55 protein-coding genes and 1 tRNA gene (1 of these 56 running past the window's edge) are annotated in these 56,432 nt (G+C 64.5%); 26 read left to right on the forward strand and 30 right to left on the reverse strand.

Annotated elements, in window-relative coordinates:
• Positions 1-333: 333 nt before the first annotated feature.
• Positions 334-987: a methylamine utilization protein gene (locus F2P46_RS28260; RefSeq protein ID WP_229509497.1), complete on the forward strand. Its 654-nt coding sequence runs from the start codon at positions 334-336 to the stop codon at positions 985-987.
• A 4-nt stretch (positions 988-991) separates the two neighbouring features.
• Positions 992-3,415, forward strand: coding sequence for an EAL domain-containing protein (locus tag F2P46_RS28265; protein WP_166896547.1), 2,424 nt, complete (start codon positions 992-994; stop codon positions 3,413-3,415).
• Here F2P46_RS28265 and F2P46_RS28270 read toward each other — a convergent pair.
• Positions 3,388-3,867: a hypothetical protein gene (locus tag F2P46_RS28270; RefSeq protein ID WP_166896549.1), complete on the reverse strand. Its 480-nt coding sequence runs from the start codon at positions 3,865-3,867 to the stop codon at positions 3,388-3,390. The genes F2P46_RS28265 and F2P46_RS28270 overlap by 28 nt on opposite strands.
• Positions 3,864-4,511, reverse strand: coding sequence for a DUF6882 domain-containing protein (locus F2P46_RS28275; protein ID WP_368737969.1), 648 nt, complete (start codon positions 4,509-4,511; stop codon positions 3,864-3,866). Before F2P46_RS28275 ends, F2P46_RS28270 begins: the two co-directional genes overlap by 4 nt.
• A 41-nt stretch (positions 4,512-4,552) precedes the next feature.
• On the opposite strand from F2P46_RS28275, the gene F2P46_RS28280 reads away from it, so the two are divergent.
• The gene (locus F2P46_RS28280) at positions 4,553-6,721 is read left to right on the forward strand and encodes a prolyl oligopeptidase family serine peptidase (RefSeq protein ID WP_208296810.1); all 2,169 of its coding nucleotides are present in this window, start codon (positions 4,553-4,555) and stop codon (positions 6,719-6,721) included.
• Positions 6,722-6,827: 106 nt separating this feature from the next.
• On the opposite strand, the gene F2P46_RS28285 is transcribed toward F2P46_RS28280, so the two are convergent.
• Positions 6,828-7,154, reverse strand: coding sequence for a hypothetical protein (locus tag F2P46_RS28285; RefSeq protein ID WP_166896551.1), 327 nt, complete (start codon positions 7,152-7,154; stop codon positions 6,828-6,830).
• A gap of 267 nt (positions 7,155-7,421) precedes the next feature.
• Between F2P46_RS28285 and F2P46_RS28290 the strand changes: the two genes are divergently transcribed.
• Positions 7,422-8,138 (forward strand): hypothetical protein, encoded by a 717-nt coding sequence (locus tag F2P46_RS28290; protein ID WP_166896553.1) that lies wholly within the window; start codon positions 7,422-7,424, stop codon positions 8,136-8,138.
• A gap of 35 nt (positions 8,139-8,173) precedes the next feature.
• The gene (locus tag F2P46_RS28295) at positions 8,174-9,361 is read left to right on the forward strand and encodes a DUF5694 domain-containing protein (protein ID WP_229509498.1); all 1,188 of its coding nucleotides are present in this window, start codon (positions 8,174-8,176) and stop codon (positions 9,359-9,361) included.
• A gap of 152 nt (positions 9,362-9,513) precedes the next feature.
• Here the strand turns inward: F2P46_RS28295 and F2P46_RS28300 are convergent, their stop codons facing one another.
• Positions 9,514-10,089 (reverse strand): XRE family transcriptional regulator, encoded by a 576-nt coding sequence (locus F2P46_RS28300; RefSeq protein ID WP_166896555.1) that lies wholly within the window; start codon positions 10,087-10,089, stop codon positions 9,514-9,516.
• Between the two features lie 213 nt (positions 10,090-10,302).
• On the opposite strand from F2P46_RS28300, the gene kbl reads away from it, so the two are divergent.
• Genes kbl through F2P46_RS28320 form a run of 4 tightly spaced genes read left to right on the forward strand, consistent with a single transcriptional unit; the run spans position 10,303 to position 14,601 of the window.
• Positions 10,303-11,523 (forward strand): glycine C-acetyltransferase, encoded by a 1,221-nt coding sequence (kbl, locus tag F2P46_RS28305; RefSeq protein WP_166896557.1) that lies wholly within the window; start codon positions 10,303-10,305, stop codon positions 11,521-11,523.
• A gap of 19 nt (positions 11,524-11,542) precedes the next feature.
• Positions 11,543-12,505, forward strand: a complete 963-nt coding sequence (locus F2P46_RS28310; RefSeq protein ID WP_208296811.1) for an NAD-dependent epimerase/dehydratase family protein — start codon at positions 11,543-11,545, stop codon at positions 12,503-12,505.
• Between the two features lie 40 nt (positions 12,506-12,545).
• Positions 12,546-13,943, forward strand: coding sequence for an L-serine ammonia-lyase (locus F2P46_RS28315; RefSeq protein WP_166896559.1), 1,398 nt, complete (start codon positions 12,546-12,548; stop codon positions 13,941-13,943).
• Between the two features lie 10 nt (positions 13,944-13,953).
• A complete protein-coding gene (locus F2P46_RS28320) occupies positions 13,954-14,601 on the forward strand; it encodes an SMI1/KNR4 family protein (protein ID WP_166896561.1) in 648 nt (215 codons plus the stop codon).
• Here the strand turns inward: F2P46_RS28320 and F2P46_RS28325 are convergent.
• Positions 14,538-16,541, reverse strand: a complete 2,004-nt coding sequence (locus F2P46_RS28325) for a PKD domain-containing protein (protein WP_166896563.1) — start codon at positions 16,539-16,541, stop codon at positions 14,538-14,540. The two genes, F2P46_RS28320 and F2P46_RS28325, sit on opposite strands and share 64 nt — an antisense overlap.
• Positions 16,542-17,126: 585 nt before the next feature.
• Between F2P46_RS28325 and F2P46_RS28330 the strand changes: the two genes are divergently transcribed.
• A complete protein-coding gene (locus F2P46_RS28330) occupies positions 17,127-17,846 on the forward strand; it encodes a LysM domain-containing protein (RefSeq protein ID WP_166896565.1) in 720 nt (239 codons plus the stop codon).
• A 44-nt stretch (positions 17,847-17,890) separates the two neighbouring features.
• On the forward strand, positions 17,891-18,268 hold the full coding sequence (locus F2P46_RS28335; RefSeq protein WP_166896567.1) for a lysozyme inhibitor LprI family protein: 378 nt from the start codon (positions 17,891-17,893) through the stop codon (positions 18,266-18,268).
• Between the two features lie 3 nt (positions 18,269-18,271).
• Here the strand turns inward: F2P46_RS28335 and F2P46_RS28340 are convergent, their stop codons facing one another.
• A complete protein-coding gene (locus F2P46_RS28340; protein WP_166896569.1) occupies positions 18,272-18,487 on the reverse strand; it encodes a hypothetical protein in 216 nt (71 codons plus the stop codon).
• Between the two features lie 77 nt (positions 18,488-18,564).
• Between F2P46_RS28340 and F2P46_RS28345 the strand changes: the two genes are divergently transcribed.
• The 3 genes from F2P46_RS28345 (at position 18,565) to F2P46_RS28355 (ending at position 21,105) form a co-directional block, all read left to right on the forward strand.
• The gene (locus tag F2P46_RS28345) at positions 18,565-18,759 is read left to right on the forward strand and encodes a hypothetical protein (RefSeq protein WP_166896571.1); all 195 of its coding nucleotides are present in this window, start codon (positions 18,565-18,567) and stop codon (positions 18,757-18,759) included.
• 41 nt (positions 18,760-18,800) lie between these two features.
• Complete coding sequence (locus tag F2P46_RS37975) at positions 18,801-18,959, forward strand: hypothetical protein (protein WP_229509500.1); 159 nt, start codon at positions 18,801-18,803, stop codon at positions 18,957-18,959.
• Positions 18,960-19,083: 124 nt separating this feature from the next.
• A complete protein-coding gene (locus F2P46_RS28355; protein ID WP_166896575.1) occupies positions 19,084-21,105 on the forward strand; it encodes a hypothetical protein in 2,022 nt (673 codons plus the stop codon).
• Between the two features lie 75 nt (positions 21,106-21,180).
• Here F2P46_RS28355 and F2P46_RS28360 read toward each other — a convergent pair whose 3' ends face one another.
• Together F2P46_RS28360 and F2P46_RS28365 are read right to left on the reverse strand one after the other, a co-directional pair.
• A complete protein-coding gene (locus F2P46_RS28360) occupies positions 21,181-22,377 on the reverse strand; it encodes an acetate/propionate family kinase (RefSeq protein WP_166896577.1) in 1,197 nt (398 codons plus the stop codon).
• Positions 22,377-23,327, reverse strand: a complete 951-nt coding sequence (locus tag F2P46_RS28365; RefSeq protein ID WP_166896579.1) for a phosphate acetyltransferase — start codon at positions 23,325-23,327, stop codon at positions 22,377-22,379. The genes F2P46_RS28360 and F2P46_RS28365 overlap by 1 nt, the downstream gene beginning before the upstream one ends.
• 85 nt (positions 23,328-23,412) lie before the next feature.
• On the opposite strand from F2P46_RS28365, the gene F2P46_RS28370 reads away from it, so the two are divergent.
• The 4 genes from F2P46_RS28370 to moaD all read left to right on the forward strand — a co-directional run bounded on the left by F2P46_RS28370 (position 23,413) and on the right by moaD (position 27,155).
• Entirely contained in the window at positions 23,413-24,018 is a 606-nt protein-coding gene (locus F2P46_RS28370) for a hypothetical protein (RefSeq protein ID WP_166896581.1), read from the forward strand.
• A 136-nt stretch (positions 24,019-24,154) separates the two neighbouring features.
• Positions 24,155-25,630 (forward strand): threonine synthase, encoded by a 1,476-nt coding sequence (thrC, locus tag F2P46_RS28375; RefSeq protein WP_166896583.1) that lies wholly within the window; start codon positions 24,155-24,157, stop codon positions 25,628-25,630.
• A gap of 4 nt (positions 25,631-25,634) precedes the next feature.
• Positions 25,635-26,891, forward strand: a complete 1,257-nt coding sequence (glp, locus tag F2P46_RS28380; RefSeq protein ID WP_166896585.1) for a gephyrin-like molybdotransferase Glp — start codon at positions 25,635-25,637, stop codon at positions 26,889-26,891.
• Between the two features lie 6 nt (positions 26,892-26,897).
• Positions 26,898-27,155: a molybdopterin converting factor subunit 1 gene (gene moaD, locus F2P46_RS28385; RefSeq protein ID WP_166896587.1), complete on the forward strand. Its 258-nt coding sequence runs from the start codon at positions 26,898-26,900 to the stop codon at positions 27,153-27,155.
• Positions 27,156-27,160: 5 nt separating this feature from the next.
• Here the strand turns inward: moaD and F2P46_RS28390 are convergent, their stop codons facing one another.
• The 10 genes from F2P46_RS28390 to dctP are packed head-to-tail and all read right to left on the reverse strand — an operon-like array spanning position 27,161 to position 36,104.
• A complete protein-coding gene (locus tag F2P46_RS28390; RefSeq protein ID WP_166896589.1) occupies positions 27,161-28,057 on the reverse strand; it encodes an acyltransferase domain-containing protein in 897 nt (298 codons plus the stop codon).
• Positions 28,054-28,917, reverse strand: a complete 864-nt coding sequence (gene mdcB / locus F2P46_RS28395; RefSeq protein WP_166896591.1) for a triphosphoribosyl-dephospho-CoA synthase MdcB — start codon at positions 28,915-28,917, stop codon at positions 28,054-28,056. The genes F2P46_RS28390 and mdcB overlap by 4 nt, the downstream gene beginning before the upstream one ends.
• A complete protein-coding gene (gene mdcG, locus F2P46_RS28400) occupies positions 28,914-29,564 on the reverse strand; it encodes a malonate decarboxylase holo-[acyl-carrier-protein] synthase (protein WP_166896593.1) in 651 nt (216 codons plus the stop codon). The genes mdcB and mdcG overlap by 4 nt, the downstream gene beginning before the upstream one ends.
• Entirely contained in the window at positions 29,548-30,264 is a 717-nt protein-coding gene (gene mdcE, locus F2P46_RS28405; RefSeq protein ID WP_166896595.1) for a biotin-independent malonate decarboxylase subunit gamma, read from the reverse strand. The genes mdcG and mdcE overlap by 17 nt, the downstream gene beginning before the upstream one ends.
• Positions 30,261-31,172 (reverse strand): biotin-independent malonate decarboxylase subunit beta, encoded by a 912-nt coding sequence (locus F2P46_RS28410; RefSeq protein ID WP_166896597.1) that lies wholly within the window; start codon positions 31,170-31,172, stop codon positions 30,261-30,263. The genes mdcE and F2P46_RS28410 overlap by 4 nt, the downstream gene beginning before the upstream one ends.
• Positions 31,169-31,483, reverse strand: a complete 315-nt coding sequence (gene mdcC, locus F2P46_RS28415; protein ID WP_166896599.1) for a malonate decarboxylase acyl carrier protein — start codon at positions 31,481-31,483, stop codon at positions 31,169-31,171. Before mdcC ends, F2P46_RS28410 begins: the two co-directional genes overlap by 4 nt.
• Before the next feature lie 15 nt (positions 31,484-31,498).
• Complete coding sequence (gene mdcA, locus F2P46_RS28420) at positions 31,499-33,166, reverse strand: malonate decarboxylase subunit alpha (protein WP_166896601.1); 1,668 nt, start codon at positions 33,164-33,166, stop codon at positions 31,499-31,501.
• The gene (locus F2P46_RS28425) at positions 33,167-34,516 is read right to left on the reverse strand and encodes a TRAP transporter large permease (protein WP_166896603.1); all 1,350 of its coding nucleotides are present in this window, start codon (positions 34,514-34,516) and stop codon (positions 33,167-33,169) included.
• A complete protein-coding gene (locus F2P46_RS28430; protein ID WP_368737967.1) occupies positions 34,513-35,091 on the reverse strand; it encodes a TRAP transporter small permease in 579 nt (192 codons plus the stop codon). The genes F2P46_RS28425 and F2P46_RS28430 overlap by 4 nt, the downstream gene beginning before the upstream one ends.
• Positions 35,088-36,104: a TRAP transporter substrate-binding protein DctP gene (gene dctP / locus F2P46_RS28435; protein WP_166896606.1), complete on the reverse strand. Its 1,017-nt coding sequence runs from the start codon at positions 36,102-36,104 to the stop codon at positions 35,088-35,090. The genes F2P46_RS28430 and dctP overlap by 4 nt, the downstream gene beginning before the upstream one ends.
• A gap of 185 nt (positions 36,105-36,289) precedes the next feature.
• Between dctP and F2P46_RS28440 the strand changes: the two genes are divergently transcribed.
• A complete protein-coding gene (locus F2P46_RS28440; protein ID WP_166896609.1) occupies positions 36,290-37,003 on the forward strand; it encodes a GntR family transcriptional regulator in 714 nt (237 codons plus the stop codon).
• 135 nt (positions 37,004-37,138) lie between these two features.
• Here the strand turns inward: F2P46_RS28440 and F2P46_RS28445 are convergent, their stop codons facing one another.
• The 5 genes from F2P46_RS28445 to F2P46_RS28465 form a co-directional block, all read right to left on the reverse strand.
• Positions 37,139-37,891 (reverse strand): tetratricopeptide repeat protein, encoded by a 753-nt coding sequence (locus tag F2P46_RS28445; protein WP_166896611.1) that lies wholly within the window; start codon positions 37,889-37,891, stop codon positions 37,139-37,141.
• A gap of 168 nt (positions 37,892-38,059) precedes the next feature.
• Entirely contained in the window at positions 38,060-38,986 is a 927-nt protein-coding gene (locus tag F2P46_RS28450; protein WP_166896613.1) for a hypothetical protein, read from the reverse strand.
• A gap of 116 nt (positions 38,987-39,102) precedes the next feature.
• Entirely contained in the window at positions 39,103-40,032 is a 930-nt protein-coding gene (locus tag F2P46_RS28455; RefSeq protein ID WP_166896615.1) for an alpha/beta fold hydrolase, read from the reverse strand.
• Positions 40,029-40,232, reverse strand: coding sequence for a helix-turn-helix transcriptional regulator (locus tag F2P46_RS28460; RefSeq protein ID WP_166896617.1), 204 nt, complete (start codon positions 40,230-40,232; stop codon positions 40,029-40,031). The genes F2P46_RS28455 and F2P46_RS28460 overlap by 4 nt, the downstream gene beginning before the upstream one ends.
• Positions 40,229-40,615: a hypothetical protein gene (locus F2P46_RS28465; RefSeq protein ID WP_166896619.1), complete on the reverse strand. Its 387-nt coding sequence runs from the start codon at positions 40,613-40,615 to the stop codon at positions 40,229-40,231. The genes F2P46_RS28460 and F2P46_RS28465 overlap by 4 nt, the downstream gene beginning before the upstream one ends.
• 137 nt (positions 40,616-40,752) lie before the next feature.
• Between F2P46_RS28465 and F2P46_RS28470 the strand changes: the two genes are divergently transcribed.
• Positions 40,753-41,991 (forward strand): TIGR03862 family flavoprotein, encoded by a 1,239-nt coding sequence (locus F2P46_RS28470; RefSeq protein ID WP_166896621.1) that lies wholly within the window; start codon positions 40,753-40,755, stop codon positions 41,989-41,991.
• Here F2P46_RS28470 and F2P46_RS28475 read toward each other — a convergent pair.
• The 6 genes from F2P46_RS28475 to hpnC form a co-directional block, all read right to left on the reverse strand.
• Positions 41,978-42,784 (reverse strand): head GIN domain-containing protein, encoded by an 807-nt coding sequence (locus F2P46_RS28475; protein WP_166896623.1) that lies wholly within the window; start codon positions 42,782-42,784, stop codon positions 41,978-41,980. The genes F2P46_RS28470 and F2P46_RS28475 overlap by 14 nt on opposite strands.
• A gap of 20 nt (positions 42,785-42,804) precedes the next feature.
• Positions 42,805-43,743: a DUF1700 domain-containing protein gene (locus tag F2P46_RS37980; protein ID WP_229509501.1), complete on the reverse strand. Its 939-nt coding sequence runs from the start codon at positions 43,741-43,743 to the stop codon at positions 42,805-42,807.
• 18 nt (positions 43,744-43,761) lie between these two features.
• The gene (locus F2P46_RS28485) at positions 43,762-43,899 is read right to left on the reverse strand and encodes a hypothetical protein (RefSeq protein WP_166896625.1); all 138 of its coding nucleotides are present in this window, start codon (positions 43,897-43,899) and stop codon (positions 43,762-43,764) included.
• Between the two features lie 124 nt (positions 43,900-44,023).
• Positions 44,024-45,352, reverse strand: coding sequence for a hydroxysqualene dehydroxylase HpnE (hpnE, locus tag F2P46_RS28490; protein WP_166896626.1), 1,329 nt, complete (start codon positions 45,350-45,352; stop codon positions 44,024-44,026).
• Positions 45,345-46,178 (reverse strand): presqualene diphosphate synthase HpnD, encoded by an 834-nt coding sequence (hpnD, locus tag F2P46_RS28495; RefSeq protein ID WP_166896628.1) that lies wholly within the window; start codon positions 46,176-46,178, stop codon positions 45,345-45,347. The genes hpnE and hpnD overlap by 8 nt, the downstream gene beginning before the upstream one ends.
• Positions 46,179-46,287: 109 nt before the next feature.
• Positions 46,288-47,097, reverse strand: coding sequence for a squalene synthase HpnC (hpnC, locus tag F2P46_RS28500; protein ID WP_166896630.1), 810 nt, complete (start codon positions 47,095-47,097; stop codon positions 46,288-46,290).
• Positions 47,098-47,249: 152 nt separating this feature from the next.
• On the opposite strand from hpnC, the gene F2P46_RS28505 reads away from it, so the two are divergent.
• Together F2P46_RS28505 and F2P46_RS28510 are read left to right on the forward strand one after the other, a co-directional pair.
• Complete coding sequence (locus tag F2P46_RS28505; protein ID WP_368737968.1) at positions 47,250-48,416, forward strand: efflux RND transporter periplasmic adaptor subunit; 1,167 nt, start codon at positions 47,250-47,252, stop codon at positions 48,414-48,416.
• Positions 48,413-51,514, forward strand: a complete 3,102-nt coding sequence (locus F2P46_RS28510; protein ID WP_166896632.1) for an efflux RND transporter permease subunit — start codon at positions 48,413-48,415, stop codon at positions 51,512-51,514. Before F2P46_RS28505 ends, F2P46_RS28510 begins: the two co-directional genes overlap by 4 nt.
• Before the next feature lie 180 nt (positions 51,515-51,694).
• Here the strand turns inward: F2P46_RS28510 and F2P46_RS28515 are convergent, their stop codons facing one another.
• The gene (locus tag F2P46_RS28515; protein WP_208296812.1) at positions 51,695-53,014 is read right to left on the reverse strand and encodes an MATE family efflux transporter; all 1,320 of its coding nucleotides are present in this window, start codon (positions 53,012-53,014) and stop codon (positions 51,695-51,697) included.
• Positions 53,015-53,288: 274 nt separating this feature from the next.
• On the opposite strand from F2P46_RS28515, the gene F2P46_RS28520 reads away from it, so the two are divergent.
• The 4 genes from F2P46_RS28520 to clpX all read left to right on the forward strand — a co-directional run.
• Positions 53,289-53,375, forward strand: a tRNA-Leu gene (locus F2P46_RS28520).
• Positions 53,376-53,408: 33 nt separating this feature from the next.
• Positions 53,409-54,749: a trigger factor gene (gene tig, locus F2P46_RS28525; protein WP_166896636.1), complete on the forward strand. Its 1,341-nt coding sequence runs from the start codon at positions 53,409-53,411 to the stop codon at positions 54,747-54,749.
• Between the two features lie 37 nt (positions 54,750-54,786).
• Entirely contained in the window at positions 54,787-55,404 is a 618-nt protein-coding gene (gene clpP / locus F2P46_RS28530) for an ATP-dependent Clp endopeptidase proteolytic subunit ClpP (protein ID WP_166879491.1), read from the forward strand.
• Between the two features lie 219 nt (positions 55,405-55,623).
• Positions 55,624-56,432, forward strand: partial view of an ATP-dependent Clp protease ATP-binding subunit ClpX gene (gene clpX, locus F2P46_RS28535; protein WP_166879493.1) — the 5' portion only. Its footprint extends 460 nt past the window's final position; 809 of the gene's 1,269 nt are visible here — the first part of the coding sequence; it begins with the start codon at positions 55,624-55,626; its stop codon lies off the right edge, out of view.

Raw genomic sequence — 56,432 nt, forward strand, 5'->3', positions numbered from 1 at the left:
GCTGCTCTGAGGTAGAATTCATGCCGGGCAAGGTGCGTTCGTGTTGAAATTGTGTTTTATGGATAACTCACATTTTATCAATCACTTACGGCATTCTTGCCCTTTTTTATGCAAAATTCAGGCTAGCGGGCTGCGGCGGCGCCCGGCGCGGCGCCGCGTTTGTTCATTTCATTGACGTCGCGCCGCTGCGCCGTATACATTTGTTCCCATGCGCACTAACTCGGTTGAAAGTTCTGTTCGGAACTTTCTTCAAGACGCTACAATAGGTCAGCCAACAGGCCGCACCTGCCTCGCCCACCGGGCGGGCTTATCGTCTACCCTGGAAACGCGCCCATGAACACCATATTCCGTTCGATCACCCTGGCCGCAGTGTCGCTGGCGGCGCTGCCCCTGGCCAGCGCCGCCGGCGCCGCCGCCATCGCGGTGCAGGTCCATGACAGCAGCGGCAAGCCGCTGGCCGACGTGGTCGTCACGGCCGCGCCGGACGGCAACGCGGGCTTGCCGCAGCCGGTCAAGCCGGCCGAGATCGAACAGCGCGGCCTCAAGTTCTTGCCGCTGGTGACCGTGATCCAGACCGGCAGCCAGGTGTCGTTCCCGAACTTCGACAAGGTCAAGCACCACATCTATTCCTTCTCGCCCGCCAAGAAATTCGACCAGAAACTGTATTCCGGCGTGGCCGCATCGCCACAAGTGTTCGACAAGGCCGGCATCGTCGTGCTCGGTTGCAATATCCATGACCGCATGCTGGCCTACATCAAGGTGGTCGATACGCCGTTCTTCGCCAAGACCGACGCCGCCGGCGTGGCCCGCATCGAGTTGCCCGCGGCCGGTAAATACACCCTCACGTCCTGGCATTTCAACATGCTCGGCGCCCCCGCCGAGCAGAGCGTGGCGGTCAAGGGCGAGGGCGCCACTGCGGCCAGCGTCAAGCTGGCCTTGAAGCCCATGGCGCCGGACGTCGCGGCGCCGGGCGCCGGCGCGCCTTAGTCGCATGCGCTTGCGTTTCAACAGTCTTGAAGGGCGCATCGTCGGCCTGTTTCTGGTGCTGATCGTGGCGGTGCAGGCGATCGGCCTGCTGGTGATCGAGCATGGCATTAACGTCAACGCGCGATCGAGCATCGCCACCGAACTGATCAACGGCGAAAAAGTCTTCCGCAAGCTGATGGAGCAGAACGCCCAGAAGCAGCGCTTTTCGGCCCAGGTGCTGGCGCGCGACACCGCCTTTGTGCAAGCGATCGGCAATGGCGACGAGGACGACCGCGCCACCATCGCCTCGGCGCTGGCCAACAGCGGGCGCCGCGCGCGCGCCGACATGACCATGCTGATCGACGGCGAACGCCGGGTCACGGTCGGAACCGGGATCGTCAAGAACGGCGCGCTGGAAAAGCTGGTGCTCGGCCTGCTCGACCGCGCCGAGCAGCACGATGGCGCCAGCGCGATGGTCATCGTCGACCAGCGTCCGGTGCAGGTGGTGGTCATGCCGGTCAAGGCGCCGATCACGATCGCCTGGGTGGTGATGGGCTTTGCGCTCGAGCGCCAGCTGGTGCTCGACATGCGCGAACTGTCGCAGCTCGACGTGGCGATCTTCACGCGCCAGCAGGACGGGCCGTTCACCCCGTTCGAGTCGACCCTGGCGCCGGCGGCCATGGCGGGCGTGGCGCGCGCGCTGCAGGCGCTGCCCGACAATCAGGCGCGCCCGTTCGACCTCGATGTCGGTGGCATCCGCTACAGCGCGCGCCTGCTGCCGCTCGGCCTCGAAGGCGGGCGCCACGCCGACGTGCTGCTGGCGCGCTCGATCGACGACGCCACCGCGGAATATACGCGCCTGCAGCGCACCCTGATGATCCTCACCATCGTCGCCACCCTGGTCGCATGCGGCGCGGCGGTGATCACCGCGATGCGCATCGCGCAGCCGCTGCGCCACCTGGCCGGCACCGCGCGCCGCATGGAGCGCGGCGATTACGACGGCCGCATCGACGTCGAACGCACGGATGAAATCGGGGCGCTGGCCAAGGCCTTTGCCGGCATGCGCGAGTCGATCGCCAAGCGCGAACAGGAAATCGGCCGCCTCGCGTACTGGGATGCGCTCACCGACCTGCCCAACCGCGCCCAGTTCGTGCGCCTGCTGGGCGAGGCCCTGGACCAGGCGCGCCAGCGCGAGCAGGTGGTATTCGTGCTGATGATGGACCTGGACCGCTTCAAGCATGTCAACGACGTCATGGGCCATGCGTTCGGCGACGCCCTGCTGCAAAAAGTGGCCGAGCGCCTGCGCGCGCTGCTGGCCGGCTCGCAACCGGCCGAGCACCCGCAGCCGCAGCTGGCGCGCCTGGGCGGCGACGAATTCGTGGTGCTGCTGCCGGCCTCCTCGATCGACCATGCGCACAAGGTGGCGGCGGGCATCCTGCGCGCGCTCGAAGCGCCGCTCTCGCTCGACGACCAGACCGTCGACATCGGCGCCGGCCTGGGTATGGCGGCCTTTCCGATCAATGGCGCCGATCCCGAGTCGCTGCTGTCGATGGCGGAAGTGGCGATGTACGCGGCCAAGCAGCGCAACGACGGCGCGGTGGCCTACGACGCGGCGATGGACAAGTCGAGCGCCAAGAGCCTGGGCCTGCTCACGGAACTGCGCAACGCCATCGAGCGCGACGAATTCCGCCTGCACGTGCAGCCCAAGATCCGGCTCGACACCGGCGAAGTGGTGGGCGTCGAGTCGCTGGTGCGCTGGGTCCATCCCGAGCGCGGCAACGTGTTCCCGGACGAATTCATCCCGTTCGCCGAGCAGACCGGCTTTATCCGCGTGCTCACGCGCTGGGTGCTGGACCAGTCGGCCGCGCTGTGCAGCGAGCTGCAACGGCAGGGGATTTACCTGAAAATCTCGGTCAACCTGTCCACCCGCGACTTGCTCGACCAGGACCTGCCGGCCAAGTTCAGGGAGATCCTCACGCGCCACCAGCTCTCGGCCGGCTCGTTCTGCCTCGAGATCACCGAAAGCGCGATCATGGACGACCCGGTGCGCGCCCAGCAGACGCTGGAACGCCTGCACACGATGGGCGTGGACTTGTCGATCGACGATTTCGGCACCGGCTACTCGTCGCTGGCCTACCTCAAGCGGCTGCCGGTCGATGAACTCAAGATCGACAAGTCGTTTGTGCTGAACATGGAAAACGATATCGGCGACACCAAGATCGTGCGTTCGACGATCGACCTCGGTCACAACATGGGCTTGCGCGTGGTGGCCGAGGGGATCGAGAGCGAAGCGGTGTGGCGCTTGCTGGCCGCGCTGGGGTGCGACCAGGGCCAGGGGTATTTCATGAGCCGGCCGATCGCCGCCGACAAGCTGGTCGGCTGGATCGCCGGCTGGACGCCCCCGGCCAGGGCGGCGCTGCCTTACACCGAGTCGGTCGGCTCGACCTGAGGTCCGCGCCGTTGCCATAGGCGCAGCGCGCCATGGAAGGGAAAATGAATGATGGCGATGAAAGCAAGCGCCACGTTCCACCACCAGATCCCGGTACCCGGATGGGCGTACTTGCCGTCGTCGAATAGTACAAGGGCGAGCAGCAGCAAGGCCGCCGTCAGGTAAATCAGGCGCGCCACACGGCTCCACCAGAACGCCGCCACGGCAAACAAGGGTACGAAGAAAAAGGCGTTGGCGCCCTTCGTCAACTGCTCTTCAAGGCTGCGCAGGGTGAGCCGCCACAAGGCGTCGTGGGGCACGCCGGTCCAGTGCGAGTCGACCGCGAGATACGTCACCGACCACCAGGTCAGCAGGCAGGCGCCGAAGGCGAGCGCGCAGTGCAGGGCGTAGTGAGCGGCGATGCGTGCCGGTACCGTGGGCCGGCGCGGGACTGGCGTCGCATGTCCTGTCAAGGCTTGGTCGCCTGCTGCATCTTGACCTCTCCGAAACTCATGAACACCATCGTGGTGCCGCTCGGTCCCCGATACACGCCGTTCGCATTGCCCAGGCGATTGGCCACCGCCGCGAAGTTCCACGCCTCGTCCTCGCTCACCTTGACCATGCGGCTCGTGTAATCGGGCAGATGGTTTTTCTTGCCCCATTGGCGCGCCAGTTCCGCGTGACGGCGCAGCGGTCCGGGAACCGAAGGATGGTCCCAGCCCCATAAAAACGTGCCATCGAGTTTGTTATAGGTGCCGATCACCTGAATCGGCGCGATGACCGTCTTGCCATCGTTGAAACTGAAGGTGATCGTTCCCGCCTCCAGATCCGCCTTCCAGCGTTCGGATGAACCCAGCCCCCACGTGGCCGCATGCGCCGCTGTCTGGTCTTCCAGGCCCGCTCTCGATTGCGCGACAAATTGCGCCGAAGTCTGGCTCATCGCGCTCGCGCAGAGCGCGAGCGAGACGGCTGCAAAGGTCATCTTGATCATGTGAAGTGGGTTTTGTAAGTGATGGTATGGAACATTATCCACCAAACCATGACCGGCAAGCGAATCGCCATCACGGCCGGTGGGACGACCATCGCCAAGGCCGGCATTTCGCGCTATGATCTTCACCGGCAAAGTTGCCCATATCACCAAGAGACAGAACCATGCAAATGAGACATGCAGTCCTCGTCACCAGCCTGCTCGCCGCATTCGGCGGACAAGCCCTGGCCCAGGTCCAGACCCAGACCTGCCTGCCCGGCGGAACGCCAACGACCTATCCGGTCACGAAAAAAGTCGAACAGCAGGATGTGTATCACGGCACCAGCATCGCCGACCCTTACCGCTGGCTCGAAGACGCCAACAGCGCCGAGACCAAGGAGTGGGTCGACGCCCAGAACAAGGTCACCCAGTCCTACCTGGGCCAGATCGGCGAGCGCAGCGCCATCAAGGAACGCCTGACCAAGCTCTGGAACTACGAGCGTTACAGCGTGCCGTACAAGGAAAGCGGGCGCTATTTCTACAGCCGCAACAACGGCTTGCAGAACCAGTCGGTGCTCTACACCATGAAGTCGCTGAGCGACGAGGCGCGCCTGCTGCTCGACCCGAACACCCTGGCCGCCGACGGCACCGTGGCGCTGGCCGGCACCGCCGTCAGCCCGGACGGCAAATACCTCGCCTACGGCACCGCCGCATCGGGCTCGGACTGGAACGAGTGGAAAGTGCGCGACATCGACACCGGCAAGGACCTGGACGACCATCTGAAATGGGTCAAGTTCTCGGGCGCGTCCTGGACCAAGGATGGCAAGGGCTTCTTCTACAGCCGCTACGACGCGCCCGAAGAAGCGGCCAAGCTGGCCGGCATCAACTACTTCCAGAAACTGTACTTCCACAAGGTCGGCACGCCGCAGAGCGAAGACACGCTGGTCTACGACCGTCCGGACGAGAAGGAATGGGGCTTCGGCGGTGAGGTCAGTAACGATGGTAAATACCTGATCATCACCGCCACCAAGGGCACCGCACCGAAGTACCGCATCTTCTACAAAGACCTGACCAAACAAGGTTCCAAAGTGGTGCCGCTGATCGACCAGTTCGAGGCCTCGTACAACTTCATCGACAACGACGGTCCGGTGTTCTACTTCAGCACCGACAAGAAGGCCACGCGTTCGCGCCTGGTTGCCATCGACACCCGCAAGCCCGCCGAGAAGAACTGGAAAGAAATCGTGCCCGAGACGGCGCAAACCCTGGTCGGCGCATCGATGGTCAACAAGCAGTTCATCGTCCAGTACCTGGCCGATGCGCGCAGCATGGTCAAGATCGTGGACCGCAAGGGCAAGCTGGTGCGCGAGATTGCGCTGCCGGGCATCGGCTCGGCGGCGGGCTTCAACGGCAAGCCGGGCGACAGCGAGACCTTCTACTCGTTCACGGGCTTTACCAACCCGACCACGGTATATCGACTGGACATGAAAACCGGCGCAAGCACGGTGTTCCGCAAGCCGACCGTCGATTTCGACCCGAACGCGTATGAAACGCGCCAGCAGTTCTACACCAGCCGCGATGGCACCAAGGTACCGATGTTCATCGTCTCGAAGAAGGGCCTCAAGCTCGACGGCAGCAATCCGACCTACCTGTACGGCTACGGTGGCTTTAACGTGTCGCTGACCCCGGGCTTTTCGCCGGCCAACCTGGCGTGGATGGAAATGGGCGGCGTGTACGTGGTGGCCAACCTGCGCGGCGGCGGCGAATACGGCGAAGCGTGGCACGAAGCGGGCACCAAGCTGCACAAGCAGAACGTGTTCGACGACTTTATCGGCGCGGCCGAGTGGCTGGTGGCGAACAAGGTGACCTCGCCGGCCAAACTGGCCATCGGCGGCGGCAGCAATGGCGGCCTGCTGGTCGGTGCGGCCATGACCCAGCGTCCGGAGTTGTTCGGCGCGGCCATTCCGCAGGTCGGCGTGCTCGATATGCTGCGCTTCCATAAATTCACCATCGGCTGGGCGTGGATTTCGGATTACGGCTCGTCCGAAAACGCCGACGAATTCAAGGCGCTGGTGAAGTACTCGCCGCTGCATAACCTGAAGGCGGGGGCGTGCTATCCGGCGACCATGATCACCACGGCCGACCACGACGACCGTGTGGTCCCGGCGCACAGCTTCAAGTTCGCGGCGGCGGCGCAGGCGGCGCAGGCCGGCAGCGCGCCGATCTTGATCCGCATCGACGTCAAGGCGGGTCATGGCGCCGGCAAACCGACCACCAAGCAGATCGAGGAAGTGGCCGATCGCTGGGGCTTCCTGAGCCGCGCCCTGCGCATGAACGAGCCGGCCAAGGTGGCGGCGCAGTAGTCGTGCTTTCCCCTTTTCCGTGCCGTAAAGGACGAGGGGATGCGCCGATCGCAACGCTGTGAAAGGCGCGTCTGTCGCCACCGTCGGCAGGCGCGCTTTTTCGCGTTCAGAAGTCGCGCTTGATCGTGTTGGTCCTGAACGAGCCGCTGAGCCCTTCCACGCTGACTAGGGCATACACCTCATCCTGCCCCCAGTCTTCGTTCAACTGGCCGGCCGACACGGTGTTCGACAGCGAAAAGCTGCCATCGACCCCCACGCGCTCGATGCCGGTGCCGCCGATACTCAAGAGCGTGTCATCGAACCACTCGTCGTCGCCGCGAATCCGCGCACCGACTTTCTTGTTGACCGAGTTATAAAATCCTTCCCCGTTGACGACCACCAGATAATTGCCTGGTTGGTTTTCTGCTGGGGTAATGAAAAGGCTGACTTCCATGATGGTTCTCCTGATGCCGGCCCCGGGTGGGCAGGCTTCCAGTATTCGCGATCGAAAAAGAGCGGCTTAAACGGAAGGCAAGCCTGCTGAGTACTGCCTTTACGCTGGATCAATGTCGGTGAACGGGCCAGCCGGGCAGGGCAGTTGGCGCAACAAAGTATCGACAGTCGCTACTCAACATCCCGTTTGGCGGTACTTTCGGTCAAATTTTTCGCCATTACCGCCGCGCACGTCAGAGTGAGATCCTTTCCACTATCAAGGACCGTCATGCAGCTCGCCGCCGCCCGCCCCAACATCGCCCTGTACCTCGCCGCCATCCTGACCGCCGCCATGCTGCTGGCCGGCCCCATCCTGCAAGCGGACGGCTACCACGCCTTTGCCGACGGCCGCGCGCTGTCCGGCCTGGCCAATGCGGCCGATGTGCTGTCGAACCTCGGCTTCCTGCTCATCGGCCTGCATGGCCTGCTGCACGTGCGGCCATCGCGCCCGGCCCACCTCATGTTTTTCGTCGCCATCCTGATGACCGCCTTCGGCTCGTCCTGGTATCACCTGGCGCCGGACGACACGCGCCTGGTCTGGGACCGGCTGCCGATCGCGCTGGCCTGCGTGTCGCTGCTGGCAACAAGCCTGCACGATGCCTTCCCCGCGCGCTTCGCGCCGCTGCCGACCCTGGCCGCGCTGTGCGCACTCGGCGTGGCCAGCGTCTTCTGGTGGTCCGCCACCGGCAACCTCGGCCCCTACCTGCTGCTGCAACTGGCGCCGCTGGTGCTGATCCCGGTGCTGCAATGGCAGACCGGCGCGCCGCTGGTGCAACGGCGCGCCTTCGGCATCGCGATCGGCCTGTACGTGCTGGCCAAGCTGTGCGAACTGGCCGACGGCGCCATTCTCGGCGCCATCCACGCCGTCAGCGGCCACACGCTCAAGCATGTGTTTGCCACTCTGGCCGCGCTGGTGCTGGCGCGGATGATCGCCAGGATGCGCTGAGCGCGGTCGCGGCCCATCCCGGCCACATGCATTTCATGCAAGCGATCCTGCGCTGTGTCGCAAGCCGGTTCCGCTGGCGCCGCTTCAGCAATACGCTGCCCGAACCTGACCCGGCCGGGCAGGGCGACCCTATCGCGTTGAGGAACTTTATGCACCGCCTGCTTGCCATCATGTCTGCTGTTGCCGTCGTCTGCCACGTGCCGGCATCCGCCGCCGAATCGCCGCCGTTCGCGCCGGGCGCGCACAAGCTGCAGCGCGGCCAGCCGAACGAGCTGATGGTGCTCGCCACACCGCACCTGCGCCAGTTGCCGGCATCGTTCGATCCGGCCACGCTGAGTCTGCTGACCGACCGTCTGGCGCAGTGGCAGCCGCAGGCGGTCGCCATCGAGGCGCTGTCCGGAGCGCAGTGCGCGTTCATGCGCAGCTATCCGCAGCGTTACGCCGATTCGATCAAGTCGTATTGTTGGGATCCGGCGGCGGCGAAGGCGGCCACGGGCCTGGATGTGCCGGAGGCGACTGCGCAGGCCGAGCGTCTGCTGGCTGCCTGGCCGGCCGCGCCAGGCCCGGCACAGCGCCGCAAGCTCGCATCGCTGTTCCTGGCTGGCGGCGAACCAGCGTCGGCATTGGTGCAATGGCTGCGTTTGCCCGGCGACGAGCGGCGTGCCGGCGACGGCCTGGACGAGAATCTGGTGACGATCCTGACTGGCCTGCTGCAACGGTCCGACGAGCATTACCGCATCGCGGCCGTGCTGGCGGCTCGCCTCGGGCACGAGCGGATGTATCCAATGGACGATCACACGGCCGACTCTCCCGACGCCGATCCGAAAGCCGCCGGCGCCGCCATTGCGAAGGCCTGGGACAACCGCCACACGGCGGCGCGCATCGAGCGGGCCAAGGCGCTCGAAAGCCGGCTCGATACGGCTGCCGGCGTGCTGTCCATGTATCGCGCGTACAACGCCCGCGGCACCGCCGAGGAGACCTTCCGCAGCGATTTCGGCGCGGCGCTCGAAGAACCCTCGCCGCAGCGCTTCGGGCGTGGCTATGTCGCCTATTGGGAGACACGCAATCTGCGGATGGCGTCCAACATCCGCGATGTGATGAGCGCGCGGCCCGGCATGCGCGTGCTGGTGGTCGTCGGCGCGGCGCACAAGGCCTATCTGGAGGCCTACCTCGACCAGATGCACGACGTGCGCATCGTCGCGACCGACCGGGTACTGCGCTAAGTAAGTGCGCATAAGTTCTTGTAATTTCTGCACACTTACTTAGTCGGCAGAATCGGCGCCCGGAGCCGCCTGATCAGGCACAATGCCGCACAGCGCCTTCAAGCCAATCCGCTGCGCGAAGGCGCCGAATCGCGCACAGCATCCGCAACAGGCTAGCGGTGCACCACCACCAGCAAGGCTTTCGCTTCGGTCTTGCCGACGTTGCGGATCACGTGGTTCTGGTCGGCCGGATAGCGCGCCGTGCCGCCCAGCTTGATTTTCTTCTTGTCGCTGCCTACTTCCAGCTCCATGGTGCCGTGCAGCACCGTCATGTGCTCGCTGGTGCCCGGGTCGTGCGCCTGCGAGGCCAGTTCGCCGCCCGGCGCCAGGGTCAGTTCGTACCACTCGTACTTGCCAGCCAGATCCATCGGCCCCAGGATGCGCAGCACATAGCCGGCGTGGGCGCCGGGCAGGGTCGGCGTTTCGTGGGCGTCCATCACGCGGATGGTCTCCACCGGCCGCGTATCGCTCGAGAGCAACTCGCCGATGGCCACGCCCAAGGCGTTGGCCAGGCGCCACGTGATCGCGATCGTGGGATTTGCCTTCTCCCTTTCGATTTGCGATAACATGGATTTCGACACGCCCGCGATCCGCGACAAGTCTTCCAGGGTCAGGCCGCGCGCCAGCCGCAAACGTTGCAAGGTCGCGCCTACTTCAGGTGGAGAATTGGTCGGTGCTGGTTGTTTCATCGGATTTTCGGCAAAGTGGTCAAGCAAAATATTTGCATAAATATAAGAAACCGAGGGTTGCCAAGTGCACTCGGCTTGGGTAGTATCCATTATATTGAATTTGTGTTCGACATAACGGAATTTCACGACGCGATTGAATTCGTTTGATCCGGAACACGGTACAGCATAGTCCAACAGTCGGTCAAGCCGGCAACCACATGACGAGGAATAATGATGAGCGAGCAAGCGAAAAGCGCCTTTTTCAGCGGCCTGCAACACAATCTGGACACGCTGCGCGAACAGGGCTTGTACAAGCCGGAGCGCGTGCTGGCCTCGCGCCAGGGCGCCGAAGTGGTGGCCGACGACGGCCGCACCTTGATTAATATGTGCGCCAACAATTACCTCGGCTTGTCGGGCGACCTGCAAACGCAGCGGGCGTCGATCGAGGCGACCGAAAAGTACGGCTACGGCCTGTCGTCGGTGCGCTTCATCTGCGGCACCCAGACCGTGCACAAGGAACTCGAAAAAGCGCTTTCCGCCTTCCTCGGCACGCAAGACACGATCCTGTACGCGGCCGCGTTCGACGCCAACGGCGGCGTGTTCGAGCCGCTGTTCGACGAAAACGACGCCATCATCTCGGACGCGCTCAATCACGCGTCGATCATCGACGGCATCCGCCTGTGCAAGGCCGGGCGCTATCGCTACCAGCACAACGACATGGCCGACCTCGAAGTGCAGCTGCAGGCGGCCATCGCCGCCGGCAAGCGCCACAAGGTCATCGTCACCGACGGCGTGTTTTCGATGGACGGCACCATCGCCCAGCTGGACAAGATCTGCGACCTGGCCGACCAATACGGCGCGCTGGTGATGATCGACGAATGCCACGCGTCGGGCTTCATGGGCAAGACCGGGCGCGGCACGCACGAACACCACAACGTCATGGGCCGCATCGACATCATCACCGGCACCCTCGGCAAGGCGCTGGGCGGCGCGATGGGCGGCTTTACCGCCGCGCGCAAGGAAGTGATCGACACCTTGCGCCAGAAATCGCGTCCTTACCTGTTCTCGAACACGCTGGCACCCTCGATTGCCGGCGCTTCGCTGTCGGTGCTCGAGCGCATTTCGAAGTCGACCGAATTGCGCGACCGCCTGCACGAAAACACGGCCTACTTCCGCAAGGAGATCGAACGCATCGGCTTTACCATCAAGCCGGGCACGCACCCGGTGGTGCCGGTGATGCTGTTCGAAGCGCCCATGGCGCAGCGTTTCGCGGCCCGCATGTACGAACTGGGCGTGCTCCTCTCCGGCTTCTTCTACCCGGTGGTGCCGATGGGGCAGGCGCGGGTGAGGGTGCAGCTGTCGGCCGCGCACACCCGCGAACAGCTCGATACGGTATTGAAGGCATTCGAACAGGCCGGGCGCGAGCTGGGCATTCTCAAGAATCAAGAACACTAATAAGACGGAAATACAGAACATGGAACGCATTCTCATTATCGGCGCGAACGGCCAGATTGGCAGTGAACTGGTCGGCGCGCTGGCGCAGCAACATGGCGCGGGCAACGTCATCGCCTCCGACATCGGCGCGACCAACGTCTACAAGGCCGCGCGCTACACCCAGCTCGACGTGCTCGATAAAGCCCGCCTCGCGGCCCTGGTGGCCGACGAAGGCATCACCCAGGTGTACCAGCTGGCGGCGCTGCTGTCGGCCACCGGCGAACAGGCCCCGCTCAAGGCCTGGACCCTGAACATGGATGGCCTGCTGAACATCCTCGAAGTGGCGCGTGAACGCGGCGAGGCGGGCACGCCGCTGCGCGTGTTCTGGCCGTCGTCGATCGCCGCCTTCGGCCCGAACACGCCGCCCCAGGACACGCCGCAGTACACGGTGATGGACCCAACCACCATCTACGGCATCAGCAAGCTGGCCGGCGAGCGCCTGTGCGAGTACTACTTCACCAAATACGGCGTGGACGTGCGCAGCATCCGCTATCCCGGCATCATCAGCTACAAGTCGCCTCCGGGCGGCGGCACCACCGACTACGCGATCGCGATCTTCCACGCGGCCCTGCGCGGCCAGCGTTACGAGTGCTTCCTCGGCCCCGAGACTACGCTGCCGATGATCTACATGCCCGACGCGATCCGCGCCACCATCGAATTGATGGACGCGCCGGCCGACAACATCGCCGTGCGTTCGGCCTATAATGTGGCCGGCCTGTCGTTCAATCCGGCCGAGCTGGCGACGGCGATCCGGCGCGCCTTGCCCGCCTTTGAAATCGGCTACAAACCGGACAGCCGCCAGGCGATTGCCGCCAGCTGGCCGCAAAGCCTGGACGACAGCACCGCCACGGCCGACTGGGGCTGGAAGGCGCAGATCGGGCTCGATCAACTGGTGGCCGACATGCTTGCCAATATCGACGTTAGCCTCACAAAGGCTGCCTGATTCGTTTTACCCACACCTATAAAACATATAAGAGACAAACATGGACATGAGCGTATTCGACCTATTCAAAATCGGCATCGGGCCGTCGAGTTCCCACACCGTGGGGCCGATGGTGGCGGCGCGCCGCTTCCTGGTCGAATGCGGTCCTTTGGCGCGCGCGGTGGGGATCGAGGCGGCGCTGTATGGCTCGCTGGCGCTGACCGGCGTGGGCCACGCCACCGACAAGGCGGTCATCCTCGGGCTGATGGGCGAAACGCCGCAGGGCGTCGATCCGGAGCGGGTCGACGACATGCTGGCCGAAGTCGAACTCGATGGCGTGATCAAGCTGCTCGGCACCCACGAAGTGCCGTTTTCGGCGCGCACCGGGCTCGTATGGCACAAGAGTTCATCGCTGCCCGAGCATCCGAACGGCATGCGCTTCACGCTCAAGCTCGATGACGGCAGCGTCATCGAACGCATCTTCTACTCGGTCGGCGGCGGCTTCATTCACGCCGCCGGCGAATCGCAGGCGCGCCAGAGCAATGGCGAGAGCACCGCGCCGATTCCCTACAACTTCGACACCATGGACCAGTTGCTCGCGCACGGCCGCGCCAGCGGCCTGTCGATCCCGCAGATGCTGCGCGCGAACGAATGCGCGCGCATGGATGGCGCCGTACTCGACGCCGGCATCGACAAGATCTGGCAGGTGATGCGCGACTGTATCGCGCATGGCCTGGTCACCGCCGGCCAGCTGCCCGGAGGCCTGAACGTCAAGCGCCGCGCGGCCAATCTGTGGAAGCAGTCGGAAGACGCCAAGAATGGCGACAACCGCGCCAACGACCTGCCGCACGACGCCGTGCACCAGGTGAGCCTGTACGCGATGGCGGTCAACGAAGAAAACGCCGCCGGCGGGCGCGTGGTGACGGCGCCGACCAACGGCGCGGCCGGCATCATCCCGGCGGTGCTGCGTTACTACGCCGAAGATTGCCGTCCGAGCGATCCGGTGCGCGGGGTGCGCGACTTCATGCTCACCTCGGCCGCGATCGGCATGCTGTGCAAGAAGAACGCCTCGATCTCGGGCGCCGAAATCGGCTGCCAGGGCGAAGTCGGCGTGGCCTGCGCGATGGCGGCGGCCGGGCTGGTGGCGGCGCTGGGCGGGACCAATGAACAGATCGAGAATGCGGCGGAAATCGGCATCGAGCATCACCTCGGCATGACGTGCGACCCGATCGGCGGCCTGGTGCAGATTCCGTGCATCGAGCGTAACGGCATGGGAGCGATCAAGGCGATCACCGCCGCATCGCTGGCCTTGAAGGGCGACGGCACCCATTTCGTGAGCCTGGACGACGTCATCGAAACCATGCGCCAGACCGGCGCCGACATGCAGGACAAGTACAAGGAAACCTCGCTCGGCGGGCTGGCGATCCATGTGGTGACGGTCAACCACGCGGCTTGCTAGAATCGACGACATGAGCGAATCGTTCGACGCCCTGTCTGTCGCCACCGGGCTTGCCTTGCCGGCGACCTTGCGCCATCTGATCGATAGCGGCGCAAACAGCTACGATGATCCTGGGCGGGCCGCGTTATCGGCGCTGAACGATGTCGAGTGGCTGTCGGCGCAGGAAGCGCAGGCCGTCGTCGCCGGCTGGCTCAATCCGGTCAAGCAGAACGGCAATGTGTTCCTGCCGTTCGCACGCTCGGGCGCGGGCGACGCGTATTGCCTGGTGCGCCTGCGCAGCGGGGACGAGGGCGTGTGCATGGTGTGGCACGACAGTGGCGCATCGCAGCTGCATTACGCCAGCTTCGATCACTTCGTCGTGGGCGAGTACCTGAACGTGTTTGCCGAACTCGATTTGCTCGACGACGATGGCGATCCGGTGGCGTATCTGCGGGCCGATGTCGCCAGGGTGACCGGTCTGCTCGATCCGGCGCTGCGAAGCATGCTGCTCGGCTGCCTGGACCAGTCGCCAGCCGAGCACCCGTACCGGCAGGGGCCGAAAGCGCGCGTCGAGATGGTGCGGGCGCTGATCGGCCAGGAGGAGTTCAATGCACTTTACTCCCAAGTGAGCATTCCCGATCCGGTTGCGTTCGATGTGGTGGCGCGCTGGGAAGAGTAGCGTAGTCCAACACCGTCTTGCCCATTCGGGCCGCCCTGGTTGTCGTAGTCGACAACTTCCCGGTTGGTCGCGGCGTCCAGATGCCAGATCCGCATGTGCAGGCGCTGTTTGCCATCTGCCGTGTCTGGAGCGGCCAGCGCCGTGAGCGTGAACTGGTAGCTCCCCGCGCCATTGACCGTGCCGCCGCCGCGATACGCGATCCTAGCCCCGCCCGCCGCCACCGAATCGAAGCGCTTGCTGTCGAACCGGAGATGGGCGATGCTAAAACGCAAGAATGCCTTCCCTTGCGCCCGGCGTCCGTCCGCTTGTTGCTCGGAGAGGAAGGCGAACGTCGCGGGTCCGGACTGGTTTCTGTTGGCCTTGACGGCGCCGGGGGGAGAAATGAACGCGCCTTCGCCGCTGACATAGGCGCCCGGCCCGTACACAGCCACGGTGCGATGCACGGTCGCGCTCTCTCCGCTGCTGTCGGTGACGGTGAGCGTGACCGTGTAGAGGCCCGCTGCCCGGTAGACGTGCTTGCCGCTGGCGGTGCCGGCGCCGTTCTTTTCGGAGACGACGCCTGCCTCGTCCTTGCTGCCATCGCCCCATGACCAGCTCGCCCTGTGGGTCTCGCCCGGGTCGGCATCGACGAAACCGGCGGATACCGACAAGGGCATATCGACCCGCGCGGCCCCGCTGCGCCTGATCGGGCCGAGCGTGGGGGCAACATGGGTGGCGGCTGTCGGAACAAGCAGGACCAGCCCGGCATTCGAATCGGCGACAATCGCGCCATTGTTGGAGATTCCCCGGGCGGCCGTGGCCACGAAGCCCGACGGTGCGCGCGGGATGCGGGTGTTCAGGTCGACCAGGCCCTCGGCGCCGGTCCACACGAACGCGCGGCTGGCGCCATCGCGCGCTTCGGCGCTGCCGACAACCTGTCCGGGCTGGTTGACGTCGTGGGCGTAGGCGCTGCGCCCGCCGAATGTGCCCAGGTCTTTCATGCCAGCCTGCCTGGTCCAGGCGAAGGCGCGGTAAGGACCGTCGACGATGCGGATGATGCCGACCACCGTGTCGCTGTCATTCATGCCAACCGTAAAAGAGTCGGCATCCGTGCGCCTTGGGCCCAGATCGGTCAAGCCTTGCTCCGGCGTCCACAGGAACGCATGGGTAAGGCCCGCCGCCGTCGCCGAGTGGCCGGCCACGTGGCCGATCGCGTTGATGGCGACCGAATCCGAATCCGCGCCCCCAAGCGTGCCCAGCCCGACCATGCCACCCGCCTCGGTCCAGCGGAATGCCAGGCCGCTGCCGGCGGCATTTCTGGTGTTTCCCGCGACTTGCCCCGCCTCATTGATCGCCATGGCCAGCGACGGTCCGTTGAGCGTGCCCAGGTCGAGCGGTACGTTTTCCGGGCTCCATCGGGTTGCATGCAGGGGCTCGAACACCGGTCCGAAGAAGGGGAGGTAGCCTGCAACCTGGCCACGGTTATTGATATCGAACGCGGCCGATGTCGCTAAATTGTAGGGGGGCGAGTGCAAGGTCACCATGCCCGTTTGCGCAGTCCAGCGGTAAACGTGCGTGTCGGTACTTTCCAGGCTGAAGTTCGAACCGCCGATAATCTGGCCGACATCATTGAGCGCGTTGACGAAGGAACCCGCACCGCCAAGCGTGCCGAGATTGCTGAAAGTCTTTCCGTCGTAGAACCTCGCCATGGTCCGGTCGTTCCCGACATCCTCGGTGAACGCGACCTGTCCCTTGCCGTTGATATCGAAAGGGCCGTTGGCGCTTGGGGAAAGATGAACGATGCGATAGATCGTCTTGGCGGGCGGCGCTTTCATCGCCGCCGTGCCTTGCTGCGCGGCCGCTTGTGGATTGGCGGCCCATGCTGCCAGCGCGACAAGCGGATACAGTAGCCAACATGTCCAGCCTACCCCACGTTGGTGTGTTGTCGTTCTCGTTTTCATGTCTGTCTCCCGCTAAGTGAGTGCCTCAAGTCAACCCGTCCTCTGGAGGAGGAAAGCGGGTGTCCTTGATTTCACATTAGGTAAAACGCCGCGCTCGTTACTGGCGCAGGTCAAGCTATACCTTGAGATCGCGGGTGGCCAGGCGTCGGGGTGACGCCGGGCACATCAGGAATGGCGGGGCCGTTGCTGCGCCGGCTTCCAGTCCACCCATATCAACAGATGGGTGTCCAGTAACGGTTTCATTTATCGCCCCGGAGTATCTCTTCGATGTCGTCTTGCGCCATTGTGTCGAAGTCATCTGGAACTGAAAAATTGCCGGTCACGGTGAGCGTGCCTGATCCGTTTGTCTTCGACGTTGTGGCGCGTCGGGAAGAGTAGCCCGGTCCGGCGCCCCACGGCCACATCGCCTTTCGCGGGCCGGCCGGCAAGCCGGAACTGCTGCGCGCCTACTTCGAGAAAGTACTCTGCGTGGCGACGGCGACAATGTAGACCTTACCGACGTATCATTAATGTTATGATTGTCATCCTGATCACTCTCCTTGGAGAGTGTGCCTCAACGCAAGAACGTGATGTCAAGGGGATTTTATGACGTATGAACAGTGGCAGCAGGGAGTTGTGAACGGAGCGGGCAAGCCGGAATGGAATATACACGACTGTGACATTCGGGTCGCCGTCAATGAGTATAACCGCCACCTGGCGGCAACACCCGGTTATTCAGCCTTGGACTGGTTGTATGTCAAGGGCATGCTATGGACTGAAACGGGCGCAGGATCTTCTGAATGGAAAATCAAGCCCTTGCAGATCGGCGTGCCTGGCGATAAGGGCATGATGGCGCTGTTGGGAAATCATGAAGGCGGCGATTTGATCATGCCCCCGGCTTATCGGTCGGGCACCAGCAGCGGTATGGTCCGCACTAATCCGACGCACAATATTCGGGCTGCCATTGGTTATTTGTTGATGCGCTTGGCGAAATATGCTTTTCAAAGTATCTGCGAGCCTGGATCGCGGGTCGAGGAAGTCAAAGTCGATAGCGGCGATACACTTGAGCGGATTGCCAGCAAAAACAAAAGCACGGTGGAGGTGTTGCGGGAGTTAAATCCGCGCGCGAACGTGCTGCATAAGGGTGACGTTATCAAATTTCAGAAAGCAAAGACGTCGAAGGTCATTACGGGCTGGCGCCCCATTAACCACAGCAATATCGCTCGCTGGTATAACGGTGGAGGTGATGAAATGTATGTAAGAAAACTCGATTTCGTGATGCCGTATGTGCGTAAAGCTGGGAGCGGAATATGCGAAGCAGAATAGCAGCAGTACTTGTTTGCTCGTCGGTCGTATATTCGGGCCATGCCGTGGCAGACAACCGTGCACAAGCTGTCGCTGCAATTGAGGAATGCAATCAGTTTTCGCAGTTCGACATTCGCGAGTGCCTGAAGAAACGTGCGACCGACAGCGCAGCGGCGCTGAAGCAGGCCGAAGCCAGGGCGGCGGCCGCGATTGCCAGTTGGGATGAAAGCGATACCTACATCAAGGATGCCGGCATCAAGCTGCGCGCCGCGAACGTGTCGTTCGTGCGCGACCGCCAGGTGCAGTGCGCCTTCGCTTCCTCGCTGATCGGCGGTGGCGCTGGCAATTCGCACGAGATCAAACGCTTGGCCTGTGTGGCCGACATGAATGCCCGGCGTACATTTCAACTCGACCGCGATACCGGCAAACTGGTGCCTAAATAGCACTCAAAAGCTGCCTTCGCAGCCCGGGCCGGTTGCGGCTGGCGCAGCTGGTAGCGGCTGGCTAAGTTCGACGAGGTCGCGTACGGCGCGCCGGTGGTCCGGCCCTTGCAAGGCCTCGCTCGCCTCGCGCACCAGATCGAACGATTCGCGTTCGATCAGCGTGATCGTCACCGCGTCCTTGGTCGGAAAATATTGATACAGCGAGCCGATCACGTCCATTCCAGCCACCGCCGACCGCGCGCTGTTGCTGCAAACCGTCGCCGCGGTGCCGATGGCCGGCCGCGCGTCCGCGCACCATGCAGGAGATTGCATCGACCATCGCGGCCAACGACGCCGTGTCGATGGCCCTGTTGTGCCAGGCCCTCGCGCAAGCGCGTCCCGGCGCCCGCTGGGATGACGAGGAAGGGAGTGCCCCCTTGCCCGACGGCGAATGGTGGGTATGCGACCCGGTCGAAGGCGCCATCCACCACATCCACGGTTTGCCACACTGATACGCGCCAGTGCGCTCGACTGGACCCTGGTGCGGCCTGCGATGCTGACCAATGGCAAGCTGCGCGGAGGCTACCGGGCCGCGACCACCCTGACGCCCGGATTGTTTGCAGGACTGTCGCGTGCGGATCTGGCTGCATTCATGCTGCATGAAGGAAGCGAGGACGCTTATCTGAGGCAGGCAGTTGCTGTATCGCAATAAGCGTAGTGGCGCCGGAGAGGGCGTATCAATGCCAATAAACTTTTCTCGTGAGCATCAACCGTTCTAATGATGTACAAATCATCACCTTACCTGCAAAAACCGCACTATGCTTCTCCCCAAAGCGTTGACCGCAAGATCCCTGGTCAGCCATGCCTTCGCGGCGCTGGTGCTTGGTGTGGCCGGCTCCAGCGCCGCCGCAGCCGACACCGCTCTCGTCCTGGACGCGGTGTGCCAGCGCCAGATGCCGCCGCTTCAACGGATCGCCGTCGCGCGCGCCTTTGAAGCCGCCGGCGGCACGGCGTTGGAAGTGTGCATCCAGGGCAGCATCCCCGACCCCGATCCTGCGCTTTGGGAAGCGATTGTCTCGATGCTGGGTAGCGAAGACCACCTTGCGAGGCGTAGTGCCCTGCGTTTGTTGCGCTGGAGTAGAGACGCGGACGTGGAAGCGCAGCACGCCATCGTCCTGCCCCTGCTGCACGCCATGCTGCGCGATCCGGGAGCGCGGCCCTACCGCCACCGCGTTCAGGAAGAGATGCTGCGTTATCGCAAGCGCGCGCTGTTCGCCCTGCCGGATTTCATGGACGCGGCGATGCGGGCCCAGGACGCGCAGTCCCAGGGAGCCGCCATGAGCGTGTTCCTCGAACTGGGCAGGGAGCACCCGGCGCAGATCGATCTGCTCGTGACGGTGCTCGATTCGCCAACCGTCTCCCCGTATGCGAAAGGGCTGGTGGCCAATTACATGAGCGCCACCACCATCGCCGGGTCAAACCGGGCCATACCAAGCCTGCAGCGCCTGATCGAACACACTACCCACTATGGCGCCGACCCGACGGGCGACCTGGTGGGCGCCTACATTCGCGCCGAAGAAGGCGGGCGCGCCGCTGCCTACCTGATGGCGCTGCGCAGCCGGAACGTCGTGCCGGGCCTGGACACCGCCATCGACTATGAAGGCGACATGCACGGCATGGACGATCACCTGATCGGTTTGCTCGACCACCCGGCGATGTCTGTCGCCGCCGCCGCCACGCTGCAAGGACGCTTCCGCATGGGCCGCCTGACGGCCGTGCTGGAGCGCCAGGCGGGGGACGAGCTGCGCTCGCAAATGGCGTCGCCCGCCACGCGCGCGATGGCCATGGCGTCGATCCGCGCGCTCCAACGTCCGCTCGACGGCGTCGCGCCCATGATCATGGCGTACTACCGCAGCCTGCCGCAAGCGCAAGCGGGCGAGCGGCGCAATGCGTTGAAAACGCTGTCTTTCAGCGGCGGTGCGGACCAGCAGCACCTGGCGTACCTGGTCACGGAACTGATGCGCGAGCTGCGCGCCGGCTACCCGGCCGGGGCCGGACAGGTGCCGCCCGCCGCCATCCTCGCCGTGCTGAAACCCGCAACGGCGATGCCGGCAAGCTCGGTGCCGGAACTGGTCGACGCGTTCAAGCTAGCCCATCGGCCTGGTAAACAATTCTGGTGGAACGACATGGTCCCGTTCACCAACGAGCAGGGCACCATCCTGGCGCTGCTGGGAAAAACCCGTTCAAGCGCCGGGGCGGCGGCGCTGGCGGCGCTACTTCCCCGCTTCGAGGAGGGCGACCGGGAACACAATCTCGCCACCTCGCTCGACTACATCGGCGCCGCGTTGATCGAGTCGGGTGACGCGGCATTGCCGGTGCTCGAATGGCAGCTGCGGAACCGCAGCGGTATCGCGCAAGCGTATGCCGAGGCCGTGCTGGCCCGCATCGATACGCCCGCCGCGAAGGATGCAACAAGCCGGCACGCCGCGCAGGTCGGTCCGGCGCTGGTCGCCGCGCTGGCGTCGGGCGGATCGGGCATGGTCGATGCGCCCTGGCGCTTGCCAAGCCAGTATCTGGACGCGCGTGGGTCCGCGTTCGGCCTGGCGATTGCGCGCGTCGGCAACCTGAAGCTGGGCACCACCGTGGCCACGCTCGACGCGCTCGCGCGGGCACTCGACGACGGCGAGTTCGACATCAAGGAGGCTGCGGCCACGGCGCTGGACATGGCGCCGGAGCGCGACATGGTGCGCGAAGCGGTGTTCCGCATCGCGGCCCTGGGCGCGCGGCCCAGGGCCAGCGAGATGGCGAAGAGATTGACGGTCATCCCGCCGTACGATCGCGGCCCGACCTGTCAGTAAGGCGGCGATCACCGGTGACGATGCGGAAAACGCGCCCGTGTCCCCATCCTCGAGCGCGCCGCTCGATAGCCTGTATCAGGCTGGCTGCAGCAGCGCCAGCGTATGGCGCGCGATCATCAGCTCCTCGTTGGCCGGCACCACCCACACGGCCACCTTGCTGCTTGGGGCGCTGATGCAGGCGACATCGCGCGGATTGGCGTCGTTGGCGGCCGCATCGAGCGCCACGCCGAGCCAGGCGGCGTCGCGGCACACCGCCGCACGCAAGGCCACGCTGTTTTCGCCGATCCCGCCGGAGAACACCAGCGCATCGAGTCCACCCAGCGACGCCGCCAGCGAACCGAGTTCGCGGCCGATGCGGTACACCAGCAGGTCGATCGCCAGGCGCGCCGCCGGCGCGTCGCTCTGTTCCAGCACGCGCATGTCGGACGAGATGCCCGATACGCCAAGCAGCCCCGATTGCTGGTACAGCAGCTTCTGCACGGCGGCCACGTCCCAGCCCAGTTCTTCGATCAGGTACAGCACCACGCCCGGGTCGAGCGTGCCGCAGCGGGTGCCCATCGGCAGCCCGTCGACGGCGGTAAAGCCCATGGTGCTGGCCATGCTGCGTCCGGCCGCCATGGCGCACATGCTGGCGCCATTGCCCAGGTGCGCAGCGACCACCTTGGCGCCGGCCAGGCGCGCATCGGCCTGGGGCAGGCGGCTGGCGATGTATTCGTACGACAGGCCATGAAAGCCATAGCGCCGGATGCCCAGGTCGGTAATGGCGGCCGGCAGCGCGAACGCTTGCGCCAGCGCCGGCTGGGCGGTGTGAAAAGCGGTGTCGAAGCAGCCGGTTTGCGGCACGCCCGGCCCCATCGCGCGCATGGCGCGCACGGCCGCCAGGTTGTGCGGCAGGTGCAGCGGCGCGAGCGGCACCAGTTTGTCGAGCGCGGCGAGCACCTTGTCGTCGAGCGCTTGCGGACCGCTGTAGTGCATGCCGCCGTGGACGATGCGATGGCCAACGGCGGCAATCCGGTGGCCTTGCAGGCGCTGTTCCACGAAATCGATCAAATGGCGCATGCCGGCCGCATGGTCCAGTGGCGCATCGCTCCATGCCTGTTCGCCGAGCGTGGCGCCCTTGGCGTCCTTCGCGATGAAACGGGTAGGCCCGCTGTACAGATTGTCGATGCTGCCCTTGAGCAGCAAGTCGAGCGTGGGACCGGTAAACAGCGTGAACTTGATGCTCGACGAGCCGGCGTTGATGACGACGATGCAGTCGTTCGGCGCCGCCATCACAGGCCCAGGGTCTTCACGCCGGTCAGGCGGCTTTGGGCGACGAGCACCGCCACCGCGCACGAGGCCAGGCGCGCGGCCAGTGAATCGGCGCGGCTGGTCAGCACCAGCGGCACGCGCGCCCCGAGCACGATGCCGGCCGCCGCCGCATTGGCCATGAAACTGAGGCTCTTGGCCAGCATGTTGCCGGCTTCAAGGTCGGGGGCGACCAAAATATTGGCCCGTCCGGCTACCGGCGAGACCAGGTCCTTGATCGCCGCCGCTTCCGGGTCGATGGCGTTATCCATGGCCAGCGGGCCGTCGACCAGGGCGCCGGTGATCTGGCCACGATCGGCCATCTTGCACAGGGCCGCGGCGTCGATCGTGGACGGCATCTTGGCGTTCACGGTTTCCACCGCCGCCAGGATCGCCACCCGCACTTCCGGAAACCGCAGGATGTGTGCCAGGTCGATCGCGTTTTGCACGATGTCGACCTTGTCGGACAAGGTGGGAATGATGTTGACGGCGGCGTCGGTGATGATCAGCGGCTCGTCGCGGCCCGGCACGTCCAGCACGAAGCAGTGGCTCAGGCGCCGCGCGGTGCGCAGGCCGGTATCGGCGGCCACCACGGCGCCCATCAGTTCGTCGGTATGCAGGCTGCCCTTCATCAGGATGGCGGCGCTGCCGTCGCGTACCAGTTCGACGGCGCGCCTGGCCGATGCATGGCTGTGCTCGGTGTCGTGGAGCGGCAGTGCCGAGATGTCCAGGTCGGCTTCGGCGGCGGCGCGTTCGATGCGCGCGCGCGGACCGACCAGGATCGGGCTGATCAGGCCGAGGCGGGCCGCGTGCAGCGCCGCTTCGAGGGCGTGGCGGTCGCACGGGTGCGCCAGCGCCACGGTCACCGGGCCGGCCGCGCGCGCCAGGTCGATCAAACGGTCAAAGTACGGATGTGGCACGGATGAGACGGTCATGGTTTCTCCCAGATTGAGCGCGCGATCATAGCAGTAAAACAATGACAGCCTTTTCCGCTTGCATGCGGCCGTGTAAAATCGGCGCATGACGACACTTTGCGGATCTATCGACACCGGTTCAGCGCCTGATGATCCGGATCAGACGCTTTGCTGGCAAGCGCTGGGCATCGCACCGACCACCGATTTTGCCGCGATCGAGCGTGCCTACGCCGCGCAGGCGGACCTGCCCACGTATTGGCGCGACCTGGTCGGCGCCATCAGGCTGCGACGCCTTTACCAGGACGCGCTGGCTGCGGCTGATCGGGCTCGCCCGGGCGGCGAGACGTTCAAGTCCGCCGATCTGTCCAGGCGCATTCTCTCGACCTGGAATCAGGGTGGCGACCAGGCGCTGCTGGCCGCCTGGCCGGCCATTCTTGACACGCTCGACAAGCTGCACAGGGACGACTGGATGTACGCGTCGAAGGCGCTGGCCCACGTCGTTCTGGGGAACCGGGCCTTGCCGCTTCGTTTCGTAGACGCGCTGCGGCGGCATTTTGTCTGGGCCGGCATCCAAGGACGCTGGCTCTGCCTGTCAATCGAAGATACCGAGGAATTGCGGCAGCGCATGATCCAGGTCATACGCGAGGTCAGTGCGCTCGACGCCATGACCGGCCTGGCCATGCGCGATCAGTCGGCAGCCGCCCGGCTCTGAGGCGAAGCCGGCGTGTTTGCCGTCAAAAGACGGAAATGTGCGCCGATTTCGCATGCGATGGCGCAGCGCACTATAATAAACGTCCGATCGCATTGTTCTGCTCCCCGCTGTCAGCCAAAACGGACCTACCCACTCTATGCACTACGTGTCTACCCGCGCCGCCAAGGCCACCGCTTCGCAAGCTCCCCAACAATTCTCCGACATCCTGCTGGGCGGCCTCGCGCCCGACGGCGGCCTGTACCTGCCGGCCGAGTATCCCCAGGTGACCGGTGCCGAACTCGATGCCTGGCGCAAGCTGTCGTACGCCGACCTGGCCTTCGAGATCCTGAAAAAGTTCGCGACCGATATTCCCGAAGCGGACCTCAAAAAGCTCACCAAGAAGACCTACACGGCCGAGGTGTACCGCAACGTGCGCAAGGGCGAAAAGAGCGCCGACATCACGCCGCTGCGCATCCTCGAACAACACGGCGATAAAACGCTGATCCTGCAGGCGCTGTCGAACGGCCCGACCCTGGCCTTCAAGGACATGGCGATGCAGTTGCTGGGCAACCTGTTCGAATACACGCTGGCCAAGGACGGCGCGGAGCTCAACATCTTCGGCGCGACCTCGGGCGACACCGGCAGCGCGGCCGAATACGCCATGCGCGGCAAGAAGGGCATCCGCGTGTTCATGCTCTCGCCGCACAAGAAAATGAGCGCCTTCCAGAGCGCGCAAATGTTCAGCCTGCAGGATCCGAACATCTTCAACATCGCCGTCGAAGGCGTGTTCGACGACTGCCAGGACCTGGTCAAGGCGGTCTCCAACGACCTGCCGTTCAAGGCCAAGCAAAAAATCGGCACCGTCAACTCGATCAACTGGGCGCGCGTGGTGGCCCAGGTGGTGTACTACTTCCGCGGCTACCTCGCGGCCACCACCGAGAATACGCAAAAAGTCTCGTTCACGGTCCCGTCGGGGAACTTCGGCAATATCTGCGCCGGCCACATCGCCCGCATGATGGGCCTGCCGATCGACCGCCTGGTGGCCGCCACCAATGAAAACGACGTGCTCGACGAATTCTTCCGCACCGGCGTGTACCGCGTGCGCAAGTCGGCCGAAACGTACCACACCAGCAGCCCGTCGATGGACATCTCCAAGGCGTCCAACTTCGAGCGCTTCATCTACGACCTGGTAGGGCGCGACGCCGAGCGCGTGCGCGCGCTGTTCCACAAGGTCGAAACCCAGGGCGGTTTTGATTTGTCGGGCAAACCGGGCAGCGACGGCGACGAATTCAAGCTGGTGTCGAACTACGGTTTCTCGTCGGGTAAATCGACCCACAAGGATCGCCTCGACACCATCCGCGACGTGGCCGACGATTTCGACATCACCATCGACACCCACACCGCCGACGGCATCAAGGTGGCGCGCCAGTACATGGCGCCGGGCGTGCCGATGATCGTGCTCGAAACCGCGCTGGCGGCCAAATTCAACGAAACCATCCTCGACGCGCTGGGCGTGGACGCCGAACGTCCGCCAGGGTTCGAAGATATCGAATCGCTGCCGCAGAAGTTCGTCGTCTTGCCGGCGGACGTGGTGCAGATGCAGGCTTACATCGCCGCCAACACGGGTCTGTAACAGCATGGCAAACGAATCACCCAAGAGCCGCGCGCCGATGCTGTCGGTGCGCGAGGCGCTCGACTTCCTTCAGGGCGCGGCGCGCCCCGTGCATGAAACGCAAGTCGTGCAGACCCTGGGCGCCAACGGCCGCGTGCTGGCCGCCTCCCAGGTCTCGACCATCGACGTACCGTCCGCCGACAACACGCAAATGGACGGTTACGCCGTGCGCGCGGCCGATTGCGCCGGCGGCGCGGCCACCTTGACGGTCACCCAGCGCATCCCGGCCGGCACGGTCGGCAAACCGTTGGAAGCCGGCGGCGCGGCGCGTATCTTCACCGGCGCCATGATCCCGCAAGGGGCGGACGCGGTCGTGATGCAGGAACAGTGCGAAGTTGGTCCTGGCGATACGGTGACCATCATGCACGCGCCGCAGGCGGGCGAATGGATCCGCCGCGCCGGCGAGGACATTCAAGCCGGCGGCGTTATCCTGGCCGCCGGAACGCGCTTGCGCAGCCAGGAACTGGGCCTGGCCGCCTCGGTCGGCCTGGCCAACCTGCCGGTGTACCGCCGCTTGCGGGTGGCGGTGTTTTTCACCGGCGACGAGCTGACCATGCCGGGCGAAGCGCCGGGCGGGCAACTGGCGCCGGGCGCCATCTACAATTCGAACCGCTTCACCCTGCGCGCACTGCTGGAGAACCTGGGCTGCGCGATTTCCGACTTCGGCATCGTGCCCGATACCCTGGAAGCGACCCGCGAGACCTTGCGCAATGCCGCGCGCCAGAACGACTTGATCATCACGTCGGGCGGCGTGTCGGTCGGCGAGGAAGACCATATCAAGCCGGCGGTGGAAGCCGAAGGGCGCCTGAACATGTGGCAGATCGCCGTCAAGCCGGGCAAACCGCTGGCCTTCGGCGAAGTCGATCGCGATGGCGGATCGGCGTTCTTCCTCGGCTTGCCCGGCAATCCGGTGTCGAGTTTCGTCACGTTTTTGCTGTTCGTGCGTCCGTTCATCCTGCGCTTGCAGGGCGTCGCCGGCAGCGCCGAGCCGCGTGCGTACGCCATGCGCGCCGATTTCGACTGGCCGAAGGCCGACCGCCGCAATGAGTTCCTGCGCGTGCGCATCAACGACGCCGGCGGGCTCGATCTGTTTCCCAACCAGAGTTCGGGCGTGCTCACGTCCACCGTTTGGGGCGACGGCCTGCTCGACAATCCCGCCGGCCAGGCCATCAAGGGGGGCGACATCGTGCGCTTCATCCCATTTAGCGAATTACTGCATTAGGCATCGATGAACATTACACTGCGTTTTTTCGCCAGCGTGCGCGAAGCACTTGGCTCGTCACAGGAAACCGTTACTCTTCCAGCAGGCATCGACACGGTCGGCCAGGTGCGCCGCCACCTGATGGAGCGCGGCGAGAAGTGGGAGCAGGCCCTGTCGGAGCAGCGCGCCCTGCGCATGGCCTGCAACCAGGTCATGTGTGGCCCGGACCAGGTGGTGGAAGAGGGCGCCGAAGTGGCGTTCTTCCCGCCCGTGACGGGCGGCTGAAGCGACTATTCCTGACGCCCGACCCAGGCGGCCACGCCGTCGATGCTGCGAAAATCCGCCACCGAGCGGCAGGCAATGCGCCGATGGCGCGCCTGCATCATGCGCGCCAGGGCCGACCCCGGCCCCAGTTCCAGCGCCACCGTGACGCCGGCTTCCGCCGCCGCGTCCATGCAGTCGCTCCAGCGGATCGTTTGCACCAGCTGGCGCGATAATTCATCGACGGCCTGCATTTTTGTGTGCAGCGCCAGCGCGCTCACGCCGCCGAGCACCGGACACGCCGTCGTGGCGAAGCGCAGCGATTGCAGGGCCGCGTCGAAAACCGCGCGGGCCGGCGCCATCAGCGACGTATGCGACGCTACCGCGACCGGCAGGCGCTGGAGTTTTGCGCCTTCGGCGGCCGCCGCATCGCCCAGCGCCGCAAGATCGCTCGCCAGCCCGCCGGCGATGCAGGCATCGTAGCCGTTGACGATCGCGATTTCATAACCGTAGTCCGCAAGCAGTGCGGCGGCTTTCTCGATCGCCACCCCGCTGATGGCGACCAGCGCCTGCCCTGGCCCGGCACGGGCCGCATCATCCATCGCCGTCGCCCGTACCCGGCTTAGTGCAATGGCGTCGAGTGGCGCCAGCGCGCCCGCCACCGACCATGCGGCGACTTCACCGATGCTGTAACCGGCGGCCAGCATTGGCGTGGGCAGGTGCGCGCGCAGCGCTTCCCACACCGCCAGCGCGGCAGCGACGATCGATGGCTGGGCCACCGCGTTATCGAACAGCGTGGCGCTATCCATGCGAAGGCCGGCCTGGTCGAGCAGGGCGGCGGCGGCCGGGTCGGTGCGGGCCAGGTCGAACATGCCCGCGTGCTGGCCGCCCTGGCCCGAACACATGATGAACAGACCTTGCGTCATCGTTCGTACTCCACGGTCAGCGCATGCACGAAGCAGCTTGCCGCCAGCAGGTCGGCCGCGCCGCCCGGCGACAGATTGCGCTCGACGAAAGCGTGGTGGATCGCCAGCGCGTGTGCCTGCCATCCGCTTGACGCGGTGCCGCCGGCATGGCGGAAGGCGCTGGCCTGGATGCGCACAAAGGCCGCGCCCTGCGGCCCGCCCCGATGAACCACATTCGTGTCGCTGACGTGCGTCATCAGCGCGAACAGCGCGTCGATGCGGGCATGCTCCAGATTGCGCCCCTCCCGCAGCGTACGCCGCAAGGCCCCCAGTCCCGTGCCAAAGACCGACGGCAAGCCGCTGGCCGCTTCGTGGCGCGCGCCTTTGGCGCCGTGCTTTGCGGCGGCCGCCAGTCCGTTCGTCAGCTGGTGGATCGTTGTCGTATGGCCGCCCAACTCCTTGCCCCATCCGGCCAGCAGGTGCGCTTGCAGCGCGGCCGCCGTCAGGTCGGCGCCGTGGGCGTACGCCCGTCCGGCGGCGGCGCACAGCAGGCCGAGGCTGAAAATGGCGCCGCGATGGGTGTTGACGCCGCCGGTAGCGCGCAGCATGCGCTGCTCGGCGTCGATGCCGAGCCGCTTGAGCATGGCAAACGGCGCGCCCTGGCTGCCGGCGCGGCAAATATGGCGGAAGTAATGACGCAGCGAGAACAGGCTGCGCATGAAGGTGGCGGCGTTCATGTCGGTGTGGCTGCCGTTATCGATCATCGACACCAGCCCCGGTTTGGGGTACAGCGCCAGTTCGGCGTACAGGCTGGCGATGGCCAGCCGTGCCACATGCCGGGTGAGCCGGCGCGTATCGACAAGAATCGATGTGTCCATCATGCGAGCAGTTCCCGCAGCGACGCCCTCGTCGCTAAACGCACGCTGCCGGCATCCTTGACCAGTACACGGGCACCCGCGCCCGCAGCCGCGGCATCGCGCCATTCCGTCCACGCGACGGCGGCGCCGCCGGGAAAGACGATTTCGCCGTCGAGCGGAAGGCGATGCGCGTGCGCTTGCAGCAGCTCCATGCCGGCGTCGAGTTCGTGCAGGCTGGCGGGTGTGAACAAGAGGTCGAGGTCGGACGATTCGGTCAGGTAAGTCAGGCTTGTTACGGCTTGCAGGGCCAGCGAGCCGTAGGCGCGCAGCGTGATGCTGCCGGCATCGGCCAGCAGCGTCGCCAGTGGGGCGGCCCAGCGCGCCGGCGCCGCTCCCGCTGCGGCGCGCAGCGTCAGCGCATTTTCAACACGGGCGAGGGACTGCTCATCGACCTGTAAAGCGATGCGCAGCTTGCGGCCCGCCTCCGGCGGCGGCGCCAGGCCAAGGCACACCGCGCCGGGTGCGGCGTCGGGCGTGCGGCGCGTGACGATCAGTGGCCAGTCATGCCGGCGCCATTGTTCCAGCGCCGGCGTATGTGCCGGCGGCGCACCATCGAGCACGGCGGCCCAGCCGGCGCCGCTCAACCACGCCTGGTCATGGCGCGAGTACATTCGACCCTGCGACGATGGCGGCGATGACCGGTTGTGCCAACTTGCGCCCGCCGCGTTCCAGTCCGCGCGCGCTGCGCACATCGGTGGGGCCGGCGTCGCGCAATGCCTTGGCCAGGCTCGCGGCCAGGTCGCCGTCCCAGATCGCCTCGATGCCGCCCATGCGGGCGTAGTTTTCCGGCCCCGGCGCAAACACCGGATTCGACGCCGCCAGTTCGGTGAGCCGTTCTTCCGGCACCTTGGTGATGCGCGCCATCGCGGGCAAGCCCATGACGCGAATGGTGGCGTCGGGCAGGGCGTAGCAGGCGTCGGCCATCATGCCGCTGGTGATAAACCCGCCCGACAGCGCCTGGTCGTACACCAGGCCGACGATCTTGTGGCCGGAGCGGCGCGCCAGGTCCACGCATTTGCCCAGGTGCGCCATGTAGCTGTTGATGCCCAACATTTCGTCGCGGTGGCGCAGGCGCTGGCCCTGCGTGTCGACCATGATCAGGATTGGCCGGCCCGGATGCTCGCGCACCGTCTCCAGCACGAAGCGCGCCTGCGCCAGCGCGATTTCGACGCCGATCGGGGCGTGCCCGGTGGTGCCGACCACCGCAATGTCGGCGCCGGCGACGCGCGCGCCGCCACTCAGGAAGTTGTCGCTCTCCGTGATCGCATGCCCTTCGGGGAACAGTTGTGCGGCCAGTTCATTCCAGTTCATCGTGCACCTCCCGGTGTGTAGCTTGCCGCGAGGGCGGAAAAGGCGTCGGCCTCCATCATCGGCACGGCGGCCGGGTCAGGAATGCCCAGTTCGCGCCAGGCGTCGAGCGGGTCGGCGCAGCCGCCGAAGCGCGCGATGCGCTCGCCGAGCAGTGCCTGTTCGGCTTCGAGCGCGGCCAGGCTCAGTTCCACGCCGGCGGCCGTACTTTGCGCGATGGCGGCGATGGCGGCGTCGCGGAAGGCCTGCACCGTGTCGGGCACGATGGCCTGGCAGTCGCCCATCAGGTAGCGGTGCTTGCCGCCGGTGGTGCGCCAGACCAGTGCGCGGTCGCGCGAATCGAATTCTTCGACGCCGGAGGCGGTTTCGATCACTTCGGGGCCGGACATGGCCAGCCGGCCTTCTTCCGACATCACCACCGCGTTGGCGCAGCGCGCCACGATGCCCATGCCGCCGAAGCAGCCGTTCGAGCCGCCCACCAGGGCCACCACCGGAATGCCGGCGGCGCGCGCGTCGAGCAGGGCGCGCATGACTTCGGAGACGGCAATCAGGCCGGCGTTGGCCTCGTGCAGGCGCACGCCGCCGCTCTCCAACAGCAGCACCACGGCGGCGGCTTTCTCGAGCACCGCGCGGCGCAACAGGCCGGTGAGCTTGGCGCCGTGGACTTCGCCGACGGCGCCGCCCATGAAGCCACCTTCCTGCGCGGCGCAAAACACCGGCTGGCCTTTCAACTGCGCGCGCCCCACGGCCACGCCGTCGTCAAACGCAACCGGCGCGTCGAGCTGCCCCAGGTGCGGGCTGACCACGCGTGCCGACGGCGGCAAAAATTCTTCGAAACTGCCTTGGTCGAACAGGCGCGCCAGGCGTTCGCGCGCGGTCAGTTCAATGTAACTGGTGACTGCGCTGCTCATGCTTGCTCTCCCAGCATCGTTTGCACCGCCTGGTCCAGCCGCAGGCTCACCACGGCGGGCGTGGCGCCCATGTCGTTGATGTCGATGCGCGCGTCCATCAGTTGCCAGCGCTCGTGAAAGTCGCGCATCACCGCTTCCCAGGTGGCGCCAAAACCCACGGCGGCGGTCTTGATGGCGATGGTGCAGGCGCCGCCAAGGGGCGCCGATTCGATCAGCACTTCCAGGTTGCCCGAGCCGACCACGCCAACCACCTGCGCTTGCGCCGGCAGCACGCGGCTGCCATGTTCGAAGCGATATTCGAGCGTTTCCATTAGATTCTCCAGTATTTACCAGTTGCGGAAGCGCTTCGGCGGGTTGTACAAACCGCCCGAGGCGCGCACCAGGTCTTTCATGTTCCTGGCGGCGAGCAGGTCGCGCGTGGCGAGCCGCTTGTCGACGCCGATATCTTCCGCGCGGGCGATAATGCCTCGGTCGCGCAGGTTTTCCACCATGCGCCGGTCGCGCCCCATGCCCACCGGCGTGTAACCGGCCACGCCGCGAATGGCTTGCTCGCGTTCCTCGTCGCTGCGGCACAGCAGCAGGTTGGCGATGCCTTCCTCGGTCAGGATGTGGGTCACGTCGTCGCCGTAGATCATCACTGGCGGGATCGCCATGCCGGCCTGCTCGGCCAGTTCCCACGCATCGAGCTTGTCGACGAACGCCGGCTGCATATGCTCGCGGAAGGTCTCGACGATCTGCACCACCAGCTTCTGGCCGCGCGGGATGGTATTGCGGCCCTCGCGCGCCTGCTGGCCGGCTTTCAGCCACGCCGGGCTGGCATGGCGCCGTCCGCGCGCGTCGGCGCCCATGTTCGGCGCGCCGCCGAAGCCGGCGATGCGCCCTTGCGTCGCGGTCGAGGAGTTGCCCTGCAAGTCGATCTGCAGGGTCGATCCGATGAACATGTCGCAGGCATAGTGGCCGGCGGCCTGGCACAGGGCGCGGTTGCTGCGCATGCTGCCGTCCGGCCCCGTGAAGAACACGTCGGGCCGCGCGCGGATGTAGTCTTCCATGCCCAGTTCGGAGCCGAACGAATACACCGATTCGACAAAGCCCGATTCGATCGCGGGAATCAAGGCCGGATGGGGATTGAGCGCCCACTGGCGCGCAATTTTTCCTTTGAGGCCCAATGACTCGCCGTAGGTCGGCAGCAGCAGTTCGATGGCGGCCGTATCGAAGCCGATGCCGTGGTTCAGGCGCTCGACCTGGTACGGCGCGTAGATGCCCTTGATGGCCATCATCGCCATCAGCACCTGGATCTCGGAGATCTGGGCCGGGTCGCGCGTAAACAGCGGTTCTATATAGTAGGGCCGTGGCGACTGCACCACGAAGTCGACCCAGTCGCCAGGTATGTCCACGCGCGGCAGGGTGTCCATGATGCGGTTCACCTGCACGATCACGATGCCGTTCTTGAAGGCCGTCGCTTCGGCAATCGGCGGCGTGTCTTCGGTATTCGGGCCGGTGTACAGGTTGCCGTGGCGGTCGGCCGCTTCGGCCGCGATCAGGCACACGCGCGGCGTGAGGTCGATGAAGTAGCGGCTGAACAGCTCAAGGTAGGTATGGATCGCGCCGATCTTGAGTTTGCCGGCGGCCAGCAGCTTGGCCACGCGCGCCGCCTGCGGGCCTGAAAACGAAAAATCGAGGCGGTCGGCGACGCCGCGCTCGAATACGTCGAGGTGCTGCGGCAGCGCCAGCACCGATTGCAGCATATGCAGGCCGTTCACGCGCGCCGGGTCGAGCTGGGCCAGCGCCTGGCCCAAAAAGTCGGCCTGCTTCTGGTTGTTCCCCTCCAGGCAGACGCGGTCGCCCCGTTCGATCACGGCATACAGCAGTTCCGGCAGCAGCGCCGCCGGCAAGGCTTTGCCGTCGAGGGCACCGCCAAGCGAAGCGCCGGCGCGTGCCAGGCGTTCGGCGCGGTTGGTTTGCAGCGTGTTCCACTTCGCTGGCGATGCACTCATCTATTTCACTCCCATCATCATGTCAGGCAGGCCGGTCGCGATCGAAGGGAAAAAGCACAGCAGCACCACCGCAACGAACATCAAACCGAGGAAGGGCATGACGCCCCAGATCACATCCTTGAGCGGAATATCGGGCGCGATGTTCTTGATCACGAAGATATTCAAGCCCACCGGCGGGTGAATCAGTCCCATTTCCATCACCACGGTCATCACGATACCAAACCAGATCAGGTCGAAGCCGGCTTCTTTCAGCGGCGGCAGGATGATTGGCGCGGTCATCAGGATGATCGATACCGGCGGCAGGAAGAAGCCGAACACCACCACCATCAGCAAAATCACCGACAGCAGCACCCAGCGCGACAGGTGCATGTCCACCACCCACTGCGCGGCCGACTGGCTGATATGCAGGTAGCTCATGACGTACGAATACAGCAGCGACATCCCGATGATCAACAACAGCATGGTCGACTCCTTGATGGTCGACGACAGGATCGGCATGAGCTGCTTCGGGCGCCACACATTGTAGACCACCGCGATCAGCACCAGCGCCAGCAGGGCGCCGAGACCGGCCGTTTCGGACGGGGTGGCGTAGCCGCCGTAGAGTGCCACCATCACGCCGATCAGCAGGACGATAAAGGGTAGCACGCGCGGCAGCATTTCGACCTTTTCGCGCAGGGTGAAGTGCTCGGTGTCGAGGTAAGGCGACTTGTCGCCGCCAGCTTCATAGATCGCCTTGGCGATGGCGTACTCCTTGCGCGCGCGGAAAACCGCATAGCCGGAGAACAGGGCGACGAGCAGGACGCCGGGGCCGATTCCGGCCAGGAACAGGCGGCCGAGCGACTGTTCCGCCGCCACCGCGTACAGGATCATGGTGATCGACGGCGGCAGCAAAATGCCGAGCGTGCCGCCGGCGGCGATGATGCCGGCCGCGAAACCCGGCGAGTAGCCGCGCTTGCGCATTTCGGGAATGCCGGCCGAGCCGATGGCCGAGCAGGTCGCCGGCGACGAACCGGCCATTGCCGCGAACAGCGCGCAGGCAAACACGTTGGCGATACCGAGGCCGCCGGGGATCTTGTGCAGCCAGGTGTGAATGGCCGAATACAGGTCCTTGCCGGCCGGTGACTTGCCGATCGCCGCGCCCTTGAGGATGAACAGCGGGATCGACAGCAGGGTGATGGAGGCCATTTCTTCATACACGTTCTGGGTCACCGTGTCGAGCGACGACGACGGCATGAAAAAGAACATGAAGGAAATTGCCACCACCCCGAGGGCGAAGGCGATCGGCATGCCGGAGCACATGACGATCAGGGTGACGACGCCGTACAGGGCGCCGAGGGTCAGGTCGGTCATGGAGCGCTCCGCTGGTCGGCCGGGTTGTTGGCGGGTTTATTGGTGATATGGGCCAGGACCTGGACCAGGATTTGCAGCGTCAGGAGCGAAATCCCGAGCGCCATCATGCCGTACGGGATCCACAGCGGCGGCGCGAACGTCGACGAGGTGGTCTGGCCGTCGACCCAGGCTTCGTGAAACAGGGTCCACGACTTCCACGAAAAGAAGGCGCAGAACAGGCATGACATCACGTCCACCAGGAACAGGCGCACCGCGTTGACCTTCGGCGGCAGCAAGCTTGCCAGCGCCTCGATGCCGATATGGCCGCGCAGCGACTGCACGTAAGCGGTGCAGAAGAAGGTCACGCCAACGAGCATGAACACCGCCGCTTCATCCTGCCAGTCGGTGGGCAGCTTGAAGAAGTAGCGCGACACCACCGAATACGTCAGCACCAGCGCGGTGATGACGAGGGCCGCCATCGACAGCATGAGCAGCATGGCGTTGATCCGGTCGAGCGCGCGCGAGATGGCCGCCAGGACCGGGTGGTCCGGCACCGCCGGCCCTTTGGCCGGCGCCAGTTCGAAGCCGTGGCTCACAAGGTCTTCTCGGCCAGTGCCAGCAGCTTGGCGCAGTTGGCGTTCTTCTCGCGATAGTCGGTCCACGCGGTGGTGCGCGCAATGGCCTGCCATTTCTTGACGATGGTCGCGTTCAGGTCGACCACCTTGGCGCCGGCTTTCTGGTACACGGCGGCGACGGCCGCATCGTCGGCCTGGGCCGAGGTGCGCGCGAAGGTTTCCAGTTCGCCGCCGACCGCCATCATGAGCGCCTGCTGTTCCTTGCTCAAGCGATCGAAGATTGCCTTGGACATCATCAGCGGCTCGAACATGAACCAGTACGCGCCGCCGCGACCGGTGGTCAGCGCTTTCGATACTTCCTCCAGGCGGAACGAAATCAGCGAGGTGGACGAGGTCAGCGCCGCATCCATCGCGCCGGTCTGCATGGCGGCGTAGATTTCATTCGACGGCAAGGTAACGACGGCGGCGCCGGCGGCCTTGAGGATCAGGTCCATCTCGCGCGAGCCGCCGCGCACCTTCATGCCGCGCACGTCTTCCGGCTCGATGATTGGCTTGCTGCGCGACGCCACGCCGCCGGCCTGCCAGATCCAGCTCAGGACCACGATGCCTTTTTCGGCCAGGATGCGCGCCAGTTCCTTGCCCACTTCGGCTTTCTTCCAGCTGTAACCCTGCTCGTAGGTGGTGACCAGGCCGGGCATGAGGCCGATGTTGACTTCCGGGACTTCGCCGCCGGCGTACGACAGCGGCACCAGCGACAGGTCGAGCGCACCCTTGCGCATGGCCGAGAACTGCGAATTGGTCTTCATCAGGGAGGAACCCGGATAGATCGAGAACTTGAGCGCGCCCTTGCTGCGTTTTTCCACTTCGGCCGCGAACATCCGGCACAGGCGATCGCGGAAGTCGCCTTCGCTGATCGTGCCACCGGGGAACTGGTGCGAAATTTTCAGGCTGGTCGTCTGGGCCCAGGCATTGTGCATCCAGAGTGGGCTCGAGGCGAGCGCGGCAAGCACGGTTCTGCGGGTCATTACGGTCATACATCCTCCAAGATGATGGAAACTGCGCGGGTGGCACTACATCGAACGACGACGCGGCACACGCAGTATTTAGCGCATGCAAACGTCGTTTCTTGGTATACAGTAATATTTCTAAAAATAGCTTGTCAAGTTCTATCGTGCTTTTATAATGAAATCTTGTATACAACCGGTGACAGTAAATACACATGAGTAGCCGCTCCGTAATACTTCGCGAGAAGATCGAAGAGCTGATTGCGGTCGGCGCACTGGCGCCCGGCCAGCATCTGGACGAGACCGAACTGGCCGCGCGCTTCGGCGTGTCGCGCACGCCGATCCGCGAAACGCTGATCCAGTTGTCGTCGATGGGATTGGTGGTGATCCGCCCGCGGCGCGGCGCGGTGGTGGCCGAACTGGGGCCGCACCAGCTGGTGGAGATGTTCGAAGTGATGTCGGAGCTGGAGGCGACCTGCAGCCGGCTGGCGGCGCGCCGCATGACGGCGGCCGACCATGTCAGGCTGCTGGCGGCGCACCTGGCCTGCCGCGAGGCGCGCGACGCCAGCGATCCGGACGCGTACTACTACAAGAACGAAGCCTTCCACGAAGCCATCTACGCGGGCAGCCATAACCAGTTCCTGCTGGAGCAGACGCGCAACCTGTACCGCCGCCTGCGCCCCTACCGGCGCTTGCAACTGCGCGTGCGCGACCGGGTCGCGGCCTCGTATGAGGAACACGATGGCCTGGTGCAGGCGATCCTGGCCGGCGATGGCGACAAGGCCGAAAAGCTCACCCGCAGCCACGTGATGATCCAGGGCCAGCGCTTCGCCGACCTGATGGCGTCCCTGCCGCAACTGGCGGCGGGCGAGCTGCTGGAGCCGGGCGCGGCGGACGGCACGCAGCGCGGCGCTGCCCCCATCCCTTAGAAACATGCCGGGCTGACCCGACGGCAATGTTGATGCGCCAAGGCTCTGTGCCGGCGCGATGCCGCCTCGATCGCAGACGGGAGGAGCCGTGCTGGACGGTTACTCCCTTGCGCGCTTTTCGTGCGTGTGCCGGGCTTACTGCCGATGCGTTTTGAGTGCCGCGTCCAGCTTTTTAAACACATCGGCGTGAAGTGAGCGGGTGTGTTTGTTCATATGCTTGCGCAGGTGGTCCAGTTCGCGATACTGTTCGTCGGCCAGCAATGGTTCCTTGTGTTCCAGTGCCCAGACGGCATACTCAACCCTTGCCTCCACGCCGGGGAAACGCTCGACGAGATGCGCAAATTCCTCCGCCGCTTCCTTGTTCAGGCCCGCCCTGGAATATGCCTGCGCCAATAGCAAACTCAGTTTGTCCTGGCGGAAAGCGGGATGGCTGGCGCGCAGCGTCGTCAGCATACGCACCGACTCGGCAGCCTGGGAGTTGGCCAGCAATGCCTGCGCCGCGCCGAAGCGAATGTCGGGGTCGCCTGCGAACGGGCCTTGCAGGCACGCTTCATATTGCTGCGCCGCCTCGGCGGCCATGCCCGCCTCCAGCATGGCACCAGCCAGCCGCGTCTGATTATGGGCGGTTGGCGTGAGCTCGAACGCATCCCGGGCATCGCGTACGGCGCGTCCAGGGTCTAAAGTGCTGAGCACGCTGCGACCGGCGCGGGTCAGGGCCTGGTCGAGCCGCGACTGCGGCAGGTAGATGGCGAAGAAATACACCACGCTACCAAGCAAAGGGAACGAGAACAGGATGAGCAGCCAGTACAGCTCGCGGCGGGAACGAACGACATGGACCGCGAAGTACAGCGCAACCAGGATATGCAAACCGACACCAAGAATGGGCACAATCGCTCCACTTATCGTTATTGTAAAAGTTTCATTTTATCAATTAATTAATCTGTACGCAATCAGAAGGATTTCCAGTGTCCTAGCCAGTTGATCGTGACTGCCGCTGAAAGTTCCTGTCGCTTGCGCCTGGCGACGCAGGGCGTGGCCAGGCGGCGTCACGGTGCGCTACGCCGGCAGCTTGTGCCAGGTGCCGACGATATCGGCCACCAGCTTTTTTACGTGCAGGCTGTGGGGATGGGCGTCGGCGTAGCCGCTGGCGCGCCGCACCGCGCCGGCGAACGGGGCGCGCCGGCCGACCCGGGCCATCAGCTCCTTGCCTTCGGGCGTGCCGAGGTAGGCGATCAGTTTGCGCGGGTCGAGCTCCGGGTCGTCGAGGTGCGCCATGACCGTCACTTCATATGGCTGGCGGCTGATCCATTGCTCGGTCAGGGCGCTGGCGTGCAGCCAGCCGGCGTAGCGGATCGCGTCCACGTAGCCAAAACTGCCGGCCGCGCGCGGGAAGTCGACCCGGGTGCGCCGCAGCAGTTCGCCGACGGCCTGGCGTGTTTCGGGCAGCATCGGGTCGAGCAGCTCGCTGCCGAAGCCCATGATCATCACGTCCACGCCGTAGCGCGATTGTTCGGCGGCGATCAGCTGTACGTAGCGCAACTGCTGTTCGCGCGGCGCGAAGCGCAGGGCGCGCGCCAGTTCGCCGGCGATTTCTTCGCTTTCCATCAGGCCGGCGCGCTTGGCGCGCAGCAGGATCTCGATGGTTTCGTCGGCGCCGACGGCCTGCGCCAGCGGATAGATGGCGCTGCGCGCGATGCGCCGGCTGGGCGAGGCGGCCAGCGTGCGCAGCTCCCCCACGATGGTGTCGTTCATGCCGGAGGCATTGCTGCGCGAGTACAGGCTGCCGAGCAGGCGGATCTGGTCGATCTTGTGCTCTTCCGAACGGGCCGCGCGCAGTGCGGCGCGCACGCGCTTGACGTTGGCCGCGGTGGGGTCCAGGCGCACGGTGGCGCCGGCACGGACGGTGGCCGATGGTGCGGCGGCGGGTGCCGCCAGCGCGGTGAAGGATGCGCAAATCGCCAGAATGGCCAGTGCACGTTTCATGTGGTCTCCAGGGTTGATACAGCGGGAACCAGCAGTGTGCAATGCCATTCTTGATAACTGTCAAAGCTGCATCGCGTAGCAAAAAACGCCACCGCGCGTAGCAGCCGGACGCACGATCAGAGGTTTTTCAGGAAGCGGGCGATGGCCTCGTTCACCTGTTCCGGCTGGTCGATCATGGCGAAGTGCCGGGCCGGCGCCACCGTGACCACCTGCGCCGTCGGCGCCGCCTCGATCAGCGAGGCGTAGTAGGCCTTCTTGGTCTCTTCGGTCAGCTCGTGGGCGCTGGCGTCGGCATCGAAGTACGGCGCGATCAGGAGCACCGGCGCGCTGATTTTCGACAGCGCCGGGCGCAGGTCCATGGCGAACGTTTCGGCCATATACTGCAGCACCGCGCCCGGATCGCTGCGCGCACTCAGCTTGGCCAGTTCGTCGGCGCGCGCCATGTCCATCACGCCGATGCCGCGCATATAGTCCTGCTGTTGCGCGGCGAACGCGCGCTGGTCGCCCGGCACCATGCGGCGCGCCAGTTGCTGCGCCATCTGCTCGCGCTGGCGCGGCGTCAGGTCTTCGGCGCCGGGGAAGACCGGCAAGCCGTCGATGCTGATCACGCCGCCGATATCTTGCGGGCGCTGCGCCGCCAGCGAGAAGGCCAGCACGCCGCCCAGGCTGTGCCCGACCAGCACCGGCTTGACCAGTTTGCGCGTGTCGATCAGTTGCGCCAGCGCGCGCTGGGCCGCTTCCATTTGCTTGCCCGGCGCCGGCGCGCGGCCGTCGAAGCCGGGCAGGGTGACGATGTACACGCTGTACTCGCCCATGAAGCGGCGCGCCGTGCCTTGCCAGGCCCAGGACCCGCTGGCCAGCCCCGGAATGAGGATCAGGGCGCGCTTGCCCTTGCCGTGCCGTTCGACCTGCATGGCGCCGATGTCGAAGCGTTCGGCCGGAACGAGGGTGGCGGCGAAGCGGTTGCTTGTTGTCGGTGGCGCATCGGCGGCGAAGGCGGGCGCGCTGGCCGCGAACATCAGTGCGATGACAAAACGAACAATCATGGTGTCTCCTGGTCGGGATGGAAAATGGATTCGAGCGGTTGCGCGAACAGCCGGGCGATGGCAAAGGCCAGCGGCAGGCTCGGGTCGTAGCGCCCGGTTTCGATGGCGTTGACGGTCTGGCGCGATACCTTCAGCAGGTCGGCCAGGTGCGCCTGGCTCCAGCCATGCCGCGCGCGCAAGGCGCGGATGGTGTTGTTCATTGGTTTGTGATCTTGCGCACCAAAACGATCAGGAGCCAGCTGACGGCCATGAGCGGCCACACCACGAACATCGACACGCGCGGAAAGCCCGCCAGCTCCAGGAAGCCGTAGCTGAAGGTCAGGCTGGCCGTGATGGCGGCGGCCATCGCGATGTTTTGCAGCGTCACCATGCGTACGAATTCGTCCACGCGGCGCATCTGGCGCACGATCGCCCACACGGCCAGCGCCACGCCGATCACGGGAATGGCCAGGATCAGCGTGCGCGCCGGCCCGTTGGGCAGGTTTTTGCCGAACACGATCGACAAGGTCAGCAGCAGCCAATAGACGCCAATGGCGCCGAACAGCTCGCGCAGGTAGCGCTGGCCGATGATCTTTTCGTGCATGTCCGTCTCCGTGATTGTCAAGTCTGCTTTACATGGTAGGCAGCAAAGCATGCGATGTCAAGCATGCTTTACATCTGTTTTTCGCCTGTCGAAGTCGACTACAATGCGGGTCGTCCAACCGCCGCACCGAGAATGCCATGCCCGAAACTCTTACCCAAGCCCGCGTCGCCGTCATCGGCGGCGGTCCGGCCGGCCTGATGGCCGCCGAAGTGTTGAGCCAGGGCGGAGTGGCGGTCGAGCTGTACGACGCCATGCCGTCGGTCGGGCGCAAATTCCTTTTGGCGGGCAAGGGCGGCATGAATATCACGCACGCGGAGCCGGCCCTTGCATTCGGCCAGCGCTATGGCGCGCGCGCCGGCCAGGTGGCGCCGTGGCTGGCGCTGTTCGATGCGCAGGCCGTGCGCGACTGGATTGCCGGCCTTGGCGTGGACACGTTCGTGGGCACCTCCGGGCGCGTGTTCCCGACCGATATGAAGGCCGCGCCCCTGCTGCGCGCCTGGCTGCACCGCCTGCGCGAGGGCGGGGTGCAATTTCACATGCGCCATCGCTGGCTGGGCTGGAACGGCGCCGCGCTGCGCTTCGCCACCCCGGACGGCGAGCGTGAGGCGACCTTCGACGCGGTCATCCTGGCGCTGGGCGGCGCGAGCTGGGCGCGCCTGGGGTCGGACGGCGCCTGGGTGCCGCTCTTGCAAGAGCGCGCGGTGCCGGTGGCGCCGCTGGCGCCGTCGAACTGTGGTTTCGACACCGACTGGAGCGCGCATTTCAGCAGCCGCCATGCGGGCGCGCCGCTAACTACCGTGGCGGTCACCGCGCTCGGCGCCGACGGCGCCCCGCACAAGCGCCAGGGCCAGTTCGTCATCACCGCCGGCGGGGTCGAAGGCAGTTTGATTTACGCCTTGTCGGCCGGCCTGCGCGAGCAGATCGCCGCCAACGGCAGCGCCACCATCTGGCTCGATCTGGCGCCCGATTTCAGCGCTGACAAGGTGTTCGATGAAGTGACGCACCCGCGCGGGTCGCGCTCGATGTCGAGCCATCTGCAAAGCCGGCTGGGGATCAAGGGCGTCAAGTCGGGATTGCTGCGCGAATGCCTGTCGGCGGCCGAATTCGGCGACCCGGCGCGCCTGGCGCAGGCGCTGAAAATGCTGCCCGTGGTGTTACAACGCGCGCGCCCGATCGACGAGGCGATCAGCAGCGCCGGCGGGGTGCGCTTCGACGCGCTCGACGCCAACGCCATGCTGCGCGCCGTGCCGGGCGTGTTTGCCGCTGGCGAAATGATCGACTGGGAGGCGCCCACCGGCGGCTACCTGCTCACCGCCTGCTTTGCCAGCGGGCGCGCCGCCGGCCTCGGCGCCTTGAAGTGGCTCACTCGAAACTGACGTCGCCCGAGCCCTTGCTGGTGATGTTGCGCTCGCCCGGATTGCCATGCACGCTGATGTCGCCGCTGCCGCGCAGGTTGACCGAGGCGCTTTTGCGGGCCTGCACGATGGCGCTGCCGGAACCCATCAGGTCGATGGTGACCGCATCCGCGCTCAGGTGCTCGGCGTCCAGGTCGCCCGAACCCATCTGCGACACCTTGAACGCTTTCGCCGCGCCCACCACCGTCATGCTGCCCGAACCGACCACGCTGACCTCGACCTTGTCGCTGCTGCCGCCGTTCAGTTCAATGTCGCCGCTGCCTTGCAGTTCGGCTTCCACTTCACGGTAGCGGCCGTTGAACTTGACGTTGCCGGAGCCGTGCAATTGCAGTTCCAGCTTGTCGCCGTTAAAGCCGTTGACGGTGCTGTCGCCGCTGCCCCGGATCTGCAGGCTATCGAGCGCGGGCAGCACCAGCACCACTTGCAGCGGCTGTTTATGGTGCAGCAGCATGCCCTTGGTATCGATATGCAGCTTGCCCCCTTCGCTGAGCGTCTCCACATTGCCCAGCAGGCGCTGTTCGCCGCGCACCGTCAGCGACGGCACCGCGCCCTGGCGCAGGGTCATGTCGATCGGGCCGCCGAGGGTGATGGTGGTGATGTTGGCGGCCACGGCGCGCGTTTCGCTGGCGACCATGCGGCCTTCGGGATTGTTCGGGCGGGTCGTGCCCTGGGCGCGCAACATGCCGTAGAACAGGCCGATCAGCACGAACGCGAGGAGCAGCAGGCCGAAGCCGACTTTGAGTAATGAGCGCATCAGATTCTCCGGTTCCGGATTCAGTTGCCCTTGAGCAGGGACACATTCATGTCGACATAGCGCCGGATGCCGATCAGCGTGTATTTCGTAATGACCAGGCACAGCAGGAAGATGACGATTCCGGCCAGCACGATGCCGAGGCCGAAAAAGGTTTGGGTGGTGCGCGATCCGGGTTCGAGTTCGGTGGTGATGCGCACGCCGCGCCCGGCCGCCTCTTCGGCGCGGCGCACCACGCTGCGCTTCCTGGGCTGCGCGCCGCCTGCTTCCGAACCCCTCGCCGCCGCTTCCTGGGCGACCCCGCGTACCGCGTCGCCGGCTTCGCGCGCCACGCTGGCCGCTTCGCCGCCGCTGGCGATGGCTTTTTCGACCACGTCGCCGGCGTCGAGAATGGCGGCGGCCTCGGCCTTGGCCTTGGCCTGTTCGTCATCGTCCTTGCTGATGCGCTCCTGGTGAAATTGCACGCCTTCCTCGCCGATGGAGACGATCGCCTGCAGCTTGTCGCGGTCTTCATCGGACGCGTTGCTGAGGATAATCTCGCGGAATGGGCCGTCGAGCACCAGTTCGTTGGCGCCCGACAGGCCGCTGGCGGTGATGGCGATGCCGGCCACGTAAAACGCCAGTCCGGCCGCGTACAGGATCGCCAGGAAGGCCGCGTACACCAGCGCCGGCACCACCATGAACAGGTTGAAAATGCCCAGCCCGACGATCGACACCAGCAGGCGCAACAGGTTGGCGGGATTCTTCTTTTGCTCGAAAGAATGCATGTGCACGCTGGCGCGCAGGGTCATGGCGATCTTTTTCGGGTCATCCAGTTCGGCGGCCACGTCTTCTTCGGTGCGGCCGGCGGCCACGCCGTCGACGAAGCGCTGTTCGTAATAGGCCAGGGTCTTGGCCTGGGTGTCGGCGGAAATGCCCGCCATGGCGCGCCGCAGCGCGTCGAGATATTCGAGTTTGCCCATGATGATCGCCTGGTTGGATCAGGAGTGGCTGAGCGCCACGCCCGAATGGAAAATCTGCAAGTCGCCGCCGAGCAAGTGCGGCATGACGATAACAAAGGTACTCGCGGCAACAAAAACCAGTAAAGCGAGTGCGCGCAGTCCGAGTGCGATGTTCATGTGCTGTCCGTGTAAAAAACCTGTTTCGATGGTGCTACTGTACGAAAACGGACAGCTCAGCTCCAGCGGAATGCGACAGGCTGCACTTTGAGCGCCGCAAACGACCAAATCGGGGGACAGTCGTTCATTTGCTCTTGCTTGTGAGCAGGCGGGCGGCGGCCACGCCGCTGCGCACGGCCGACTCGATGGTGGCCGGATAGTCGCTGGCGGTGTAGTCGCCGGCCAGCGCCAGGCGCGCCAGTCCGGTGGCGTTGGCCGGGCGCGCCAGGCCGGGCGTGCAGGCGAAGGTGGCGCGTTTTTCGCTGATCACCTGGACCCAGTCGGGCCGCGCCAGTTCCGGGCGTTTTAACACGGCGGCCAGTTGCTCGGCGACGGCCTGGGCCAGCGCTTCGCGTCCCAGTTCCGAGGCTGCGCCCGAGGCGCTGATGACGACGGAAAACATGCCGGCCTGGGCAGGATCGAGCTGGCCGCGATCGAACACGAACTGGCCCCAGTGGCCGCTGGCGGCATTGTCGCGCAGGGCGTAGAAGGGCAGTTCCAGGCGCGTGGCGGCAGGATATTGCAAATAGCAGGTGGTGATCGGCTCGTACTCGAAGTGCCCGAGCGCGGCCGCCACCTCAAGCGCGCCGGCTTGTTCCAGCAATAGGGCGGCGGCCGGCGGTGGCGTGGCGATGACCACGGCGTCGAACGGCTCGCCGTCGCCAAGCAGCCAGCCGCCCTTGTTCGCTGCAAGCGAGGCGACCTTGGCTCCGGCGCGCACGCTGCCGCCGCGGCTTTCGACGAAGGCGGCGGCAGCCACGGGAAACAGCGCGCTCAGGTCCAGGCGCGGCAGCAACATGTCGGAACTGGAGCGGGCAGCGCCCAGGCTGTCGCGCAGCACAGCCAGAAACACCTGGGCCGAGGCGCGTTCGGGCGCGGTGTTGAGCGCGGCCAGGCACAGCGGCCGCCACATCAGTTCGATCAGGCGCTCGGTCTGGTCGTAGCGTTCCAGCAGTTCGCTGACGCTGCAGTCGGTGTGCAGGCGCCAGTCCATCCAGCGCGCGGTCGAGGAAAAGCGCGCCAGCGCCATCTTGTCGGCAAAGTCCAGGCCGCCGGCGCGCAGCAGGGCGATCGCCAGGTGCAAGGGCGCCGGCAGGCGCGGGGCCGCAAAATCCATGCCGCCGCTGCCCTTGGGGTAGCGCATCTGCAAGGGCAGGCGCAGCATGGCGGCGCCGGTGTCGATGCCCACCACGCGCATCAGGCGCAGCGATTCCTTGTAGGCGCCCAGCAAAATATGCTGGCCGTTATCGAGCTGGCGGCCCTGGACCTCGACCGCGCGCGCCCGTCCGCCGAGTGTGCGGGCCGCTTCGAACAAGCTGACCTTGCAGCCGGCGCGGGCCAGTTCGACGGCCGCGCTGCAACCGGCCCAGCCGGCGCCGATGACCGCGACTGTTACGGCAGCGGCGTCAGCCACGGATGTAGGTCTTCCACGCCAGCCAGAGTTTGCGCAGCGGCGTAAGCGAGATGCGCTGGCTCAAGACATGGAAATTGTCGCGCTCGATCTCGTCGAGCACGGTGCGGTAGATGGCCGCCATCATCAGGCCGGGACGTTGTGCGCGCCGGTCTTCCTTGGGCAGCAGGGCGAACGCTTCGTCGTAGATTTTTTGCGCGCGTTCGGTCTGGAAACGCATCAGGTTTTCGAACTTGTCGCTGTGGCGGGCGTTGAGCAAGTCGGCCGCCGTCACGCCGAACTGTTGCAATTCGTTCACGGGCAGGTAAATCCGGCCCTTGCGCGCGTCTTCGCCCACGTCGCGGATGATGTTGGTCAGCTGGAACGCCAGGCCCAGCTGTTCCGCGTATTCCAGGGTCTTCGGATTGCTCACGCCGAAAATGCTGGCCGACAGAATGCCGACCACGCTGGCCACGTGCCAGCAGTAGCGCTTCATGGCGGTGTAGTCGAGGTAGCGGGTCTGGTCGAGGTCCATTTCCATGCCGTCGACGATGGCCTGCATGTGCTGTTCCTGCAGGTTATAGACCGTCAGGTGCGGCTGCAAGGCTTGCGTGACCGGGTGGGTGGGCGCGCCGGCGTACATAGTGGCCAGTTCGGTGCGCCACCATGCCAGCTTGATGCGCGCGATCGACTGGTCGGTGCATTCGTCGACCGTGTCGTCCACCTCGCGGCAAAAGGCGTACAGCGCGGTGATCGCGCGGCGCCGCTCCGGTGGCAGGAACAGGAAGCTGTAATAGAAGCTGGAGCCGCTCTGGACGGTCTTTTGTTGGCAGTATTCGTCAGGAGACATGGTCAAAAGTGCAAGGGTGCGCGAAGCGAAGCCGCTATTCTATAGCCGATGCGCCCCGGACGAGAGGGGCGATGGCGGTTTTTTCACTGGCAAGGGCCGATACAGCGGTTCACATCCGCAGCGCGCGCCACAGAATCGCCATCCAGTCCAGCGTTTTGAGCTGCGGGCGCTGGTTAAAGACGTCGTAACCGGCTTTTTCGATTTCTTCCAGGATGCGCAAGCCACCCTGGATTACCAGCCGCAATTCCCAGCCGATGCGGCCCGGCAAACGGCGCGCCAGCGGGGCGCCGCTTTGCATCAGGGCGCGCGCGCGCGCCACTTCGAAGGCCATCAGCGCGCGCCAGTTGCCGCCGGTATTCTGCTTATCGAGCTCGGCCGGCGCGACGCCGAAGCGCTGCAAGTCATCCATCGGGATGTAAATACGGTCTTTTTGGCGGTCGATGCCGACGTCTTGCAGGAAGTTGATCAGCTGCAGCGCCGAGCAAATGGCGTCCGAGTCGCGCACGTTGGCGTCATCGACAGCGCCGTAGAGCGACAGCATCAGCAAGCCGACCGGATTGGCCGAGCGCCGGCAATAGTCGAGCAGCAAGTCAAAGTTCGGATAACGCTTGGTGTCCACATCTTGCTTGAACGCGGAGAGCAAGTCGTAAAATGGTTGCAGCGGCAGCTTGTACTGGGCAATCACTTCGGCCAGGCGCCGGAACAGGGTGTCGCGCTGGTGCTCGCCACGGCCAATGGCGTCGAGCGCGGCTTCGTAGGCGCTCAAGGCGGCCAGGCGCTCGGGGCCGCTGGCGTCGCCTTCGTCGGCGATATCGTCCGCCGTGCGGGCAAAGGCGTAAATCGCTTCGACCGCCGGCACCAGCCGCTTGGGCAACAAAATCGAGGCGACGGGGAAATTCTCGTAGTGATCGACAGGCATGGGTAATTAATGACGCAAAAGTCATTTGCAAATAAAACTTGCAGGATTATAATTACTAACCAGAAAGTCAGTTAGCTCTCAGGGCCGAACGAGTAGTAGCATCTCGACATCATCGCCAGGATGGCGCCCACCGCATAGTAAAGGAAAACACCGTGTTCCCCGTGAAAAACCTGCGCCAAAGACCTTTGGCACCGACGACCATTCTCAGCGCCGCTGTCATGGCCGCCTTGCTGGCAGCCTGTTCCAAGCCCGTGGAGAAAAAGGAAGACATCCGTCCGGTGCGCGCCATCGTGCTCAGTTCGAGCACCGTCGGCGTTAACGCCGAGTTCGCCGGCGAGGTGCGCGCGCGGGTCGAATCGCGTCTCGGGTTCCGGGTGGGCGGCAAGATTACCGCGCGTAAGGTCGACCCCGGCACCGTGGTCAAGAAGGGCCAGGTGCTGATGCAGCTCGACCCGCAAGACTTGAAGCTGTCCCAGGCCCAGGCCAAGGCCAACCTGCGCGCCGCCGAAACCGGGCGCGACCTGGCCAAGGCGGAACTGAAGCGCTATCAGGAATTGCGCGTAAAGAATTTTGTCAGCCAGGCCGTGCTGGACGCCAAGCAATCGGCCTACAGTTCGGCCCAGGCCACTGTCGACGCGGCCCAGGCCGCGTATTTCGGGCAATCCAACCAGGCCGGTTATGCAACGCTGGTATCGGATGTCGATGGCGTGGTCACCGCCGTGGACGCCGAAGTGGGGCAGGTGGTCTCCCCCGGCACCCCGGTGGTGCGCGTGGCCAAGATGGGCGAGAAGGAAATCGTCATTGGTTTGCCGGAAGATAAAGTCGAGCAATTGCGCAAACTGACCGACGTGACCGTGCGCCTGTGGGCCAACAAGGATGTGGTTATCCCAGGCAAGGTGCGCGAAGTCTCGCCGGTGGCCGACCCAGCCACCCGTACGTACGCGGTCAAGGTCTCGATTCCCGACAGCGCGGCCGACGTCAAGCTGGGCATGACCGCCATGGTGCAGTTCGCCAGCACCATGGCCACACCGCAGATCAAGGTGCCGCTGACGGCCCTGTATCATGAAAAGAACACCACCTCGGTGTGGGTGGTCGACAAGGGCGTGGTACGCATGGTGCCGGTGACCATTGCCGGCACCTCCGCCAACGACGTGGTGCTGGCCGGTGGCGTGACGGCCGGCCAGACCGTGGTGACGGCCGGCGTGAACCTGATCAAGCCGGGCCAGAAAGTGACGATCCTGCCACCGGAGTCCTCGTCGAGTGACGTTGCGCCTGTGCAAAAGAGCGCGGCCGCACCTCAGGTCGAGGTCGCCAAATGAAGGGATTCAATCTTTCTCGCTGGGCACTCGAACATATCCCGCTGACGCGCTACCTGATCGTGGCGCTGTTGCTGGGCGGGGTGATCAGCTATATGAACCTGGGGCAGGATGAAGATCCGCCGTTTACCTTCCGCGTGATGGTGGTGCGCGCCATCTGGCCGGGCGCGACCGCGGTGCAGATGGCCGAGCAAGTCACCGACAAGCTCGAAAAAACGCTGCAGGAAACGCCCTATATCGACAAGATCAAGAGTTATTCCAAGCCGGGCGAAGTAATCATCATCCTGCAACTGCGCGAATCGACGCCGCCGCGCGAGACCGCCAACTCCTGGTACCAGGTGCGCAAAAAGATCGGCGACATCAAGGGCACCTTGCCCGCGGGCGTGATCGGGCCCTTCTTCAACGATGAATTCGGCGACACCTACGGCTCGATTTTCGCGCTCTCGGCCGACGGCTTCAACTACGCCGAGGTCAAGGAATACGCCGACTTCGTGCGCCAGCAATTGCTGCGCGTACCGCTGGTGTCGAAAGTCGAACAGTTCGGCGTGCAGGCCGAAAAACTCAATATCGAGTTTTCGCACAAAAAATTCGCGCAGCTCGGCGTACCCTTCGAAGTCATCGCCGGCCAGATCGCCACCCAGAACTCGGTCGAAGCGACCGGCGTGCTGGTCACCGCGACCGATAACCTGCAAGTGCGCGTGACGGGCGCCCTGACCACCGCCAAGGACCTGGAAAACCTGGAACTGCGCGCCAACGGCACCACCTTCCGTCTGGGCGACTTTGCCACCATCAAGCGCGAATACGAAGATCCGCCGCGCGAAAAGATGCGTTTCAACGGCAAGGAAGTGATCGGCCTGGGCGTGTCGATGGAAAAGGGCGGCAACATCATTGCGATGGGCGAGGGCCTGGACGAAACAGTGGCGCGCATCAAGGCCAAGCTGCCGGTCGGCATCGAACTCGAACGGGTATCGGACCAGCCGCGCGCGGTGACGGCCTCGGTGAGCGAATTCATCAAGGTGCTGATCGAAGCGGTGGTGATCGTGCTGGCGGTCAGTTTCCTGGCGCTGGGTCTGCATACCAAGCCGCTGCGCATCGATGCGCGGCCGGGCCTGGTGGTGGCGCTGACGATTCCGCTGGTGCTCGCCATTACCTTCTTGTTCATGCGCTTTTTCAACATCGACTTGCACAAGATTTCGCTCGGGGCGCTGATCATCGCGCTCGGCCTGCTGGTCGATGACGCCATCATCGCCGTCGAAATGATGGTGCGCAAGATGGAGGAGGGCATGTCGCGCTTCGATGCGGCTACCTTCGCCTACACCTCGACCGCGATGCCGATGCTGACCGGCACCCTGATCACGGCGGCCGGCTTCTTGCCGATCGGCCTGGCCAAGTCGACGGCCGGCGAATACACGTTTTCGATGTTCTCGGTCAATGCGATCGCGCTCTTGATTTCGTGGCTGGTGGCGGTGGTGTTTACGCCTTACATCGGTTACATGATCCTCAAGGTCAAGCCGCACGCGGCCGGCGAGGGCGAGCACGACATGTTCAATACCCCGGGCTTCCAGCGCTTCCGCCGCGTCGTCACCTGGTGCGTGACGTGGCGCAAGACCACCATCGCGCTGAGCCTGGGCGTGTTCTTCCTGGGCGTATTCGGCTTCAAGTTCATCGAGAAGCAATTCTTCCCGGATTCGAGCCGGCCTGAACTGATGGTCGAGATGTGGACGCCGGAAGGCACCGCGTTCAAGGCCAACGAAGCGCTGGTGAAAAAATTCGAGAAGCTGATGGCCAAGGAAGCCAATGTCGAGAGCGTGACCAGCTATGTCGGCAACGGCAGCCCGCGCTTTTACTTGCCGCTGGACCAGATCTTCCCGCAATCGAACGTGTCGCAGATCGTCGTGCTGGCGCGCGGGCTCGAGCATCGCGAGTCGCTGCGCCTGAAGATTGTCGACATTTTCAGCAAGGATTTCCCGGAAGTGCGCGGCAGGGTCAAGCTGCTGCCGAACGGGCCGCCGGTGCCGTATCCGGTGCAGTTCCGCGTGGCCGGTCCCGAAATCGCGGTCGTACGCGACTTTGCCGACAAGGTCAAGGAGATCATGCGCGCCAATCCGAACGCGATCGGCGTCAATGACAACTGGAACGAATCGGTCAAGGTGCTGCGCCTTGACCTGGACCAGGAGAAACTGCGCGCGCTGGGCGTGACCTCGCAGACGGTGATGCGCGCGGCAAATACTATCCTGTCGGGCACCACCATCGGCCAGTTCCGCGAAGACAACAAGCTGATCGACATCGTGGTGCGCCAGCCGGTCGAAGAGCGCGCCACCATCGCAGTGCTCAACGACACCAATATCCCGACCGCATCGGGCAAGTCGGTGACCATTTCGCAGATTGCGCGTGCGCACTTTGTGTGGGAACCGGGCGTGGTGTGGCGCGAGGGCCGCGAATGGGCGATCACGGCGCAGGCCGATGTGGTCGACGGCATCCAGGGGCCGACCGTGTCGGATCAGATCGGCCTGAAGCTGGCTGACCTGCGCGCGGCGCTGCCGCCTGGCTACACGATCTCGCTGGCCGGCGCTGCGGCCGACAGCGCGGCGGCGGAAGCGTCGATCGCGGCCAACGTGCCGCTGGTGCTGTTCATCGTGTTCACCCTGCTGATGCTGCAACTGCACAGCTTCTCGCGTTCGCTGCTGGTGTTCCTGACCGGTCCGCTGGGCGTGGCTGGTGCGGCGATGGGCTTGCTGATTTTGAACCGGCCGTTCGGCTTCGTGGCGAATCTGGGCGTGATTGCGCTGTTCGGGATGATCATCCGTAACTCGGTGATCCTGGTCGACCAGATCGAGCAAGATATTGCTGCGGGGGCGGAGCCGTGGAATGCGGTGATCGAAGCGGCGGTGCGTCGTTGCCGGCCGATCATCCTGACGGCCGCTGCGGCCGCGCTGGCGATGATTCCACTGTCGCGTTCGGTGTTCTGGGGACCGATGGCCGTTGCCATCATGGGCGGGCTGGTGGTGGCGACGGCATTGACCTTGCTGTTCCTGCCGGCCTTGTATGCGACTTGCTTCAGGGTGAAAAAGCCTGTCGACGCAGTCGCCTTGCGCTCGTAGAGCTTCCGCTATACCCGCACCCTCCGCTGCGTCGTTCCCGGCCTCGGCGGCCCCCTTGGCGGGGATCCAAGTGTGTTCCGCAGCTATTAACTGAGCTACGAACTTGGGCCCCCGCCGAGGGCCGCCTTGGCGCGGGGGCGACGAAGCGGAAGGTAGCGGCGATGCATGCCGTTCCGCTACTCAAGCCGCTACATGCGCCCGTACCGCGTGCGCGTGTTTCTCCCACACCCGGCTCTTCCACCTGGCATACATCGCCAGCCCGCGCACCCACTCGTCGCACGTGAACGCGATCCAGACCCCAATCAATCCCCAGCCCAGATGCAGGCCCAGCAGCCATGCCAGCGGCACCGCCACGCCCCACATCGAACATGCCCCCATGAATACCGGAAACTTCGCGTCGCCCGTGGCCCTGAGCGAATTGATCACCACCAGGTTGAACGTGCGCCCCGGCTCCAGCAACAAACTGATCCTCAGCAGCACCGCGCCACCGGCCACGATCGCCGGGTCCTTGCTGAAGAACCCCAGCAACCACGGTGCCAGCAGCACCACCACGCAGGTCGTCACCACGGTCACCCCCAGTCCCACGCGCAGGCTGCGCAACAGTTGGCGGTAGGCTTCGTCGAACTCGCCCGCGCCGATCATGTGCCCGATCATGATCTCGGTACTGATCCCGATCGAAATGCCCAGCATCATCATGATCATCGACAGCTGGATCGCATACGAAAACGTCGCTAGCTGGACCACGCCCATCTGCCCGACAAAATACGTAATGACCATGAAGCTGGCCTGCCAGCACAGATTCTCGCCCGCCGCCGGCAAGCCGATCCGCAGGATGGGCGCCAGGGGCGCGCGCGACAGGGTCACGAACCACGCCAGCCGCACGCCCAGCTTGAGCTGGCGCCGCACCACCCAGGCCAGCGCCACGCAGGCCACGGCGCGGCTGATGACGGTCGACAGCGCCGCGCCGATCACGCCCATTTTCGGCGCGCCCAGCAGGCCGAAAATGAGCACCACGTTCAGGATCAGGTTGAGCACGTTCATGCCGATGGACACGACCATCGCTTCACGCATGTGCCCGTGCGCGCGCAGCACCGAGCCGAACGCAATATTGATCGATTCCAGAAACAGGGTGCCGCCCATCAGCGCCAGGAAGGGCTGCGCGTACGGCATCAGTGACGGCGGCAAGTGCAGCAGGCGCAGCATGTCGTTTGAAAACGCCCAGATCGCCAGGCTGACGATCATCCCCAGCCAGAAGTTGATGCCGACCGCGGTGGCCGCCACCCGCTCGGCGCCGGCGCGGTCGCCCGCGCCCAGGTAATGGGTCAGCACCACCGCGCTGCCGATCCCGACGAATGAAAACAGGATGATGCAAAAGCCGACGATCTGGTTGGCCACCGCCAGAGCGGCCACCGCCGAATCGCCAAGGTGGCTGACCATGAAGGTATCGACCACGCCCGGCAAAATATGCGAGAGCTGCTCGATAAAAATGGGCCATGTCATGGCGAACAATCCGGCCTTGCGGACTTTGTTAATATGATTGGAAGACATGCGGAGGTATTTCTTTAAGGGACTGAAAACGTTTCCAAATTATACGCCGCCCGAGTCCGATTCAAAAAACGCCCTATGTGGTCAGAAAATCCAGTAAAATACCGGGTTGAAGTTGTAGCCCCTAACAAAGGCAGTGCAGGGCGGCCGGTTTCACTGTCGGGCGCCCTTTGTTTTTTCAGATGGAAAGGTGCATGCGGCCGCCCATGGTGGCGCCGGATGCGATCCCGCGAGGATGGCGAAATTGGTAGACGCACCAGGTTTAGGTCCTGACGCCAGCAATGGTGTGGGGGTTCGAGTCCCCCTCCTCGCACCACGAGTTTAATACTATTTTTTGGACGATTTTTACATGGCAACTGCAGTCGAAACCCTGGGTAAACTCGAACGTCGCTTGACGATCTCTTTTCCGCTGACTGACGTCCGTACGGAAGTGGAAAAGCGCCTGAAACAGCAGGCCAAATCGGCCAAGGCACCTGGCTTCCGTCCAGGTAAAGTGCCAATGAAAATGGTTGCGCAACAATACGGCTACCAGATCGAATCGGACGTGCTGAACGATAAAGTCGGCCGCGCATTCAACGAAGCTGCGAACGAGAACCAGCTGCGCGTTGCCGGTTTTCCAAAAATCGAACCAAAGGAAGATTCCGCCGAAGGCGTGCTGTCGTTCGACGCCACTTTCGAGGTGTATCCTGAAGTCGTCATCGGCGACCTGTCGGGTGTCGAGATCGACACCGTGAAAGCCGACGTGTCGGATGCGGAAATCGAAAAGACCATCGACATCCTGCGCAAGCAGCGCGTGCATTACCACACCAAGGGTGAAGCCGGCGAACACGGCGACGGCGGCGAGCCGATCGCAGCCAATGGCGACCGCGTCACCGTCGACTTCGTCGGCGTGATCGACGGCGTTGAATTCCCAGGCGGCAAAGCTGAAGACTACGCATTCGTGCTCGGCGAAGGCCGCATGCTGCCGGAATTCGAAGCCGCTACCGTCGGCCTGAAGGTCGGCGAAGCGAAAACCTTCCCACTGGCTTTCCCAGCGGACTACCACGGTGCTGACGTGGCCGGCAAAACCGCCGACTTCACCATCACCCTGAAAAAGCTGGAATGGGCGCACCTGCCGGCAGTTGACGCCGAGTTCGCCAAGTCCCTGGGCATGGAAGATGGCGACCTGGAAAAAATGCGCGCTGACATCAAAGTCAACCTGGAACGCGAAGTCGCGGGCCGCGTCAAGGCACGCAACAAGGAAGCCGTGATGGATGCCCTGGTCAAGGTCACCGAAATGGAAGTTCCTAAAGTCATGATCGCCCAGGATGCGGACCGCCTGGCTGAAATGACCCGCCAGGACATGGCGCAGCGCGGCATGGATGTCAAAGACATGCCATTCCCGCAAGAACTGTTCGCCACCAAGGCCGAGCGCCGCGTGCGCCTGGGCTTGATCCTGTCGCAACTCGTTGGCGACAACAAGCTGCAGGCAACCCCTGAGCAGGTCAAGGCACAGATCGAAGATTTCGCTCAAAGCTACGAAGATCCGCGTGAAGTACTGAAGTACTACTACAGCGATCGTCGCCGCCTGTCGGAAGTCGAAGCTCTTGTATTGGAAGAAAACGTCGTTAACTATGTACTCGGTATCGCGAAAGTCACAGCCAAGGCTGTTGCATTCGACGAGTTGATGGGAAGCAACGCACAAGCTTAAAGTTGGCTTTAGGCTGCTTACAAAGGAAGAGACAGGTATGAATCATAATCCGGCATTGGATACACAAGCACTCGGCCTCATTCCGATGGTCGTGGAGCAAAGCGGCCGCGGCGAGCGCTCGTACGATATTTACTCGCGCCTGCTCAAGGAACGCGTGATTTTCATGGTCGGGCCGGTGCATGACCAGATGGCCAACCTGATCGTCGCCCAGCTGCTGTTCCTCGAGAGCGAGAATCCGGACAAGGATATTTCGCTGTATATCAACTCGCCTGGCGGATCGGTTTCGGCCGGCCTGGCGATTTTCGATACGATGAACTTCATCAAGCCGGACGTGTCGACCCTGTGCACCGGGATGGCGGCCTCAATGGGAGCCTTCCTGCTGGCGGCGGGCGCCAAGGGCAAGCGTTTTTCCTTGCCTAACTCGCGCATCATGATTCACCAGCCGTCGGGCGGCTCGCAAGGGCAGGCCTCGGATATCGAGATCCAGGCGAAAGAAATCCTCTACCTGCGTGAGCGCCTGAACCACATCCTGGCCGAACGTACGGGCAAGACGATGGAACAGATCCACAAGGATACCGACCGCGACCGTTTCATGTCGGGCGAAGAAGCTGCTGAGTATGGCCTGATCGACAAAGTCCTTGCGAAGCGCGAATAGCTTGCCAGCGCGGGTCGTCATGGCCACGCGCCGCCCAACCGGCCAGTCCGGGGTGCGGCAGCGTGATCGTGACGTTCACCTGTGGTGTTGCTGAAAAAACGCCCGGCGCTACAACGTTCGGGCGTTTCGTTTTTATTTCGGGTAGCATGCTGTTAGCGCACACTCATGTTGCGCGTCTGTTCGCGTTACACTTATAGCAATTCAAGAGAACCCTGCCCCATGTCAGAAAAAAAATCCTCCAGCGGCGAAAAACTTCTCTACTGCTCGTTCTGCGGCAAGAGCCAGCACGAGGTGAAGAAGCTCATCGCAGGTCCATCCGTCTTCATCTGCGACGAATGCATCGACCTGTGTAACGACATCATCCGCGACGAGACCTCGAACGTCGAAACGGTGGCCGGCGCCAAGTCGGACCTGCCGACCCCGAACGAGATCAAGGAATTGCTGGATCAGTACGTTATCGGCCAGCAAACCGCCAAGCGCATCCTGTCCGTTGCGGTCTACAACCATTACAAGCGCCTCAAGCACCTGGGCAAGAAAGACGAAGTCGAACTGGCAAAGAGCAACATCTTGCTGGTCGGTCCTACCGGCTCGGGTAAAACCCTGCTGGCCCAGACCCTGGCGCGCATGCTCAACGTGCCGTTCGTGATCGCCGACGCCACCACCCTGACCGAAGCCGGTTATGTGGGCGAAGACGTCGAGAACATCATCCAGAAGCTGCTGCAAAGCTGCAACTACGAAGTCGACAAGGCCCAGCGCGGCATCGTCTACATCGATGAAATCGACAAGATTTCGCGTAAATCGGACAATCCGTCGATTACCCGCGACGTTTCCGGCGAAGGCGTGCAGCAAGCCTTGCTGAAACTGATCGAAGGCACCATGGCATCGGTGCCGCCACAAGGGGGGCGCAAGCATCCGAACCAGGATTTCGTCCAGATCGACACGACCAACATCATGTTCATCTGCGGCGGCGCGTTCGACGGCCTGGTCAAGATCATCCAGAACCGTTCGGAAAAGAGCGGCATCGGTTT

This window comes from Massilia sp. CCM 8734 (genome assembly GCF_011682155.1).
Taxonomy (GTDB): Bacteria; Pseudomonadota; Gammaproteobacteria; order Burkholderiales; family Burkholderiaceae_D; genus Telluria_A; species Telluria_A rubra.

Coding starts and splice junctions, on each gene's coding strand:
- F2P46_RS28260 (WP_229509497.1), top strand. CDS start 334: ATGAACACCATATTCCGTTCGATCACCCTGGCCGCAGTGTCGCTGGCG.
- F2P46_RS28265 (WP_166896547.1), top strand. CDS start 992: ATGCGCTTGCGTTTCAACAGTCTTGAAGGGCGCATCGTCGGCCTGTTT.
- F2P46_RS28280 (WP_208296810.1), top strand. CDS start 4,553: ATGAGACATGCAGTCCTCGTCACCAGCCTGCTCGCCGCATTCGGCGGA.
- F2P46_RS28285 (WP_166896551.1), bottom strand. CDS start 7,154: ATGGAAGTCAGCCTTTTCATTACCCCAGCAGAAAACCAACCAGGCAAT.
- F2P46_RS28290 (WP_166896553.1), top strand. CDS start 7,422: ATGCAGCTCGCCGCCGCCCGCCCCAACATCGCCCTGTACCTCGCCGCC.
- F2P46_RS28295 (WP_229509498.1), top strand. CDS start 8,174: ATGCAAGCGATCCTGCGCTGTGTCGCAAGCCGGTTCCGCTGGCGCCGC.
- F2P46_RS28300 (WP_166896555.1), bottom strand. CDS start 10,089: ATGAAACAACCAGCACCGACCAATTCTCCACCTGAAGTAGGCGCGACC.
- kbl (WP_166896557.1), top strand. CDS start 10,303: ATGAGCGAGCAAGCGAAAAGCGCCTTTTTCAGCGGCCTGCAACACAAT.
- F2P46_RS28310 (WP_208296811.1), top strand. CDS start 11,543: ATGGAACGCATTCTCATTATCGGCGCGAACGGCCAGATTGGCAGTGAA.
- F2P46_RS28315 (WP_166896559.1), top strand. CDS start 12,546: ATGGACATGAGCGTATTCGACCTATTCAAAATCGGCATCGGGCCGTCG.
- F2P46_RS28320 (WP_166896561.1), top strand. CDS start 13,954: ATGAGCGAATCGTTCGACGCCCTGTCTGTCGCCACCGGGCTTGCCTTG.
- F2P46_RS28325 (WP_166896563.1), bottom strand. CDS start 16,541: ATGAAAACGAGAACGACAACACACCAACGTGGGGTAGGCTGGACATGT.
- F2P46_RS28330 (WP_166896565.1), top strand. CDS start 17,127: ATGACGTATGAACAGTGGCAGCAGGGAGTTGTGAACGGAGCGGGCAAG.
- F2P46_RS28340 (WP_166896569.1), bottom strand. CDS start 18,487: ATGGACGTGATCGGCTCGCTGTATCAATATTTTCCGACCAAGGACGCG.
- F2P46_RS28345 (WP_166896571.1), top strand. CDS start 18,565: ATGCAGGAGATTGCATCGACCATCGCGGCCAACGACGCCGTGTCGATG.
- F2P46_RS37975 (WP_229509500.1), top strand. CDS start 18,801: ATGCTGACCAATGGCAAGCTGCGCGGAGGCTACCGGGCCGCGACCACC.
- F2P46_RS28360 (WP_166896577.1), bottom strand. CDS start 22,377: ATGGCGGCGCCGAACGACTGCATCGTCGTCATCAACGCCGGCTCGTCG.
- F2P46_RS28365 (WP_166896579.1), bottom strand. CDS start 23,327: ATGACCGTCTCATCCGTGCCACATCCGTACTTTGACCGTTTGATCGAC.
- F2P46_RS28370 (WP_166896581.1), top strand. CDS start 23,413: ATGACGACACTTTGCGGATCTATCGACACCGGTTCAGCGCCTGATGAT.
- thrC (WP_166896583.1), top strand. CDS start 24,155: ATGCACTACGTGTCTACCCGCGCCGCCAAGGCCACCGCTTCGCAAGCT.
- glp (WP_166896585.1), top strand. CDS start 25,635: ATGGCAAACGAATCACCCAAGAGCCGCGCGCCGATGCTGTCGGTGCGC.
- moaD (WP_166896587.1), top strand. CDS start 26,898: ATGAACATTACACTGCGTTTTTTCGCCAGCGTGCGCGAAGCACTTGGC.
- F2P46_RS28390 (WP_166896589.1), bottom strand. CDS start 28,057: ATGACGCAAGGTCTGTTCATCATGTGTTCGGGCCAGGGCGGCCAGCAC.
- mdcB (WP_166896591.1), bottom strand. CDS start 28,917: ATGATGGACACATCGATTCTTGTCGATACGCGCCGGCTCACCCGGCAT.
- mdcG (WP_166896593.1), bottom strand. CDS start 29,564: ATGTACTCGCGCCATGACCAGGCGTGGTTGAGCGGCGCCGGCTGGGCC.
- mdcE (WP_166896595.1), bottom strand. CDS start 30,264: ATGAACTGGAATGAACTGGCCGCACAACTGTTCCCCGAAGGGCATGCG.
- F2P46_RS28410 (WP_166896597.1), bottom strand. CDS start 31,172: ATGAGCAGCGCAGTCACCAGTTACATTGAACTGACCGCGCGCGAACGC.
- mdcC (WP_166896599.1), bottom strand. CDS start 31,483: ATGGAAACGCTCGAATATCGCTTCGAACATGGCAGCCGCGTGCTGCCG.
- mdcA (WP_166896601.1), bottom strand. CDS start 33,166: ATGAGTGCATCGCCAGCGAAGTGGAACACGCTGCAAACCAACCGCGCC.
- F2P46_RS28425 (WP_166896603.1), bottom strand. CDS start 34,516: ATGACCGACCTGACCCTCGGCGCCCTGTACGGCGTCGTCACCCTGATC.
- dctP (WP_166896606.1), bottom strand. CDS start 36,104: ATGACCGTAATGACCCGCAGAACCGTGCTTGCCGCGCTCGCCTCGAGC.
- F2P46_RS28440 (WP_166896609.1), top strand. CDS start 36,290: ATGAGTAGCCGCTCCGTAATACTTCGCGAGAAGATCGAAGAGCTGATT.
- F2P46_RS28450 (WP_166896613.1), bottom strand. CDS start 38,986: ATGAAACGTGCACTGGCCATTCTGGCGATTTGCGCATCCTTCACCGCG.
- F2P46_RS28455 (WP_166896615.1), bottom strand. CDS start 40,032: ATGATTGTTCGTTTTGTCATCGCACTGATGTTCGCGGCCAGCGCGCCC.
- F2P46_RS28460 (WP_166896617.1), bottom strand. CDS start 40,232: ATGAACAACACCATCCGCGCCTTGCGCGCGCGGCATGGCTGGAGCCAG.
- F2P46_RS28465 (WP_166896619.1), bottom strand. CDS start 40,615: ATGCACGAAAAGATCATCGGCCAGCGCTACCTGCGCGAGCTGTTCGGC.
- F2P46_RS28470 (WP_166896621.1), top strand. CDS start 40,753: ATGCCCGAAACTCTTACCCAAGCCCGCGTCGCCGTCATCGGCGGCGGT.
- F2P46_RS28475 (WP_166896623.1), bottom strand. CDS start 42,784: ATGCGCTCATTACTCAAAGTCGGCTTCGGCCTGCTGCTCCTCGCGTTC.
- F2P46_RS37980 (WP_229509501.1), bottom strand. CDS start 43,743: ATGGGCAAACTCGAATATCTCGACGCGCTGCGGCGCGCCATGGCGGGC.
- F2P46_RS28485 (WP_166896625.1), bottom strand. CDS start 43,899: ATGAACATCGCACTCGGACTGCGCGCACTCGCTTTACTGGTTTTTGTT.
- hpnD (WP_166896628.1), bottom strand. CDS start 46,178: ATGTCTCCTGACGAATACTGCCAACAAAAGACCGTCCAGAGCGGCTCC.
- hpnC (WP_166896630.1), bottom strand. CDS start 47,097: ATGCCTGTCGATCACTACGAGAATTTCCCCGTCGCCTCGATTTTGTTG.
- F2P46_RS28510 (WP_166896632.1), top strand. CDS start 48,413: ATGAAGGGATTCAATCTTTCTCGCTGGGCACTCGAACATATCCCGCTG.
- F2P46_RS28515 (WP_208296812.1), bottom strand. CDS start 53,014: ATGACATGGCCCATTTTTATCGAGCAGCTCTCGCATATTTTGCCGGGC.
- tig (WP_166896636.1), top strand. CDS start 53,409: ATGGCAACTGCAGTCGAAACCCTGGGTAAACTCGAACGTCGCTTGACG.
- clpP (WP_166879491.1), top strand. CDS start 54,787: ATGAATCATAATCCGGCATTGGATACACAAGCACTCGGCCTCATTCCG.